This is a genomic window from Caulobacter sp. UNC358MFTsu5.1 (assembly GCF_000712075.1).
GTDB lineage: Bacteria > Pseudomonadota > Alphaproteobacteria > Caulobacterales > Caulobacteraceae > Caulobacter.
Genome location: NZ_JONW01000006.1, coordinates 333852 through 388702 on the forward strand (window position 1 = coordinate 333852; position 54851 = coordinate 388702).

The 54851-nt window shown below is 69.6% G+C and carries 56 protein-coding genes (2 of these 56 cut by a window edge); 23 read left to right on the forward strand and 33 right to left on the reverse strand.

Going from position 1 to position 54851, the window contains the following annotated elements; all coding sequences use genetic code 11:
* From BR39_RS25735 to BR39_RS0110330, 10 genes are all read right to left on the reverse strand, one after another.
* Positions 1-500, reverse strand: the 5' portion of a protein-coding gene (locus BR39_RS25735) for a phosphodiester glycosidase family protein (protein WP_081916668.1). Its footprint begins 487 nt before the window's first position; only the first 500 of its 987 coding nucleotides appear in the window; its start codon is at positions 498-500; the stop codon falls past the left edge of the window.
* 251 nt (positions 501-751) lie between these two features.
* On the reverse strand, positions 752-1516 hold the full coding sequence (locus BR39_RS0110290; protein WP_051695409.1) for a DUF4239 domain-containing protein: 765 nt from the start codon (positions 1514-1516) through the stop codon (positions 752-754).
* Positions 1517-1591: 75 nt separating this feature from the next.
* Positions 1592-2983, reverse strand: coding sequence for a S41 family peptidase (locus BR39_RS0110295; RefSeq protein ID WP_029910921.1), 1392 nt, complete (start codon positions 2981-2983; stop codon positions 1592-1594).
* 114 nt (positions 2984-3097) lie between these two features.
* Entirely contained in the window at positions 3098-4135 is a 1038-nt protein-coding gene (locus BR39_RS0110300; protein ID WP_029910923.1) for a murein hydrolase activator EnvC, read from the reverse strand.
* A 235-nt stretch (positions 4136-4370) separates the two neighbouring features.
* Complete coding sequence (gene rlmH, locus BR39_RS0110305) at positions 4371-4835, reverse strand: 23S rRNA (pseudouridine(1915)-N(3))-methyltransferase RlmH (protein WP_029910925.1); 465 nt, start codon at positions 4833-4835, stop codon at positions 4371-4373.
* Positions 4836-4911: 76 nt separating this feature from the next.
* Positions 4912-5337, reverse strand: a complete 426-nt coding sequence (rsfS, locus tag BR39_RS0110310; RefSeq protein ID WP_197026693.1) for a ribosome silencing factor — start codon at positions 5335-5337, stop codon at positions 4912-4914.
* 95 nt (positions 5338-5432) lie between these two features.
* Positions 5433-6086, reverse strand: a complete 654-nt coding sequence (locus BR39_RS0110315; RefSeq protein ID WP_035018296.1) for a nicotinate-nucleotide adenylyltransferase — start codon at positions 6084-6086, stop codon at positions 5433-5435.
* Positions 6052-7326: a glutamate-5-semialdehyde dehydrogenase gene (locus BR39_RS0110320; protein WP_029910930.1), complete on the reverse strand. Its 1275-nt coding sequence runs from the start codon at positions 7324-7326 to the stop codon at positions 6052-6054. Before BR39_RS0110320 ends, BR39_RS0110315 begins: the two co-directional genes overlap by 35 nt.
* A 145-nt stretch (positions 7327-7471) precedes the next feature.
* On the reverse strand, positions 7472-8047 hold the full coding sequence (locus BR39_RS26440) for a hypothetical protein (protein ID WP_156035682.1): 576 nt from the start codon (positions 8045-8047) through the stop codon (positions 7472-7474).
* A gap of 76 nt (positions 8048-8123) precedes the next feature.
* The gene (locus BR39_RS0110330) at positions 8124-8651 is read right to left on the reverse strand and encodes a hypothetical protein (protein WP_156035684.1); all 528 of its coding nucleotides are present in this window, start codon (positions 8649-8651) and stop codon (positions 8124-8126) included.
* A gap of 995 nt (positions 8652-9646) precedes the next feature.
* Here BR39_RS0110330 and BR39_RS0110335 point away from each other — a divergent pair.
* Together BR39_RS0110335 and BR39_RS0110340 are read left to right on the forward strand one after the other, a co-directional pair.
* Positions 9647-10306: a hypothetical protein gene (locus BR39_RS0110335; RefSeq protein WP_156035686.1), complete on the forward strand. Its 660-nt coding sequence runs from the start codon at positions 9647-9649 to the stop codon at positions 10304-10306.
* Between the two features lie 110 nt (positions 10307-10416).
* On the forward strand, positions 10417-12738 hold the full coding sequence (locus BR39_RS0110340; protein WP_029910936.1) for a GH92 family glycosyl hydrolase: 2322 nt from the start codon (positions 10417-10419) through the stop codon (positions 12736-12738).
* 3 nt (positions 12739-12741) lie between these two features.
* Here the strand turns inward: BR39_RS0110340 and BR39_RS25740 are convergent, their stop codons facing one another.
* Together BR39_RS25740 and BR39_RS0110350 are read right to left on the reverse strand one after the other, a co-directional pair.
* Positions 12742-13701, reverse strand: coding sequence for a DUF6624 domain-containing protein (locus tag BR39_RS25740; RefSeq protein WP_051695411.1), 960 nt, complete (start codon positions 13699-13701; stop codon positions 12742-12744).
* Positions 13702-13776: 75 nt separating this feature from the next.
* On the reverse strand, positions 13777-14199 hold the full coding sequence (locus BR39_RS0110350) for a YkvA family protein (RefSeq protein WP_029910939.1): 423 nt from the start codon (positions 14197-14199) through the stop codon (positions 13777-13779).
* Between the two features lie 54 nt (positions 14200-14253).
* On the opposite strand from BR39_RS0110350, the gene BR39_RS0110355 reads away from it, so the two are divergent.
* Positions 14254-15036 carry an SDR family NAD(P)-dependent oxidoreductase gene (locus BR39_RS0110355; RefSeq protein WP_029910940.1) on the forward strand — a complete coding sequence of 261 codons (783 nt, stop codon included), beginning with the start codon at positions 14254-14256 and terminating at the stop codon, positions 15034-15036.
* Positions 15037-15096: 60 nt separating this feature from the next.
* On the opposite strand, the gene BR39_RS0110360 is transcribed toward BR39_RS0110355, so the two are convergent.
* The 3 genes from BR39_RS0110360 to BR39_RS0110370 all read right to left on the reverse strand — a co-directional run bounded on the left by BR39_RS0110360 (position 15097) and on the right by BR39_RS0110370 (position 16904).
* Positions 15097-15705: a hypothetical protein gene (locus BR39_RS0110360; RefSeq protein WP_035018297.1), complete on the reverse strand. Its 609-nt coding sequence runs from the start codon at positions 15703-15705 to the stop codon at positions 15097-15099.
* Positions 15706-15817: 112 nt separating this feature from the next.
* The gene (locus BR39_RS0110365; protein ID WP_029910945.1) at positions 15818-16468 is read right to left on the reverse strand and encodes a LysE family translocator; all 651 of its coding nucleotides are present in this window, start codon (positions 16466-16468) and stop codon (positions 15818-15820) included.
* Between the two features lie 31 nt (positions 16469-16499).
* Positions 16500-16904 carry an MAPEG family protein gene (locus BR39_RS0110370; RefSeq protein WP_029910946.1) on the reverse strand — a complete coding sequence of 135 codons (405 nt, stop codon included), beginning with the start codon at positions 16902-16904 and terminating at the stop codon, positions 16500-16502.
* A 167-nt stretch (positions 16905-17071) separates the two neighbouring features.
* Between BR39_RS0110370 and BR39_RS0110375 the strand changes: the two genes are divergently transcribed.
* The 3 genes from BR39_RS0110375 (at position 17072) to BR39_RS0110385 (ending at position 19647) form a co-directional block, all read left to right on the forward strand.
* Positions 17072-17272, forward strand: a complete 201-nt coding sequence (locus BR39_RS0110375; RefSeq protein ID WP_012284298.1) for a KTSC domain-containing protein — start codon at positions 17072-17074, stop codon at positions 17270-17272.
* Positions 17273-17381: 109 nt separating this feature from the next.
* Positions 17382-18653: a sorbosone dehydrogenase family protein gene (locus BR39_RS0110380; RefSeq protein WP_231499434.1), complete on the forward strand. Its 1272-nt coding sequence runs from the start codon at positions 17382-17384 to the stop codon at positions 18651-18653.
* A 46-nt stretch (positions 18654-18699) separates the two neighbouring features.
* Positions 18700-19647, forward strand: coding sequence for a cation diffusion facilitator family transporter (locus tag BR39_RS0110385; protein ID WP_029910961.1), 948 nt, complete (start codon positions 18700-18702; stop codon positions 19645-19647).
* Between the two features lie 3 nt (positions 19648-19650).
* Here BR39_RS0110385 and BR39_RS0110390 read toward each other — a convergent pair whose 3' ends face one another.
* Positions 19651-20190 carry a GNAT family N-acetyltransferase gene (locus tag BR39_RS0110390; RefSeq protein ID WP_029910964.1) on the reverse strand — a complete coding sequence of 180 codons (540 nt, stop codon included), beginning with the start codon at positions 20188-20190 and terminating at the stop codon, positions 19651-19653.
* A gap of 13 nt (positions 20191-20203) precedes the next feature.
* Complete coding sequence (gene mtgA / locus BR39_RS0110395) at positions 20204-20893, reverse strand: monofunctional biosynthetic peptidoglycan transglycosylase (protein ID WP_029910967.1); 690 nt, start codon at positions 20891-20893, stop codon at positions 20204-20206.
* A 96-nt stretch (positions 20894-20989) separates the two neighbouring features.
* Here mtgA and BR39_RS0110400 point away from each other — a divergent pair, with 96 nt between their 5' ends.
* Both BR39_RS0110400 and BR39_RS0110405 read left to right on the forward strand, forming a co-directional pair.
* Positions 20990-21667 carry a nitroreductase gene (locus tag BR39_RS0110400; protein WP_029910970.1) on the forward strand — a complete coding sequence of 226 codons (678 nt, stop codon included), beginning with the start codon at positions 20990-20992 and terminating at the stop codon, positions 21665-21667.
* 63 nt (positions 21668-21730) lie between these two features.
* Positions 21731-22576, forward strand: coding sequence for an AraC family transcriptional regulator (locus BR39_RS0110405; RefSeq protein WP_029910972.1), 846 nt, complete (start codon positions 21731-21733; stop codon positions 22574-22576).
* Here the strand turns inward: BR39_RS0110405 and BR39_RS25290 are convergent.
* The 3 genes from BR39_RS25290 to BR39_RS0110420 form a co-directional block, all read right to left on the reverse strand.
* Positions 22513-23421, reverse strand: coding sequence for a DUF4198 domain-containing protein (locus BR39_RS25290; RefSeq protein WP_051695417.1), 909 nt, complete (start codon positions 23419-23421; stop codon positions 22513-22515). The genes BR39_RS0110405 and BR39_RS25290 overlap by 64 nt on opposite strands.
* Positions 23422-23423: 2 nt before the next feature.
* On the reverse strand, positions 23424-24653 hold the full coding sequence (locus tag BR39_RS0110415; protein WP_029910978.1) for a DUF4331 family protein: 1230 nt from the start codon (positions 24651-24653) through the stop codon (positions 23424-23426).
* 907 nt (positions 24654-25560) lie between these two features.
* Entirely contained in the window at positions 25561-26586 is a 1026-nt protein-coding gene (locus BR39_RS0110420; protein ID WP_029910979.1) for a N(4)-(beta-N-acetylglucosaminyl)-L-asparaginase, read from the reverse strand.
* Positions 26587-26658: 72 nt separating this feature from the next.
* On the opposite strand from BR39_RS0110420, the gene BR39_RS0110425 reads away from it, so the two are divergent.
* Positions 26659-27402: a copper homeostasis protein CutC gene (locus tag BR39_RS0110425; protein ID WP_029910982.1), complete on the forward strand. Its 744-nt coding sequence runs from the start codon at positions 26659-26661 to the stop codon at positions 27400-27402.
* 147 nt (positions 27403-27549) lie between these two features.
* Here BR39_RS0110425 and BR39_RS0110430 read toward each other — a convergent pair whose 3' ends face one another.
* Positions 27550-28557, reverse strand: coding sequence for a WD40 repeat domain-containing protein (locus BR39_RS0110430; RefSeq protein ID WP_029910984.1), 1008 nt, complete (start codon positions 28555-28557; stop codon positions 27550-27552).
* 246 nt (positions 28558-28803) lie between these two features.
* Here BR39_RS0110430 and BR39_RS0110435 point away from each other — a divergent pair, with 246 nt between their 5' ends.
* Together BR39_RS0110435 and BR39_RS0110440 are read left to right on the forward strand one after the other, a co-directional pair.
* Positions 28804-29253 carry a biopolymer transporter ExbD gene (locus tag BR39_RS0110435; protein WP_029910987.1) on the forward strand — a complete coding sequence of 150 codons (450 nt, stop codon included), beginning with the start codon at positions 28804-28806 and terminating at the stop codon, positions 29251-29253.
* A gap of 172 nt (positions 29254-29425) precedes the next feature.
* On the forward strand, positions 29426-29866 hold the full coding sequence (locus tag BR39_RS0110440; RefSeq protein ID WP_029910991.1) for a biopolymer transporter ExbD: 441 nt from the start codon (positions 29426-29428) through the stop codon (positions 29864-29866).
* Positions 29867-30056: 190 nt separating this feature from the next.
* Here the strand turns inward: BR39_RS0110440 and BR39_RS0110445 are convergent, their stop codons facing one another.
* Together BR39_RS0110445 and BR39_RS0110450 are read right to left on the reverse strand one after the other, a co-directional pair.
* Positions 30057-31145, reverse strand: coding sequence for a GTP-binding protein (locus BR39_RS0110445; protein ID WP_029910994.1), 1089 nt, complete (start codon positions 31143-31145; stop codon positions 30057-30059).
* Positions 31146-31330: 185 nt separating this feature from the next.
* The gene (locus BR39_RS0110450; RefSeq protein WP_029910997.1) at positions 31331-31957 is read right to left on the reverse strand and encodes a hypothetical protein; all 627 of its coding nucleotides are present in this window, start codon (positions 31955-31957) and stop codon (positions 31331-31333) included.
* 327 nt (positions 31958-32284) lie between these two features.
* On the opposite strand from BR39_RS0110450, the gene rplU reads away from it, so the two are divergent.
* From rplU to BR39_RS0110465, 3 genes are all read left to right on the forward strand, one after another.
* Positions 32285-32863: a 50S ribosomal protein L21 gene (gene rplU / locus BR39_RS0110455; protein WP_029911000.1), complete on the forward strand. Its 579-nt coding sequence runs from the start codon at positions 32285-32287 to the stop codon at positions 32861-32863.
* Positions 32864-32895: 32 nt separating this feature from the next.
* Positions 32896-33165 (forward strand): 50S ribosomal protein L27, encoded by a 270-nt coding sequence (gene rpmA / locus BR39_RS0110460; RefSeq protein WP_029911003.1) that lies wholly within the window; start codon positions 32896-32898, stop codon positions 33163-33165.
* Positions 33166-33386: 221 nt separating this feature from the next.
* Positions 33387-33920, forward strand: a complete 534-nt coding sequence (locus BR39_RS0110465; protein ID WP_029911006.1) for a GNAT family N-acetyltransferase — start codon at positions 33387-33389, stop codon at positions 33918-33920.
* 4 nt (positions 33921-33924) lie between these two features.
* Here the strand turns inward: BR39_RS0110465 and BR39_RS0110470 are convergent, their stop codons facing one another.
* Entirely contained in the window at positions 33925-34770 is an 846-nt protein-coding gene (locus BR39_RS0110470; RefSeq protein ID WP_231499435.1) for a hypothetical protein, read from the reverse strand.
* A gap of 321 nt (positions 34771-35091) precedes the next feature.
* On the opposite strand from BR39_RS0110470, the gene obgE reads away from it, so the two are divergent.
* From obgE to BR39_RS0110500, 6 genes are all read left to right on the forward strand, one after another.
* A complete protein-coding gene (obgE, locus tag BR39_RS0110475) occupies positions 35092-36156 on the forward strand; it encodes a GTPase ObgE (protein WP_029911012.1) in 1065 nt (354 codons plus the stop codon).
* The gene (gene proB / locus BR39_RS0110480) at positions 36153-37289 is read left to right on the forward strand and encodes a glutamate 5-kinase (protein WP_035018347.1); all 1137 of its coding nucleotides are present in this window, start codon (positions 36153-36155) and stop codon (positions 37287-37289) included. Before obgE ends, proB begins: the two co-directional genes overlap by 4 nt.
* On the forward strand, positions 37289-37705 hold the full coding sequence (locus BR39_RS0110485; RefSeq protein WP_029911018.1) for a DUF3574 domain-containing protein: 417 nt from the start codon (positions 37289-37291) through the stop codon (positions 37703-37705). The genes proB and BR39_RS0110485 overlap by 1 nt, the downstream gene beginning before the upstream one ends.
* A 68-nt stretch (positions 37706-37773) precedes the next feature.
* The gene (locus BR39_RS0110490; RefSeq protein ID WP_029911021.1) at positions 37774-38175 is read left to right on the forward strand and encodes a polyketide cyclase; all 402 of its coding nucleotides are present in this window, start codon (positions 37774-37776) and stop codon (positions 38173-38175) included.
* The gene (locus BR39_RS0110495; RefSeq protein ID WP_029911024.1) at positions 38172-38660 is read left to right on the forward strand and encodes a GNAT family N-acetyltransferase; all 489 of its coding nucleotides are present in this window, start codon (positions 38172-38174) and stop codon (positions 38658-38660) included. Before BR39_RS0110490 ends, BR39_RS0110495 begins: the two co-directional genes overlap by 4 nt.
* A gap of 96 nt (positions 38661-38756) precedes the next feature.
* Positions 38757-40862 carry a catalase gene (locus tag BR39_RS0110500; RefSeq protein ID WP_029911026.1) on the forward strand — a complete coding sequence of 702 codons (2106 nt, stop codon included), beginning with the start codon at positions 38757-38759 and terminating at the stop codon, positions 40860-40862.
* A gap of 127 nt (positions 40863-40989) precedes the next feature.
* Here BR39_RS0110500 and BR39_RS0110505 read toward each other — a convergent pair whose 3' ends face one another.
* The 5 genes from BR39_RS0110505 to leuC all read right to left on the reverse strand — a co-directional run bounded on the left by BR39_RS0110505 (position 40990) and on the right by leuC (position 46249).
* The gene (locus BR39_RS0110505; RefSeq protein ID WP_029911029.1) at positions 40990-42609 is read right to left on the reverse strand and encodes a long-chain fatty acid--CoA ligase; all 1620 of its coding nucleotides are present in this window, start codon (positions 42607-42609) and stop codon (positions 40990-40992) included.
* A 204-nt stretch (positions 42610-42813) separates the two neighbouring features.
* Entirely contained in the window at positions 42814-43866 is a 1053-nt protein-coding gene (gene leuB, locus BR39_RS0110510; protein ID WP_029911032.1) for a 3-isopropylmalate dehydrogenase, read from the reverse strand.
* Positions 43867-43884: 18 nt separating this feature from the next.
* Positions 43885-44199, reverse strand: a complete 315-nt coding sequence (locus BR39_RS0110515) for a putative quinol monooxygenase (RefSeq protein WP_029911035.1) — start codon at positions 44197-44199, stop codon at positions 43885-43887.
* Positions 44199-44807, reverse strand: a complete 609-nt coding sequence (gene leuD, locus BR39_RS0110520) for a 3-isopropylmalate dehydratase small subunit (RefSeq protein WP_029911039.1) — start codon at positions 44805-44807, stop codon at positions 44199-44201. Before leuD ends, BR39_RS0110515 begins: the two co-directional genes overlap by 1 nt.
* Positions 44807-46249, reverse strand: a complete 1443-nt coding sequence (gene leuC / locus BR39_RS0110525) for a 3-isopropylmalate dehydratase large subunit (RefSeq protein WP_029911042.1) — start codon at positions 46247-46249, stop codon at positions 44807-44809. Before leuC ends, leuD begins: the two co-directional genes overlap by 1 nt.
* 124 nt (positions 46250-46373) lie before the next feature.
* On the opposite strand from leuC, the gene BR39_RS0110530 reads away from it, so the two are divergent.
* Positions 46374-47936, forward strand: coding sequence for an MFS transporter (locus BR39_RS0110530; RefSeq protein ID WP_156035690.1), 1563 nt, complete (start codon positions 46374-46376; stop codon positions 47934-47936).
* A 411-nt stretch (positions 47937-48347) separates the two neighbouring features.
* On the opposite strand, the gene rplS is transcribed toward BR39_RS0110530, so the two are convergent.
* From rplS to BR39_RS0110545, 3 genes are all read right to left on the reverse strand, one after another.
* Complete coding sequence (rplS, locus tag BR39_RS0110535; RefSeq protein WP_029911047.1) at positions 48348-48743, reverse strand: 50S ribosomal protein L19; 396 nt, start codon at positions 48741-48743, stop codon at positions 48348-48350.
* A 3-nt stretch (positions 48744-48746) separates the two neighbouring features.
* Positions 48747-49484 carry a tRNA (guanosine(37)-N1)-methyltransferase TrmD gene (trmD, locus tag BR39_RS0110540; RefSeq protein ID WP_029911050.1) on the reverse strand — a complete coding sequence of 246 codons (738 nt, stop codon included), beginning with the start codon at positions 49482-49484 and terminating at the stop codon, positions 48747-48749.
* 66 nt (positions 49485-49550) lie between these two features.
* Positions 49551-49745: a hypothetical protein gene (locus BR39_RS0110545; RefSeq protein WP_029911052.1), complete on the reverse strand. Its 195-nt coding sequence runs from the start codon at positions 49743-49745 to the stop codon at positions 49551-49553.
* 283 nt (positions 49746-50028) lie between these two features.
* Between BR39_RS0110545 and BR39_RS0110550 the strand changes: the two genes are divergently transcribed.
* Complete coding sequence (locus BR39_RS0110550; RefSeq protein WP_029911055.1) at positions 50029-50829, forward strand: isocitrate lyase/phosphoenolpyruvate mutase family protein; 801 nt, start codon at positions 50029-50031, stop codon at positions 50827-50829.
* On the opposite strand, the gene BR39_RS25745 is transcribed toward BR39_RS0110550, so the two are convergent.
* On the reverse strand, positions 50826-52163 hold the full coding sequence (locus tag BR39_RS25745) for an energy transducer TonB (RefSeq protein ID WP_029911057.1): 1338 nt from the start codon (positions 52161-52163) through the stop codon (positions 50826-50828). The two genes, BR39_RS0110550 and BR39_RS25745, sit on opposite strands and share 4 nt — an antisense overlap.
* Before the next feature lie 136 nt (positions 52164-52299).
* On the opposite strand from BR39_RS25745, the gene polA reads away from it, so the two are divergent.
* Positions 52300-54851 carry the 5' portion of a DNA polymerase I gene (gene polA, locus BR39_RS0110560; protein ID WP_029911061.1) on the forward strand. 355 nt of this gene lie beyond the right edge of the window, so 2552 of the gene's 2907 nt are visible here — the first part of the coding sequence; it begins with the start codon at positions 52300-52302; its stop codon lies beyond the right edge, outside the window.

Consider the following 54851-nt stretch of genomic DNA (forward strand, 5'->3'; position numbering starts at 1 on the left):
ACTAGGCTGGCGTTGAACGGATAGTCGGCCTGCCAGCCGGTCGGCTTGGCGCCCTGGGGCGACTGGGTCACGCCGCCGCTGACCTGCCAGCCGCACAGCTGGGTCGGCCAGCCCTGTTGCGCGGCCGAATAGTAGCAGCAGTTGGCGGCGAACAGGTTGGCGTTGACCGCCAGGGCGGCCTTGGTCGCGGTCAGGAATTGGGACGGCAGGGTCAGGCCGAACGTGGCGCTGCTGGCGGCGGCGGACGAGTCCAGGGTGATCGAACCCGAGCCGACGTCGATGCTCAGCACATGGGCCAGGGTGGTGTGCTGCGGCTGCTGGGCGCTGCAGACGACGGTCACCGCCTGATAGGAGACGCCCGGGAACAGGGTCTGGGGCGAGGTCGGGTTCTGGTACTGGCAGTTCGTGGGTGGCGGCTGGGCGTTCGCCGTGGCGGCCGCAGAGACGGCCAGGATCGCGAAAACGAAGGCGAGCGCCGCTCGCAGCATCACCCGTGGCATCGGACGCCCTCCCCTGGAGCGCCAACTCTACTTCGAATTGCAGCGCTCGTCCCGGGCGAAAGCCGCGATCCCCCCAACTCCCGTCATCCCGGGCCTTGTGCCCGGGACCCCTCTATCCGCCGCAAGTGCGGAGGAGTGGCGCGCTGGCGCGCCAAGGCGCTTCACGTGCGGGCTGAACCAGGGGTTCCGGGCACAAGGCCGGAATGACGGGAGTTTTAGGGAGGGGCGATCGACTAGGCGTCGTCCGGGCTTCAGCGCGCCATCTCCACTAGCGCCCGCTCCAGCGGGGCCGGCGAGACGCGGATGGTCCCTCGGAAGGGCTGCTCCATGTCCATGACCAGGTAGAGGGTCCCGGCGATCAGGGCGGCCGAGACCACGAAGATCACCACCACCAGGGCGTTCATCGGCGCCTGGTAGCCGAAGCCCGAGAAGATCACGATCAGCCAGGCGGCCAGCACGAAGACGAACGCCCCGCCGCCGACGGCGTCCTTCGAGCGGCCGGTCACCTCCCAGCGCGCCTCGAACAGGGTCTCCAGCTGGGTGCGGGCGTCGTCGCGGATCTTGCGCTGGTCGACATTGGCCGGGCGCAGCTTGCGCAGGCCGTCGCTCATTTGGGAGAACAGCACGTCGCTGCTCGCGACCTTGGTGGTCGCCGCCGCCCGGTCGGGCCAGGCGTCGTGCAGCACCTGGCGGGCGTAGAGCCGGAGCTGCTCGCGGGTCGGGTCGGCCTCGGGTCCGTATTCGCTGAGCGTCAGGTCCAGCACGATCAGCTGCGAGGCCAGGGCGTGGACGCTGCGGTCGGTCTCCTCGAACGTGGTGCGGGCCGAGGTGATCATCACCCCCAGCACCAGCGAGGTCATCAGGGCGAAGATGTTGGAGACGGTGCGCACCACGTTGCCGGCGGCCTTGGCGCGCTGGTCGTGCTCCACCCGCTCGCAGACCAGCAGGGTGATCAGGGCGGCGGCGGTCAGGGCGACGAAGACGCCGATCGCCAGCAGGACATCGTTGGAGGCCATCACGCTCCCGTCCGGATGTTTGAATTGGCGGCCCGCCGAAACGAAAAAGGGCCGGCGCTGGGCCGGCCCTTCCCGTTATTTCTTCTCGACCGGCGGGGCCTTGCCCGCCGCGGCCGCCGCCTTGGCGGTGACCTCGGCGATCTTGGCGGCCGGCTTGGGCAGCTTGGGCACCGCCTGGACCGAGCCGGCCTTCAGCACGGCGATGGCGCGGTCCAGCTGGAAGTCGCCCTTCTTCTCGTCGAAGCCGGGCGGCGGCGCTTCGGCGGGCGTGTGCGGCGCCACGCGGGTCTTGCCCTCGTCGGCGTTCAGCGCGTTCTTGAAGCTGGCCTCGCTGAACCACACGCGGTTGGCGATGTCCTGGGCCTGGTCCTTGGTCTGGGCCACTTCCAGGTCGGGCGCGATGCCGGTCTTCTGGATCGAGCGGCCCGACGGGGTGAAGTAGCGCGCCGTGGTCAGCTTCAGGGCGCCGTCGGCCCCGCCGCGCAGCGGGATCACGGTCTGGACCGAGCCCTTGCCGAAGCTGGTGATGCCCACCAGCTCGGCGCGGTGACGGTCCTGCAGGGCGCCGGCGACGATCTCGGCGGCCGAGGCCGAGCCCTGGTTGATCAGCACCACCACCGGCAGGCCGTTCAGCAGGTCGCCGGGCTTGGCGTTGTAGCGCTGGATGTCGCGCGGGTCGCGGCCGCGCTGGCTGACCACCTCGCCGCCGTCCAGGAACACGTCCGAGACGCCCACGGCCTGGTCCAGCAGACCGCCGGGATTGTTGCGCAGGTCGAAGACCAGGCCCTTCATGTTGGGGTTCTTGGTCTTCAGCTCGGTGATCGCCGCCGTCAGGGCGTCGGTGGCCTTCTCGTTGAAGCCGGGCAGGCGCACGTAGCCGTAGTCGCCTTCCATGCGGGCGATGGCGGCCTTGGGCTTGATGATCTCGCGCGTCAGCTTGACGTCGAACGGGTCGGTCTTCTCGCGGGCGATGGTCAGGGTCACCGACTCGCCGGCCGGGCCGCGCATCTGCTTGACCGCCTCGTTGACCGTCAGGCCCAGCACCGACTGGCCGTTGACCGAGGTGATGTAGTCGCCGGCCTGGATGCCGGCGCGGGCGGCGGGCGTGCCGTCCATCGGCGAGATCACCTTGACCACGCCGTCTTCGCTGGTGACCTCGATGCCCAGCCCGCCGTACTCGCCGCGGGTGGTGTCCTGCATGTCCTCGAAGCTGTCGGGCGACAGATAGCCCGAGTGCGGGTCCAGGCTGGTCAGCATGCCGTCCAGGGCCGCCTCGATCAGCTTCTTGTTGTCGACCTCGGAGACGTACTGGGCGTCGACCGTCTGCAGGACGTCGCCGAACAGCTCCAGCATCTTGTAGGTCTGGCCCTTGGTCGAGCTGGTCGCCTGGGCGATGGGGCTGATGTAGGCCATGGTCCCCGCGCCGAGGACGAAGGCCGAAACACCGATGAGCAGGTACTTGCGCATGTGGCCTGGAAGGCTCCCTGGACGACGCTAGGCGTCGCATTGAAAGGTCTCGCTCAGCCCGTTACTGAGGCGAAGCCTTGTTCATTTAACGGCCATCATCGCTGAAAAAGCCGTTTACCGCGATCCCTGTTTCAACCAGCGCTCCGGATCGACCGGGACGCCGTCTTCACGGACCTCGAAATAGAGTTCTGGCTCCGAAGAGCCCTGATTAACCATCCGGCCAACCGTCGCGCCGGGTGCGACAGATTGTCCGGGTCCGACGGAAACCTCGTCCATTCCCGCCAGCACCAGATGGTAGGCGCCCTGGGCGCGCAGGATCAAGACCGTCCCCCAGCCATTCAGCGGTCCGGCGTATTCGACCACGGCGGCGGCGGGGCTGGCCACGACGTGACCCTTTTCCGTGCGGATCGTCAGGCCCGTGGCGCGGCCGCCGGTGGGCATGGTCTGGCCGAACCGCCGGGCCAGCGGCCCGGGCGCGGGAGAGCTCAGCTTCAAGGGCCCGGTGGCGGGCTTGGGCGCCAGGCCGTCGGTCAGGGCGCCCAGCGTGCCCTGGTCGTCGCCGGTCAGGGCCTCCTGGGCGTAGGCGCGCTCGAGCTGGGTCTTCTCGACGATCATCCGCTCCAGCTCGCCGCGGCGGTCGGCGACCAGGCTCTCGGCGGTGAACAGCTGCTCGGAGGCGGCGGCGGCCTCGCGGCGCAGGGCCGAGACGGCGCGGGCCTGGCGGGCGTAGCCGTCGGCCCGGGCCTGCAGCTCGGGGGTCATGGCGCGGATCAGGATCGCGGCCCGCACCGCGTCGCGGGCGTCGCCGGGGCTGACCAGCAGGGCCGGCGGCGGATCGCGGCGGAACAGCTGCAGGGCGCTGAGCAGCCGGGCCAGCTGGCCCCGGTCGCGGCCCAGCTCGGCGGTCAGGGCCGATTCGCGCTGGTGCAGGGCCTCCAGCCGGGCGCGCTTGAGGTCGACGTCGTCGCCGGCGTCCACCCGCTGGCGGCCCAGGGCGTCCAGTTCGCCGCGCAGGTCGGCGATCTCGCGGCGGGTGTCGGCGGCGGCCTGCTCGTCCCTCTGCTTCTGGCTGACCTGGGCGGCGACCACGGTCGCACCGCCGAGCGCGAGGCCCAGCAGGCTTACGACGATGATGGCGACGCGACGCGACATGGGTCGATCAATGCCCGGATTGGGGTGCAGCGACAACCGGTCTCGTCCGCCCTTTCAACCCTCAACGTCCGTCATCCTCGGACTTGTTCCGAGGACCCCTAGGTCCGCCGTGTTGTCGTTCGCGGATCGAGGCTCCGCCGACGCCGCACGCACCCTGCTCGGGCAACGAAGCTGAAACAGGGGTCCTCGGAACAAGTCCGAGGATGACGGGGGAGGGGATGAGCGGGTCTGAAACTCAATCGCGGTGATACGGCGACCCCGCCAGGATCGTCACCGCCCGATAGACCTGCTCGGCCAGCATCGCCCGGGCCAGGGCGTGCGGCCAGGTCTGGGGCCCGAAGGCCAGCATCTCGTCGGCGGCGGCCAGGATCGACGGGTCCAGGCCGTCGGCGCCGCCGATCAGGAACACGATCTTGCGGTGCCCGTCGTCGCGCAGCCGGCCGACATGCTCGGCGAAGGCGCGGCTGGGGCGCACCTTGCCGTGCTCGTCGCAGGCGACGACGTAGGCGCCCTCCAGGTGCGGGCGCAGCACCTCGGCCTCGGCGGCCTTGCCGGGCTTGCGGGCCTCGACCTCGACGATCTCGACCGGGCCCAGGGCCAGGGCGCGACCGGACGCCGTGGCCCGGGACGCGTAGTCCACGGCCAGCTGCGCCTCGACCATGCGGCCGAGCTTTCCGACGGTGAGGATGGTGATCTTCATCGCGCGTCCAGGCGGGGCGAGGCCCGGCATCCCCCGGTCTTCAGGTCAGTGACCGGGCCGGGGGAGACGAAGCGGTTTAGTTCGACGCCAGCCGGTGCGGCGCGTCGACGGCCCAGATCTTCTCGATGTTGTAGAACGAGCGGACTTCCGGGCGGAACAGGTGGACCACCACGTCGCCGGCGTCGATCAGCACCCAGTCGCAATGCGGCAGGCCTTCGACCCGCGCCTTGCCGAAGCCGTTTTCCTTGAGGGCCCGGATGATGTGGTCGGCCAGGGCGCCGACGTGACGGTGCGACCGGCCGGACGCCACGATCAGGCTGTCGGCGACCGAGCTCTTGTCCGTCAGGTCGATGTGGACGATGTCCTGGGCCTTGTCGTCGTCGAGACGGTTCAGGATCAGGGTCTCGAGGGCCTTGATACTCAGGTCCAGCTCGGACTCGTTGGTCGAGGTTTCGGTGGAAACCGTTCCCTCGTGCGCCGTCGGCGCGGGGTCGCTACGCAGCGGAAATGCTCCTTGATGGGTTCGCGCAAGCCCTCCCATAGCATGGAAGACTCCAAATGATGAGGGGGGTCGTCGTCGCGGGGCGGATTCAGGCCCTATCCCTTGGCCTGCCGCTTCCGCAGCGCCGTCGACGAGGCGTAGTTCAGCGGGCCCGTCAGATAGACCCAGGCGGGCGCCGTGGCGTCGGCCAGGACGGCGGCGGCGCTGGCGGGCCGGCGGGCGAAGGCGAAGCGGCGGGCGGCGGGCGAGGTGCGGGCCTTCAGCGCGATCCATGGCCGCGAGATCACCGCCACCGGCACCTCGCGCATGATCTGGGTCCAGCCCCGCCAGCGGTGGAAGGTGGCCAGGCTGTCGGCGCCCATGATCCAGACGAACTTCACGCGCGGATAGCGGGCCCGCAGCACCCGCAGGGTGTCGATCGTGTATTGCGATCCCAGCCGCGTCTCGGCGTCGGAGACGATCATGCCGGCCCCGCGCGCCCAGCGCCGCGCGCCGGCCAGCCGCTCGGCCAGGGGGCGGGTCTCGTGCGAGGACTTCAGCGGGTTCTGCGGCGAGACCAGCCAGATCACCTTGTCCAGCTCCAGGCGCTGCAAGGCGGTCTCGGCCACGTGGGCGTGGCCCTCGTGCGCCGGGTTGAAGCTGCCGCCGAACAGCCCCACGCGCATGCCGGGCTCCAGATGGAACCCGAGCCTCTGCGCCGAGGGGCGACCGGCTTCAGGGACGAGTCTGGCCGGTCCCGCGAACCACATACTTGAACGTCGTCAGTTGCTCGGCCCCGACCGGGCCGCGGGCGTGGAGCTTGTCGGTGGCGATGCCGATCTCGGCCCCGAAGCCGAACTCGCCGCCGTCGGCGAACTGGGTCGAGGCGTTGACCAGCACGATGGCGCTGTCCACCAGCGCCACGAACCGGTCGGCCGCCGCCGGGTCCTCGGTCAGGATCGCGTCGGTGTGGCCCGAGCCGTAGGCGGCGATGTGGGCGGCCGCGCCGTCCACCCCGTCGACCACGGCCACCGAGATCGTCGGGGCCAGGTACTCGGTGGACCAGTCGGCCTCGACCGCCGGCTTCATGGTGGGCTCGATGGCCCGCGAGGGGCCGTCGCCGCGCAGCTCGCAACCGGCCTTGATCAGGGCGTCGGCGATGGACGGCAGCAGGGCTTCCGCCACCGCCCGGTCGACCAGCAGGGTCTCGGCCGCGCCGCACACCGACACGCGGCGCATCTTGGCGTTCAGCACGATCTCGACGGCCTTCTTCGGATCGGCCGCGGCGTGGACGAACACGTGGTTCAGCCCCTCCAGGTGGCCCAGCACGGCCACGCGGGCCTCCTGCTGGACCCGGGCGACCAGGTTCTTGCCGCCCCGGGGGATGATCAGGTCGATGGTCCGGTCCAGCCCGCCCAGGATCGCCCCGACGGCGTCGCGGTCGGGGGTGCGGACGATCTGCACCGCGTCGGTCGAGATCCCCGCCGCCTTCAGCCCCTTGGCGATGGCCGCGTGGATCGCGAGGTTGGAGTGGATGCACTCGGACCCGCCGCGCAGGATCACCGCATTGCCCGAGCGCACGCACAGGGCCGCGGCGTCGGCGGTCACGTTGGGCCGGCTCTCGTAGATCATGGCGATCACGCCGATCGGCGTGCGCACCCGGGCGATGTCCAGGCCATTGGGGCGCGTCCAGCGGGCGGTCTCCACGCCCAGCGGATCGGGGATGGCGGCCACGGCCTCGACCCCGGCGGCCACGCCTTCCAGGCGGGCGGGATTGAGCATCAGGCGCTCGACCATCGGCGCGGTCAGGCCGCCGGCCCCGGCCTTTGCCAGGTCTTTGGCATTGGCTTCCAGGATGGTCTCGGCGTCGGCGCGGATGGCGGCGGCCATGGCCTTGAGGGCGGCGGTGCGCTGGTCTGGCGTGGCCACGCGCAGGGCCTGGGCCCCGTGCCGAGCCGCCTGCCCCATCGCCGTCATCGTCGCCTGCAAGCTCATGCCCGCGTCGTCCATCGCCTTCATCCGATCCCGGATATGCTCAGAGTGAGCCTTACCTAGGCGCTTTGGGGCGGCGGGGGAATGGGGAAAGGGTGCGAGGGGTGTTAGCGGGGCTGGAACCCCAACGGCGAGCGTCGATCTTTCCAAACGCAATGTGTCATCAATGGAATATGGGCCATGCCCAATCCCAGATGGGTTTGGATATGAGCTGCGCAGCTATCCAAACCGCTGCGGTGCCCCAGCAGGTGGTGCTCGCGCCGGTTAGATGGATGGGCCATTGTTCGTGCTTGATCCGCGCGACAGGAACTTCGTGTAGCTCGCTCAGGGCCGCCTGAAATTTGTCGTGTCCATCGACCGGGATCCGATCCAACGCGGTTAGAGCAGCTTGAAACTTCATGACGCGCAATTCCGCGTCGCCCTGCATGTCGATAAGATCGGTATGCTGAGCAACCAATGCCGCACCCGCTAGCCATGCGCCCACCAGGAAGAGCGCAAGGCAGCCAACGACGACCGGAAAACCAAGGCCGAGGGCTTCCAACTTTCCTGCTCCCAGAGAGCTGTAGAGAGTGCCCCAAGCCACCGATGATGCCGCGTTTACGCCAAATGCTCCAAAGCGGAGCTTGCTGTTAAAGTCTATCCTCGCGGACCGAAGGAATTCCGCTTTCGGCTTGGCGAAGTCATATTGGCGTTGCAGTGACGCCTTCAGAGCAGCCAAGCCTATATCGTCAGTTTGCATTACTGCTCTGCCCCATCTGGACGGATGGGCCTCCCCTTGAACCCTCGATGGATCGGAGCTCCGGCGTCTCGCCAAGTCAAGGACGGCGCGTCGCGTGATCGCCGTAGGAAAGCTGCGGCGGCTGATCGAGACGCAGGGGCCGATCCTCGGGGCTGCGGGGGCAGGAATGGGCGTCGACGACCTCGACGAATTCGAGCGCCCCGATCCTGTATCGGCTGCCCAGGAGGTTCGGGTTGATCGAGCGGTGGACGCGCGGCTTCACCTTCAGGACCATGCAGGCGAAGTCGGCCTTGGTCTCCAGCGCCTTGGCCAGGGCCTGGTCAAGCACGCGCTCCTGCTCGGAGCCGGGGAGCTCCAGGGCCAGGACGTTGTCGCAGAAGTCCAGGCACCCGATGTCGCGCACATGGACGCCTTCGATGTTCTTGGTGCTGACCAGGGCCCTGACCGTGAGCGTCCCGAGACCCAGCGGAGGCGTGGCGAAGCGGGCCTCCACGAGATTGCGGACCGAGTACACCCGGGCGGAGTCTTTCGGGGCGCAGCCGGCGAGGCCCAGGCCGAGACAGGCGACGGCGATGGCCCGGTACGGGCGGCGTCTTCCAGGCATCGGTTCGATTTCCCCCGGCGGTCGGTGAGGCGTCCATCCGCTGCGGATGAAGCCTCACCTTAAACCCTTGGTGGATCGGAGCTCTGGCGTCTGGCCGTGTCAAGGACGGCGCGTCGCGCCGCCGCGACGCGGCCGGCCGGAGGCCGGTCCTTGACACGGCCAGACGCCAGAGCAGGCTCACCTCCAAGGGTCTAAGGCGAGGCCTTGCCGCTGGCGGATGACGTCAGGGGCGGTTCCGGCAAAGGGCGCCTTCTTGAACCCTCTCTCTATGAGAGAGGGATTCTGATGCGTCTACGCTTGGCGGATAGCGAACGAACCTCAGCGAAATCAACGCCCTGAACTTTTTCGACCAAACTTATGCTCACCCTTCCAGACGCCCGTATCCTTTACCCACCTCGACGCGGGAAAGGGCGCATGGCCAGCGACCGATGCGGCGGCGGGGGGCGATCGAGCGGGAAGCTCTGTCGGCGGGCCTTCGAGGTCCACCTCATGTCTCTGGTGCCGGTCGGGCGTGGTCCACAGATACGACGTGATGTGAGGGTCGAAAGAGCAACAGGCGAGCGTCTAACGCCCGCGGTCCGGGACTGGAGTCGTTGATCCAGCCCGCCCGTCGGAGGCTTCAAGGCGGCGAGGCCCGAATAGGGCTCAGCGCCGCCGCGCTTCCGGATAACGACCGCGCGGAGCGATCGGGCTTCGTCGAAACGGTTACTACTCAAACACTCCGGACGATGTCCGGCGCTCCGCAGCCCTTTCCGTTCACTCAGCGGCTTGCCGTGTGAGATCGCGAAGCCGCGTCATCAAAGTCCCTCCCCCTGTGGGGGAGGCGGCCGAAGGCCGGAGGGGGGAGTGATCGGCAGATGGCCGAACCTGCGATCTTCGATCCGAATCCTCCCCCCAACCGATCGCGACGCGATCGCCTCCCCCACAGGGGGAGGGACTGTTACCCTGCCACCGTCGCCCTGACCCCGCGCCGCCCGAGGACCCGCATGGACTTCATGAAACTTCTCCGCAGCTTCGAGGAGTTCCTGTTCGAGGCGACGTCGTGGCTGGTCTTCTATCCGCTGACCCTGTGGCGGGTGCTGGTCCGGCCGCTGGAGACCATGGCCTATTCCGACGCCGAGCAGGGCGACGACGAGGCCGGGCGCTACGACGACGCCCTGACGCCGCCGCTGTTCCTGCTGATCACCGTGGTGCTGATGAACGGCATCGCCCTGATGGCGCACCTGCCCAAGCCGCGGCTGGCCGGTACGCTGCAGCACGCCATCTTCGACTCGCCCCAGAACGCGGCCCTGTTCCGCGCCCTGATCTTCAGCCTGATCCCGCTGGTCGCCGCGGTGCTGCTGCTGCGCCGCCAGGGCGTGCGGTTGTCGCGCGAGAGCCTGCGCCCGCCGTTCTACGCCCAGTGCTACCTGGCCGGCCCCTGCGCGGTGATCATGATCGGCGGCGGGATCATCTTCCAGCGCCAGGACGTCTCCAATCTCTACGGCCTGCTGCTGATGCTGGCCGGCCTGGCCTGGTTCCTGACCGCCCAGACCCGCTGGTTCGCCGGCCGCCTCGGGATCGGCGTGGTCCGGGCGGCGGGCCTGGCGGTCGGGGCGCTGGTCCTGGCCCTGATCTTCTTCGTCGCGCTGCTGATCCCCCTGGCCCTGTTCTGACGGCGGGGAGCGTGGCGCGTCCGGGGATTTACGAAACCAACCTTCCTAAATCGGGTGACGGCCGGCCCCTTCGCCCGCTAGGGTCCCGGCCGAAGTCGGAGGAGAATCCCATGCGTCTTGGACTGGTGCTGACCGCGATCGCGGCCCTGTCGGCGGCTCCCGCCCTGGCGCAGGACAAGACCCCTTACCAGGCCGTCGACCCCTTCATCGGCACCGGCGGCGAGGGCCACACCTTCCCCGGCGCGGTCGCCCCGTTCGGCATGGTCCAGCTCAGCCCCGACACCGACATCCTGCCGTTCAAGCAGAGCTACGCCCGCGCCGCCGGCTACCGCTACAGCGACCCGACGATCCTGGGCTTCTCGCACACCCACTTCTCGGGTTCGGGCCACTCGGACCTGGGCGACATCCTGCTGGCCCCGATCTCGGGCGAGGCCAAACTGGAGCCCGGCGAGGCCGACAAGCCGGGCTCGGGCTACCGCTCGCGCTTCTCGCACGACGGCGAGGTCGCCCAGCCCGGCTACTACGCCGTGACCCTGACCGACAGCCAGGTGCGGGCCGAGCTGACCGCCGGCCTGCGCACCGGCATGCACCGCTACAGCTTCCAGAAGGGCGCCCGCGCCCAGGTGCTGCTGGACCTGCGCACCTCGATCTACAACTATCCGGGCAAGGTTTCGTGGTCGCGGATCCGCGTGGCCGAGGACGGGACGATCACCGGCATGCGCGAGACGCGCGGCTGGGCCCCGGGCCGCCAGCTCTATTTCGCCATCCGCTTCGACCGGCCGCTGGTCGGCAAGGCGCTCTACAACAAGGAAGCTGACGTCCCCTACAAGGGCTTCGCCCAGCCGGGCCGCACGCCCTTCGACCGCGCCCAGTTGGAGGGCCGGGCCCTGGTCGGGGTCTTCGACTTCGGGACCCTCGACGGGCCGCTGGTCGCCAAGGTGGCCATCTCGTCGGTCAGCGAGGAGAACGCGGTGCTGAACCTCGCCAGCGACGAGAAGGGCTTCGACTTCGACGGCCTGCGGGCCCGGACCAGGGCCGACTGGGAGAAGGCCCTGGGCGCGGTCGAGATCGCGGCCCCGGCCGATACGCGCACCAGCGTCTACACCGCCCTCTACCACTCGCTGCTGGCGCCCAGCGTGTTCAGCGACGTCGACGGCCGCTATCGCGGGCCGGACAACGTGGTGCACCAAGCCAAGGGTTACACCTTCCACTCGACCTTCTCGCTGTGGGACACCTTCCGCGCCGAGCACCCGCTGCTGACCCTGGTCCAGCCGGAGAAGCGCACCAGCGACGTGGTCAATTCGCTGATCGCCTCGCAGCAGGAGAGCCCGTACGGGATCCTGCCGGTCTGGCAGTTCCACGGCCAGGAGACCTGGACGATGATCGGCTATCACGCCGTGCCGGTGATCGCCGACGCCTACATGAAGGGCTTCAAGGGCTTCGACGAGAAGGCCGCCCTGGACGCCATGGTCAGGAGCGCCACCTACGCGCCCTATGGCGGGCTGGGCGACTACATGGCCCTCGGCTACGTGCCGATCGACAAGGAGCCGGAGGCCGCCTCCAAGACCGTCGAATACGCCTATGACGACTGGACCATCGCCCGCATGGCCAAGGCCATGGGACGGAACGACGTGGCCGCGACCTTCGAGAAGCGGGCCGGGAACTGGCGCAACAGCTTCGACGTCAAGACCGGCTTCCTGCGGGCCAGGAAGAGCGACGGGACCTACCGCACGCCCTTCGACCCGACGGCGATCAACTACGGCAGCGACTATACCGAGGGCAACGCCTGGCAATATTCGTGGTTCGCGCCCCAGGACCTGGGCGGGATCGTCGGGCTGCTGGGCGGCGACGCGGCGACGGTGAAGAAGCTGGACGCCATGTTCGACTTCGACAACTCCAAGCTGGACTACTCGCACGCCGAGGACATCGCCGGCCTGATCGGCCAGTACATCCACGGCAACGAGCCCAGCCACCACGTGGCCTACATGTACGACTACGCCGGCGCCCCCTGGCGCACACAGGCCCGCCTGACCCAGATCGTGAAGAGCCAATACAAGCCCACGCCGGACGGCCTGTCGGGCAATGACGACTTGGGCCAGATGTCGGCCTGGCTGGTGTTCACCTCGCTGGGCTTCTACCCCGTCGCCCCGGGCTCGAACGAATATGTGATCGGCCGGCCGTTCGTGGAGAAGGCGGTGCTGAACCTGGAGGGCGGCAAGCGCTTCACGGTGCGGGCCGTGGGGCTGGCGGACGACAAGCCCTACGTCGGCGCGGTGACCCTGAACGGCAAGCCGCTGACGCGGAGCTTCCTCCGCGACGCCGAGATCCGGGCCGGGGGCGAGCTGGTCTTCACGATGAGCGCCGCGCCGAACAAGGCCTGGGCCAGCGCGGCCAAGGACCGTCCGATGTCGATGACGGGGTACGGGAAATAGGGCTCAGGAGGCCTTGAAGTTGGCGCAGACGGCCTGGAAGTGGGACTGGTAGTCGGCCTCGGAGCCCAGGCCCAACGCCAGGCGGCGAGCGTCCAGCCCTTCCGGGTCCTTGACCGTGTCGGGCTCCCAGCGGCCCGGCCCGACGCACCGGCCCTGGGTGCCGTAGACCTGGGGCTCCCCGGCGTTGGTGGCCACCCGGTCGGCCAGGTAGGCGTAGTTGATCTTGCCCTGCATGTCGGTCGCGAGGGCCAGGACCGGGAGCAGGGCGCGCTGGAAGTCGGGGTCCCGATCGGCGTGCTGGGCCAACAGCCAGGCGTTGCCGCTGGCCTCCGCGCCGTCGCGGGCGGCGGTGAACCAGCCGTTCTCGCGCCATTCCGCCTTCAGCCAGACAAGGTTGTCGGTGTCCACCTCGCACAGTCGGGTCAGGAAGGGGCGCTTGACCATGTCCTGCATCGGGCCGGTCGGCAGGGCCCAGATGTCGTGGATGGCGTAGCGCATCGCCTGGTCACGGGCCACGCGGGCGAAGAGCTGGCGTCGGCGGGGATCAGTGGCGGCCGCGGCCTTGCGCGCGGCGGCGCGGACGCCGGCATAGTCGGCGCCGCCGACGTCCTCGCCCTTCGTTACCCGGGCGACGCGGACGTAGAGCGCCTCGCGCTTCTCGTCGGCGGCCTTCCAGTCGGCGCGCCAGGCGGCAGGGTCCTTCGCCGTGAGCGCGGTGACCAGACCTACGCGGACGAGGGCCTCGGCCTCGGTCTCGCAGGCGCCGGGCGCGGCCTTGAGGCGCTCGCCGAGGGAGGCCTCAAGGCCTTGGCTCAGGGTCGCCAGGCCGCCGACGCCGACCTGGTCGCGCAGGGTCATATAGTCGAAGGCCCGGGCGGCGGTCGGATCGGCCAGCAGGGGCGCGATCGACGGCGCGGGGGCGTCGGCGGCCAGGGCGGCGGCGAGGGTCAGGGCCAGGAGCACGCGAGGCCTCGGGTCGAATTGAACGTCAGGTTGATTTCGACCCTTCCGCGCGGAAAGGTCAAGGTTGCGACGGGCTCAGTCGTCGGCGCCCAGCTTGTCGAGAAAGGTCCGGGCCTCGTCCCTGTGGCGGGGCTTGAGGTTCTTGCCGACGATGGCGATCAGGGCGGCGATGACCGCGGCGTCGTCGGTGAAGCCGATGGCCGGCAGCACGTCGGGAATGGCGTCGGTCGGGAGGACGAAATAGGCCAGGGCGGCGAACATCATGCCCTTGGCGGCGGTGGGCGTGGCCGGGTCCTTGGCGCACCACCACAGCGACAGGGCGTCGGCCGCGAACGGCACCTTGGCCGCCACCTTGCGGATCTTGGGCCAGAAGCCGCGGGCCACCCGCTGCTCGTTGACCCGCACCGTGGCCGGGACCAGCGCCTTGGCCGGGTCCAGCACGTCGCGGGCGTTGGCCTCGGGATTGACGTCGGGGGATGGTTTGGCGTCGGCGCTCATCGGGTTAAACCGCTCCTCAAGGACCAATTAAACGCAACCGCTGAGGAAACGTCCATGAAACTCGATAGCACCGTCGCCGCCGTCGTCACCGGAGGCGCCTCGGGCCTCGGCGAGGCCACCGCCCGCGCCCTGGCCGCCCAAGGGGTCAAGGTCGCGATCTTCGACATGAACGAGACGACCGGCGAGAAGGTCGCGGCCGAGATCGGCGGCGTCTTCTGCAAGGTCAACGTCACCTCGGACGCCGAGGTCGACGCCGGCTTCGAGAAGGCCCGCGCCGCCCACGGCCAGGAGCGCATCCTGGTCAACTGCGCCGGCACCGGCAACGCGGCCAAGACCGCCGGCCGCGACAAGGCCACCGGCGAGACCAAGCACTTCCCGCTCGACGCCTTCGACCGCATCATCCAGATCAACCTGGTCGGCACCTTCCGCTGCATCGCCAAGTCGGCCAAGGGCATGCTGGACCTGGAGCCGGGCGTGGACGGCGAGCGCGGCGCGATCGTCAACACCGCCTCGGTGGCGGCCGAGGACGGCCAGATGGGCCAGGCGGCCTATTCGGCGTCGAAGGGCGGCGTGGTCGGCATGACCCTGCCGATCGCCCGCGACCTGATGAGCGAGGGCATCCGCGTCAACACCATCCTGCCGGGCATCTTCAACACCCCGCTGATGAACGGCGCGCCGGAAGCGGTGAAGGCGGGCCTGGCCGCCTCGGTGCCGTTCCCCAAGCGCCTGGGCAATCCCGAGGAATACGCTCAGCTGGCCCTGACCATGATCACCTGCGGCTACTTCAACGGCGAGGACGTGCGCCTTGACGGCGGCATCCGCATGGCTCCGCGCTGAGGGCCGGAACGAAAAAGGGCCTCCCCGAGGGGAGGCCCTGACTTCGCGGCGAAGACCGGATCAGCCGGCCGAGGCGACCGGACGCTGGATGGTCGGACCCAGGTTGGTCATGATCTCGCGGGCGTCGTAGGCGCGGGGATCGCCGGCGGGCTTGGGGCCCTTGTGCAGCAGGATCTCGGCGCTGGCCTGGAACTTCTCGATGGTGCGGACCTCGGTGGAGCCGCCCCAGAACGGGTCGCCCCACGGACCCCAGTAGCCGCCGTAATAGCCGCGCCACGCCGGACGCCAATAGCCATACGGACCGCCCCAGCCATAGCCGTAGCCGCCCCAGCCGGGACCGTAGCCGTAATTGTCGATCACGGCGCGGGCCTGGCGGTCGGTGCGGCGGTCGGCGGTCTCGAACCAGTCGTAGCCGGCCTGCACGGTGACCTCGGCGGCGCGGTACAGCAGATAGCGCTCGACGGTCTCGCGCGAGGTCATGCTGTTGCCGGCGAAATTGACCTGGTAGCGGTCGCTCTCGAGTCGTCGGTCGGAGAACCCGCCCTGGGCCTTCTGGCCGGCGATGTTCGGCTGGTACGGGGTGGCGGTGGCGCAGGCCGTCAGGAGGGCGGCGAGCGCCACGGCCGCGACCATCCGGGCCCTGCCGGCGATGGTCTTGCGATTAATCATGGCGCATCCCTTCACTCGGAATCTCGGCGAAAATCGTCGTTTCGTTCCATTACTATAAATGCATGGCCCAGCTTTGTGGTTTCGCCAAGGCCAATGCGTTTCAACGCGGAGATCAACCGCGCGACACGATCAGTCCGGCAGCGGTGATCAGCAGCACGCCGACGACGATCGCGAAACCCTTGCGGAACCCCGGTTCGTTCATCCGCGAGGCCAGGGCCGCCCCGCCCAGGCCGTAGCTGCTCATGCTGATCAGGTCCATGCCGATGGTGGCGGCGGCGAACATCAGGAGCTGCGGCGCCAGCGGCCGGTGGACGTCGATGAACGGCGGCAGGACCGCGCCGAAGAACAGCAGGATCTTGGGATTGGCGATCTGCACGGCGAAACCGTCGCGAAAGGCCGAGCGGCTCATGCGGAACGTCCGGTGCGCCCCTTCGCCCTCGCCGCCCTTGTCCTGGATCCCCGCGCGGATCGACTTGAATCCCAGCCAGACCAGGTAGGCCGCGCCGGCCAGGGCCAGCAGGTGGAAGGCCTTGGGGAAGGCGATGACCAGCGCCCCCAGGCCCAGAGCCGAACAGGCGAACCAGACCAGGGTGGCGGTGTTCATGCCGGCCACGCCCAGCAGCGCCGCGCCCTTGCCCTTCTGCATGCCGGTGGCGATGGCGAACAGGTTGGCGGGCCCGGGCGTCAGGGCCATGACGAACATCGCCACCAGGAAGGCGCTGTAGCGGGCGGGATCGACGGGCAGGGTCATGGCCGATCTCATAGCCAAGCCTCGCCCGTCATGCCAGCGAGGGTCAGGCTCCGACGGTCGCCAGGATCCAGATGACGCGGCCCAGGGCGCCGAGCAGCAGGATCGCGGTCGCCAGGGCCTGGATGATGAAGCCGGCCTCGCGCTTGCCCGGGTCGGCCACGTAGCCCAGGGCGTAGACGACCCGTCCGACGATCCAGACCACGCCCAGGATCGTGGCGACCAGGTCGTTCCAATAGACGGCGAACAGCCACAGGCCCGCCAGGAACAGCGGCAGCCATTCCAGGGTGTTGGCCTGGACGCGGACGGTGCGCTCGAGGATCGGGTCGCCGGTCATGGTGGGGGCGTCGATGCCGCACTTGCGGCGCGCCCCGGCCACCCTTAGGGCCATCCAGACATAGACCAGCAGCGCGACGATCGTGACGATGGCGACCCAGGAATGCGGTTGCATGTGCGTTCTCTCCCCCAGCTCCATGAAACGGAGCCTTGTTCTGTCGGGACTACACCCCAGTTCGCGCCGGTTTGCACCCTAAACAGGCGCCGGGAAACCTTGGGGAACCGCCCCCAGGCGACGTGCGCTTTCACAGGCAGACGATCCTCATGCGGAGGCTTCCAGCCATGCGTGTCGACTCCACGGCGATCCGCCAAATCGACTACGAGCCCGAGCACGGCAAGCTGTTCGTGACGTTCCACGACGGCGACGAATACGTCTATGTGGGCGTGCCGCCCCGGGTGACCGAGGCCTTCGAGCGCGCGCCGTCCAAGGGCCGGTTCTTCCAGCGGATGATCCGCGACCGGTATCCCTACAACCGGGTCTGACGCCTCTTCCTTTTCGTCGCGACGCAACGCTAGATCGCACTCTGGATCGAGCGGGGGCGACGATATGATGCGGACGGGACTGGCCGTCGTTGTGGGCTTGTCCCTTAGCTTGGCCGCCGGCCTCGGCCAGGCCGCGCCGCGCGTCGCCTACAAGACCGAAGGAACCTGCGACGGCTGGCCCCGGCTGGCGATCGGGACCGAGGCCGGCCTGTGCGCCGGCCTGGTGACCGGTCCCGCCTCCGGCGCCTTTGCCGACCGCCGGCTGCGATTGCCCCGGACCCTGGTCCAGCTGGACGACGGCGTCTGGCTGGTCGCCGACCTGGCCGACTGGACCCGGCCGCGCGGCGTGATCTGGCGGATGACGGTCCAGCCCGGCCAGCCCGTCCGCCTGGAGCCCCTGCTGACCGGCCTGTCGCTGCCGCACGGCCTGGCGATCGGCCCCGACGGCCTGGTCTATGTTGGCGAGATGAGCCGGATCTTCCGTTTCGACCCCCGCGCCGCCGATCCCGCCGCCACGGTGCGGGACGTGATCACCGGCCTGCCGGACAACCGGCTGCACGACAACCGCCACCCGCTCTCGCAGTTCGTGTTCGCCCCCGACGGGGCGCTGCTTGTCAATGTCGGCGCGCCGTCGGACCAGTGCCTGGACGCCAACGGGGCCCGGGTCGGGACCGACCGCTGCGAGCAGTCGGAGGGCGAGGAGGCCACGGCCGGGATCCGCCGCTACGCCCGCCTGGGGCCGGGCCGTTGGGACCCGAGGTTCACGATGCTGGCCCGCGGCCTGCGCAACTCGGTGGCCCTGGCCGTGCATCCGTCGGGGACGGTGCTGCAGGCCGAGAACAGCTACGACTTCGACGACCGCTGGAGCCCGTTCGAGGAGGTCAATGTGATCGAGGCCGGCCGGCACTACGGCTGGCCCTATTGCCAGGACATGGCCACCGCGACGCCGGGCTGGACCGGGATCATGGATTGCGCCTCGCCCGCCCACACCCCGCCGGTCGCCCTGCTGCCGCCCCACGTCGCGCCTCTGGCCATGACCTGGTACCACGGCGCGATGTTCCCCCGGCTGGAGGGTAAGCTGCTGATGGGCTGGCACGGCTACCGCTCGACCGGCGGCCGCCTGGTCGCCTTCGCGGTCGACGAACGGGGCGTTCCCATGACCCGCCTCAAGGCCAGCTATCCGATCTACCCGACCGGCTCGCGTCCGTTCGGGGCCGGTCCGGCCGCCCAGGCCCAGGTGCTGACGCCCGGCTGGGGCCGGGTCGAGGGCCGGCGACCGCAGGGGACGCCGGCAGGGATCACCGTGGCCGCCGACGGGGCGATCTGGGTCGCCGACGACAAGAACGCCAGCATCATCCGCTTCGCCGTCGACCGGCCCTGACCAGGCGCGGCCGGAACGCCGCGCGCCCCGGCCGCGTTCGGGCCGCATGGCCGCGACGGGAACCCACAACAGCTCGACCACCGTCGTCTACGCGGCCCTGGCCGGCAACCTGGCCATCGCCGCCACCAAGTTCGTCGCCTTCGCCCTGACCGGCTCGTCGGCCATGTTGACCGAGGCCATCCATTCCAGCGTCGACACCGGCAACCAGGGCCTGCTGCTGCTGGGCCTGGCCCGGGCCCGCAAGCCGCCCAGCCAGACCCATCCGTTCGGTTACGGCATGGAGGTCTATTTCTGGGCCTTCGTCGTGGCCCTGCTGATCTTCGCCCTGGGCGGGGCCTTCTCGATCTACGAGGGCGTGCTGAAGATCCTGCGGCCCGAGCCGATCGGCCGGGCCTGGATCAATTTCCTGGTCATCGGCCTGGCCGTGCTGTTCGAGGGCGGCTCGTTCCTGGTGGCCTGGAAGGAGTTCAGGGTCCTGACCCGGGGCACGCCCTTCATGCGCGCCATCCGCCGCAGCAAGGACCCGTCGGTGTTCGCCGTGCTGCTGGAGGACGGGGCCGCCCTGGCCGGCCTGGCGATCGCGGCGCTGGGCGTGGCGGGTTCGGCGGTGTTCGGCGTCCCCTGGGCCGACGGCGCGGCTTCGGTGGCCATCGGCGTCCTGTTGGTGGCGGTGGCGATCTTCCTGGCCAATGAGACCCGCAGCCTGCTGACCGGCGAGTCCGCCTCGCCCCGCATCGTCGAGGCCGTGCGCGAGATGCTGGCCGCCGACCCGCGCGTCGACACGGTCGCCGAGGTGCTGAGCATGCACCTGGGGCCGCAGGAGATCCTGCTGGGCGTCACCCTGGACTTCCACGACGACCTGACCGCGGGCGAGATCGAGGACGCGGCCGACGACTTCGCGATGCGAATCCGCACGATCGACGCGCGGATCACCCGGGTGTTCGTGCGTTCGGGCCGGGCCCGGGCGGCCTATGCGCGGCCGCTGGCGACCTGAGCCCTAGGCCCGCCGCGCCTTCCAGTCCGCCGCGCTCTGCCCCCACAGCTCCAGCGTCTTCTCGTGATAGGGTTCGGGCAGGTGGCCCATCCGCAGCAGGCGCGACCCCAGGCGCGCGGCCACCGCCTTGGACGGGAGATTGTCCGGATCGATGGAGTGGATGACCTCGTTCCAGCCCAGATGGTCGACGATCCAGTCCATGGCGGCGCTCGCCGCCTCGACCGCGTAGCCCTTGCCGTGGAAGGCCGGATGCAGCCCCCAGGCCAGTTCCGCGCCCGGCCAGGCCTCGGGGCGCCACGGGCCGACGCGCCCGATCCAGCGGCCGCCGGCCTTCTCGACCACCGAGAACATGCCGAAGCCGTGCAGGGCCCACGAACCGGTGACGGTGGCCATGGTCCGCCAGGCGGGGCTACGGGCCATCTGGCCGCCGATGAATCGCGCCGCCTCGGCGTCGCCCATCAGCTCGGCCCAGCCATCGAGGTCGGCGGCGACCGGCGGCCGCAGGATCAGGCGTTCGGTCTCGAGCGTGGGGCCGAGGGCCATGTGGGACTTCCTCCTAGGCGACGCAGGCCGCCAGGCCGTCGCGGCGCACGGTCCCCGAGGCCTTGCCGATCCGGCTGGAGCGCTTCTTGACGTAGCGGCCCGGATTGACCGCCTTCCACTTCAGGGGGCTGGGCAGGATCGCCGCCAGCCGCGACGACTGCTGCGGCGTCAGCTTGTCGGCCCCCACCTTGAAATAGGTCCGCGACGCGGCCTCGGCCCCATAGATCCCCGGGCCGTACTCGATGGAGTTCAGATAGACCTCCATGATCCGCTTCTTGCCCCAGAGCGTCTCGATCAGGACCGTGAAATAGGCCTCCAGCCCCTTGCGGAGATACGAGCGGCCCGGCCACAGGAAGACGTTCTTGGCGGTCTGCTGGCTGATGGTCGAGCCGCCGCGGATCTTCTTGCCCTTCTCGTTGTTCTCGTAGGCCTTCTGCAGGGCGTCGAAGTCGAAGCCGTGGTGGTCGCAGAACCGGGCGTCCTCGGCGGCAATCAGGGCGCGGGGCAGGGCGGGCGAGACCTGGTCGATCGGCCGCCAACGGTGGTTCCAGCCCTTGCCCTCGGCCAGGCGGATGACCATCAGCGGCGTCGCGGGCGGCGGCACGAAGCGATAGAGGATCACCGTCAGCACCGGTCCGGCGACCAGCACGATGAACAACGCCACCAGGATGTTACGCAGCAGAACCTTCACCGATCGCCCCAACCTGTCTTGACGCTTGCCTTGACGTTGCGGCCGGATGCTAGCCAAGCCGCCATCGTCTGTCGCGGGACATAGCGCGCATCGGTTAGTGAGGCCTTGATGACCCAGTATCGAACCGTCTCCGAAGCCGTCCAGCGCCGGATGTCCGTCCGGGCCTTCAAGCCCGACCCCGTGCCCGGCGCCGTGGTGCGCGAGCTGATCGAGGCCGCCGCCCGCGCCCCGTCGGGCGGGAACCTCCAGCCCTGGGTGGTGCACGCGCTGTCGGGCCAGCCCCTGGCCGAGTTCAAGGCGCTGGTCGCCTCGCGGCTGATGGACCGCGACGAGCCGGAATACCACGTCTACCCGCCCAACCTGTGGGAGCCGCTGCGCACCCGCCGCTACCAGGTGGGCGAGGACCTCTATGCGTCGCTGGACATCCCCCGCGAGGACAAGCTGGGCCGCCTGCAGCAGTTCGCCAAGAACGCCGAGTTCTTCGGCGCGCCCGTCGCCCTGTTCTTCTCGGTCCACCGCGACTGCGGCCCGCCGCAGTGGTCGGACATCGGCATGTACATCCAGACCCTGATGCTGCTGGCCGTCGAGCGGGGCCTGGACACCTGCGCCCAGGAGTTCTGGTCGGTCTACGGCAAGCTGATCCATGGCTTCCTGGAGCTGCCGCAGGACCACATGCTGTTCTGCGGCCTGGCCCTGGGCTGGCGCGACGAGGACGCGGCGGTGAACGGCTGGAGCTCGCGCCGCGCGCCGTTCGACGAATGGGCGACGATGCGCGGATTCGACTGAGCTCGGCGCCATAACCTGCGAGGTTATTGTCGTCGTGACCTGGGGCGGCGATAGCCGATCGCCATGAACCAGCTCAGCGTCACCGCGCTCCTCCAGACCCGCACGGTCGGCGTCCGCGACGTGGCCTGCGACGGCGCCTGCCGGCACCGAAGCCCCAGCGAATGCGCCGCCTCGACCTTCCTGGTCTTCCCCTATCGCGGCGCCTATGTCCGGCATGTCGGGCGCCGGGACGCGGTGGCCGAGGCCAACCAGGTGGTGTTCTTCAACCGCGACCAGGACTACGCCATCAGCCATCCGGTGGGCGGCGGCGACGCCTGCCTTTCGGTGTCGATCGACGAGGACCTGCTGGCCGAACTGTCGCCCGCCGACCAGCTGGAGGCGGGCGGGGCGCCGGTGTTCCGCGGTCCCGCGCGGACCGTCGAGCCGGAGGTTCAGGCGCTGTCCGCCCGTCTGCGGCGCGGCCTGGCGCGCGGCGCGTTCGAGCCGCTGCAGGCCGAGACCCTGACCCTGGGCCTGGTCCGGCGCGCCCTGGGCGACCGGGCCTCCCGCGCCCGGGCCTCCAGCTACGGCCGGCGCAAGCTGGCCGACCGCGCCAAGCTGGTGCTGGCCTCCGATCCCGGCCGCCGCTGGACCCTGGCCCAGATCGCCGGCGACGTCGGCGTCTCGCCCGTCTACCTGACCCAGGTCTTCGCCCAGGCCGAGGGCGTGCCGCTCTATCGCTACCAGCTGCGGCTGCGCCTGGCCCGCGCCCTGGACCTGCTGGCCGACTGCGAGGACCTGACGGCCCTGGCCCTCGACCTGGGCTTTTCCAGCCACAGTCATTTCACGGCGGCCTTCCGCGGGCTCTATGGAAGCCCGCCGGGCGACTTCCAGCGGGCCTCGCGCCGGACCTGGTCCGACCCGGCCTGATCTGGCCCCCTCTCATCGGGAAAACCGAAGCTCAGGCTGGCGAACACGGTCTCGAAGTCGACGCCCTCGTCGGCCAGCGGTTTGGTCCAGACGACATCCATCATCCAGTTCCCAGCGCCGGGCATGGCGAAGGCCGCGCGGCCCTCGCCGTCGGTCCGGTGCTGCTCCGCGGGCGCGGCGTCGTGGGCCAGGTCGGTGATCTTGACCAGCGCCCCGGCCAGGGGACGGCCTTCATAGAGCACCCGCACGGGCAGGGTCGCGAGACGCGGCAGGGCGTAGGGGCTGACCTCGGGCACGATCTCCAGGTCCAGCCCCGCCGGCCGGGTGACGGCCGCCTGGGCGCCGCCGTCGCCCACCTGGATCAGGGCCTTGGTCTGGCGGCTGTAGCGCTCCGACGCGTCGATGGCCTGCAGCCCCCGCGCGGCGCGGGTCTCCAGCGCCGGGGTCAGGCCCTCTTCCTCGGCATAGGCGTTGAAGCGGGCGGCGGACTGGTGGCTCTGGGCCGTGGCGTCGCTGCGCAGGGTGACGACATAGGCGCCGGGCCGATCGAAGCCCAGCACGCCGTCGGCGGTCGCCGCGCCCAGGGTCAGGGCGGGCTTCAGGTCCTGAGGGCCTTCGCCGGACGACGCGGCGTCGAACCGCATCACGCGGCGCAGCGGCAGTTGCGAGCGCTGGCGCTCGGTCCCTGTGCCGACCTGCAGGGTCATGGGCGTGGTCGTCCCGGCCGGCAGCCAGAAGCGCTCGGGCTGGATCCAGAACTCGTGGGCGGCGGCGGGGTGGGGCAGGCAGGCCAGGGCGCCCGCCGTCAGCAGCAGGCGGCGAAGCGGCCTCGTGAACGCGGCCATGGTCAGGGCTCCTTGCGCGAGGGATAGGCGGCGCCGTCGGGCGCGGCCAGGAAGGGGAAGACGGTGTCGGAATGGACGTGGTCGTCGTGGTCGACGCCGTCGTCGACGCCGGTCAGGCCGCCGGCGGCCAGCAGCGAGCGGTAGACGTCCACCGCGTCGTAGTTGGGTGTCCGGCCGCCGCAGTCGCCGGCCAGGTCCCGGCGGCCGGCCAGGGCGGCCAGCTCCACCGCGAACAGGGTGGTGCACCGCGTGGCGGCGCTGTCGATCCACAGCCGGTCGTCGGCCAGCAGGATCGCCAGATTCAGATAGCGCGAGGCGCCCGCCGAGCGGTCGGCGATCATCGCATTGCCGCAGTCGCCGTCGAAGGCGTCGTAGAGGCCCAGGGTCTTCTCGATCTCGGGGATGAAGCCGTCCGAGGTCGCGGGCGTGGCGTGGTTGTAGGCCTCCTTCAAGGCGTCGCTGACGGCCTCGGGCTCGAGCGTGGCCAGCAGGGCGTTGCCGGTCAGCGGCCGGCCCATGCGGTCGATGCGGCCCTTGGGTCCGACCGTCTCGCCCCAGACCGCCAGCAGCTTGCCGCCCTGCGACACGGCCGGCAGGTCGATCGAGATCACCAGCGAGGCCGGCGTCCAGCCCGCCAGCAGGTTCTGGGCCGGGCCGCCGCGCGTGTGGCGCCAGCGGTCGAGGATCCCGGCCGAGGTCGCCCGGTCGAAGGCCGGGCAGCCCGCCTCGTCCAGCGGCGCGCCGGCCTTCAGCGCGGCGGCGGCGAAGTCGTAGGCCTCGCGGGTGCCCTTGACGTTGTTGAAGAACGGATCGTCGCGCAGGCCGGCGAAGACGCGGAAGCGACGGCGGGCCGAGACCAGGCCCTCCGGTCGGCTGGCGTCGCCGTGGACGGTGTCGCCGCCGGCCTGGCAGTCGATGTCCTGACCGGCGAACCGGCATGAGATGGTCGTGGTCGCGGCGGTCTTGCCGAACCGTGCGCCGCTGTCGACGTGGAAGACATAGGCCAGGTCCTTGGAGAACCCGTGCCCGACGATGGCCATCACCAGGTTCAGGTGGCGGTGGTCGGGCGAGGTCCAGGCGAAGATGTCGCCGATGTCGGCGCGGGGATCGGCGATGACGCTGGGCGTGTCCAGGTGGTCGGACGCCCGCGCCGGGCCGGCGGCGATCGCCAGCAGCGCCGCGCTCCCCAGGCCGGCCGCCAGCGCGCGGCGGATGTTGGTTGTCGAGGGCATGTTCGGCTCCGGTCGAAATTGGAGCTGCAGGAGGCCTCGGAAGGGGCTGCGTCCGCTGTCGAAATCTTTAGCGATCTTGGCGGACGCGACTTCGCCGCCTCACGCGGAAAGCCGCTGAGCTGATGGGGAGGCGCGGAGCGGGCCGGGCTTCGCCCGGAGACCGTGGGTTTTGTGTTTGCGTTTCGGCTTGGCTCGACCGCTCCGCGGAACCGTTCTTCTCAAGGGACGGCGACTGAGGGCCTGTTTCATCCCGGTCGACGTTCCCCCTCGGGCGGGCAGGATCAGGTCGCCCGGAAGGGGCCGTCGGCGACTCCGACTGATCCTGGAACAGGCCGGTTTGAACTTCCCGGCCCCGTCGACCCGCCGGTCTTCGCCGAGGTTCGTCTTGCGCCTTGGGACCTTCTGAGCCCCGCCGCCCAAGACCTCCCCCCAGCCAAGGCAAGCGGCCCCGCTCGGTTCCATCCCCATCGCCTGCTTGGGCCGGTACCAAGAGCCCTCCCCGTGATGGTGACGGGTCTGATTGTGCAGCAGGGCTGACCACTGGCGCGTCGGTGACGCTGCTTTTTCTGCAGGGCGTTGGAATGGTTGGGGTTTGTCCCGCCGCTTACGGGGATAGAGAGCGCTCGATCCCCGCGCGGGGACATGCCCTTGCGGCGTGTCCCCAAGTCCAGGCGCGGCGCTAGCTGATGGGGACACGCCGCAAGGGCATGTCCCCGGCCTGTGCTCACCTCCACCTCCGTCACCCTCGGAACAAGTCCCAGGATGACGGTTGAAAGGCGGGGCTCTTCACGTCGAAGACCGGCCGAACGACCGCGTTGCATTCGGTGAGGGTGTAACCACTCACCCTCCCATGGCTTCGCCATGGGCCCCTCCCTCTCTCAAAGAGAGAGGGAAACATGACGCCGCCTCAGTAGAAGCTGTCGCCCGCCTCCAGCCGGTCCTGCCGCGTCCCGTCGCACAGGGCGTAGCTGAAGCCCTTCTGGATCGACCAGGCGCCGACCTGGCCCGTCTTGCTCAGCGCCAGGAAGCCCACCTGCAGGTCCTTGGCGTCCGGCTTCTTCCTCAGGATGCGGGCGACCGCCTCCTTGCAGGCGTCCTGAGGCGAGCGGCCCTGGCGCATCAGTTCGACCACCAGGAACGAGCCGACGTTGCGGATCACCTCCTCGCCGACGCCCGTCGAGGTGGCCGCGCCGACGTCGTTGTCGACATAGAGCCCGGCCCCGACGATGGGCGAATCGCCGACCCGGCCGCGCAGCTTCCAGGCCATGCCGCTGGTGGTGCAGGCGCCCGACAGGTTGCCGGCCGCGTCCAGGGCCAGCATGCCGATGGTGTCGTGATTGCCCTTGCCGCCGGGCGTGCCCAGCTGTCCGGACGTCTTGCCGTAGTCGCCGACCTCGCTGTTGGCCCTCGGCGCGTACTTGGCCTCCTTCTTCCAGGCCTCCCAGGCGGCGCGGGATTCCGGCGTCAGCAGTTCCTCGCGCGGGAAGCCCTGCTCCTGGGCGAACTGCAGGGCGCCGGCCCCGACCAGCAGGACGTGCGGGGTCTTCTCCATCACCGCCCGGGCCACCGAGATCGGGTGGGCGATGTGCTCCAGGGCCGCGACCGCGCCGCAGCCGCCGTGCTCGTCCATGATCGAGGCGTCCAGCGAGACGTGGCCGTCGCGGTCGGGATAGCCGGCCCGGCCGACGCTGTGGTTCTTCAGGTCCTGCTCGGGCACGCGGGCCCCGGCCTCGACCGCGTCCAGCGCCCGGCCGCCCTTCGACAGGATCGCCCAGGCCGCCTGGTTGGCCGGCACGCCGAAGTCCCAGGTGGAGATCACGCAGGGCTTGGTCAGCTGGATTCCGCCCGAGGGACCGGCCGCCGAGGCCGCGCCGCCCCCCATCAATCCCGACCCGACGAGCGAGGCGCCGATCAGGCCTCTACGATTCAGCATGGGTAAGCTCCCCGAAAGGCGCCAAAAGAACGCCGGTCACGAATCCGTACCACGAGCCTGGGAGCCGCCAAGATGTCCGACCGCGTGATCCTGGAAGTCTGTGTCGATACGCCCGCCGGACTGGCGGCGGCGATCGCCGGTGGCGCGGATCGCATCGAGCTGTGCTCGGCCCTGGCCCTGCAGGGCCTGACCCCGGCGCCGGGGCTGATGGCCATCGCGGCCGAGGCGGCGATCCCGATCTATCCGATGATCCGCCCGCGCCACGGCGACTTCGTCTACGACGCCCGCGAGGTGGACGCGATCTTCCGCGACATCGACGCCGCGCGGGAGGCCAGGCTGGCGGGGGTGGTGGTCGGCGCCAACCGGCCCTCGGGCGAGCTGGATGTCGATGTGCTGGCCATGCTGGTCGCCCACGCCGACGGGATGGGCGTGACCCTGCACCGGGCCTTCGACCTGACGCCCGACCCGTTCGCGGCCCTGGAGACCGCCATCGACCTGGGCTTCGAGCGCATCCTGACCTCGGGCGGCGCGCTGAACGCCATGGCCGGCTCGTCGATGATCGCCGCCCTGGTCGGCCAGGCGGCCGGCCGCATCGCCATCCTGGCCGGCGGCGGGGTCAATCCGTCGAACGTGGCCGAGCTGGTCGCCCGCACCGCCGTGCGCGAGGTGCACGGCTCGTGCAGCGCGCCGATGGTCGAGGGCCTGGCCCAGGGGCACGAGCACCGCGCCCACGAGCTGGGCTTCGTGCCGGACGGCCTGCGCGACACGGACGAGGCCGTGGTGAAGGCGGTGGTCGAGGCGCTTAGGGGGCTCTGAGCCTCATCCGCCATTTCTAGCGGTTGTCATCCCGGAAGCGCGTAGCGCTGTCCGGGACCCAGGTGAACCGCACCGCTTTCGCCCAGTCCCCTGGGTCCCGGACAGCCTCTGCGAGGCTTCCGGGATGACAACTTTAAGAGCGGAAGATCAGAACCGCGTGTCCATCGCCGGGATCGCGATCACCCCGGCCTCGCCGTCTTCATCCCCCCAGGCCAGCCGGCTCCCATCCGCCGAGACCGACAGCGAGCTGATCGCCGCGCCCTTTTCGGCCTTCAGGGTCTCGATGCGGCCCGATCGCATGTGGGCGCCCCAGATCTTGCCGTTGTCCTGGCCGGCGAGGGCCACCGGCAGCGCGTCGACGCCGGCGACCTGCACCACCATCGAGTCGCGCGAGAAGCCGATCTCGGCCGCTTCCTTGCCCATCGGGCCGTTGGACCCGGCGAACGGCCAGACCACGGCGCCGTTGGCGCCGGCGGTGACCATCAGATTGCCCTTGTCGAAGAAGGCCAGGCTCTTGATCTTGGACGGATAGCCGCCCATCCGCATGTCCTTGCCGTCGGCCAGCCGCCAACCGTGCAGCTGGTTGTCCTGCATGGCCGTGACCATGAACTTGCCGTCGGGGCTGAAGACCGCGGCGATATGGCTGCCGGCCCATTTCAGCGCCTGGGGCTTCTGGCCGTCGATCTTGGCCCACCACAGCCAGGCGCCGCCGTAGCCCACCGTGGCCAGGCGGCGGCCCTTGGGGTCGAAGGCCAGGCCCGAGACGGTCTTGTCGTGCGGGAAGACGCGCAGGAACTTGGCGTCGGCCACGTCGCGGACGTGGGCCTCCTTGCCGGCGGTGAAGGCGATCAGGCCCGAGGCGGCGCTGGCGGCGACGTGCTCGATCCAGCGGCCCTTGACCTCGGCCACCAGGGTGGCGGCGACCTCGTCGCCCTCGATCCGGCTCCAGACCACGCGGCCGTCGTCGCCGCCGGTGACGATTCCCCGGCCCGAGGGGTGGACGGCGGCGGCCAGCACCGCGCCGTCGTGGGCCTCGACGGTGACGAAGCCGCCCTCGTTCTCGAATCGCACCGTGCCGTCGCCCAGGGCGAAGGCGGCGCGACCGGCGCGGTCGAACAGGGCGGCGGTGACGTAGGCGTCGAAGGAATAGATCATTCGCGCGCCATACCGCGCCCCGACGCGGGCGCCTAGTCGGGCGTCAATACGCGCTCAATGCGCGTGGGGCGCGAGCCAGGCCCGGAGAACCCGTCCCCTGAACGGCGTTCCGTCAAAAAGAGTCACAAAAGGGGTTGCCATCGCGGCCTCTCGTCGGGCTTTACTTCCGCGCCCGTCTGCGCCAGACGTGGCCTCTAACATTTTTCGGGACCGCCACAGAGGCGGCCCTTGGGAGACAGTCAGGCAATGGCGGCTAAACTTGCTGGCGGGGGTGGTGGTCGCTACTCCCTCGGCCAGAACTCCGAAATCAACGTCACGCCCTTCGTCGACATCCTGCTCGTGCTGCTGATCATCTTCATGGTCGCCGTGCCGATGGCGACCGTGGCGATCAAGGTGGACCTGCCGCCGGCGACCCCGCCGCCGCCGAACGCCCCGAAGCCGAAGGAACCGGTGTTCATCTCGATCCAGAAGTCGGGCGCCCTGTACGTGGCCGACAAGCAGACGAGCCTGGACAACCTGCAGTTCGACCTGGACGCCAAGTTCACGGCCACCGGCCAGGCCGGCCCGAAGGACGACCAGCGCGTCATGGTCCGCGCCGACGCCGACGTGACCTATGCCGACTTCATGGGCGTGCTGAACGCCCTGCAGACCGCCGGCTGGTACAAGGTCGGCCTGATCAACGAAGACATCCACTAAGGATCTCTTCCGCGATCATGCGAAAGATCAGGGGCCGGACGCCATGTCCGGCCCCTTTTTCGTGCCTGTCTCAGGGCTTGGGAGCTTGGCGCTTTACAAGCGTAAGAAACGGTAGAAAACTACACCTGTAACTTCAATCGATCCCGAACGGGGCATGGAGAGGAGACAGGTCATGGCGGCGAAACTGGCTGGGGCGGGCGGCGGGGCCTATGCGATCCGGCAGAACGCGGACATCAACGTCACGCCGTTCGTCGACATCCTGCTGGTGCTGCTGATCATCTTCATGGTCGCCGTGCCCATGGCCACCACCTCGATCAAGCTCGACATGCCGCCGGCCCGCAAGACGGACGTCCCGCCCAAGCCGCCGGTGCTGATCTCGATCCAGAATTCGGGCGCCCTGTACCTGGCCGGCCAGCCCACGCGGCTGGACACCCTGGCCGGCGACGTCAGCGCCCGGTTCGCCGCCGACGGCCAGACCGGCCCGCGCAAGGACCAGCGCCTGATGGTCAGCGCCCAGGCCGACGTGCCCTACGAGGCGCTGATGGGCGTGATCGACAAGGTCCACGCCGAGGGCTGGATCCAGATCGGGATCGTGAACGAGGATATTCGCTAGGCATTACGAGAAAGCCCCGGGGCCGATGGTCCGGGGCTTTCTGACTTGTGCGGGCGAACACTTGCCCCCTACGGATCGCTTCGCGATCGTCTTCCGCCACAGGGGGAAGAGCCTCGCGGGTAGGCTCCGCCCCCTATGGGGGCGGACAGACGGCGAAGCCGTCAGGTGGGGCAAGTCGGTGTGAGCCTTCCTAAGCCGCCGTCGCCTCGAAACCGGCTTTCAGCTCCGCCTCGTCCAGGTCGCGGCCGATGAACACCATGCGGCTGTAGCGCTTGTCCTTGTCGGTCCACGGGCGCTGGAAGTCGCCTTCCAGGATCATGTGCACGGCCTGGAACACCAGGCGGCGCTCCTCGCCCTTCACGTCGATGATGCCCTTGGCGCGCAGGATGTCGACGCCGCGGCGGGCCAGCAGGTCGTTGAGCCAGGCGGTGATCTTCTGGCCATCCACCGGCTTGTCCAGCGTCAGGGATATGCCCTTCACGCCGTCGTCGTGGATGTCGCTCTTGTGGTCGTGGTGGTGATGGTGGTCGTGACCGTGGTGGTCATGATCATGGTCGTGGTGATGGTGATCATGGCCGCAGTGCTCGTCGTGGACGTGGCCGTCCTCGCCATGGGCCGGGTTCAGGAACTCCGGCTCCAGCTCGGTGATCCGCTCCAGGTCGAAGCTGTGCTTGCCGATGATGGTCTCGAGCGGGACGTTCGAGCGCTGGGCGCGGTGGATCGGGGCCAGCGGGTTGATGCGCTTGATACGGGCCTCGACGTGGCGCAGGTCGTCTTCCGAGACCAGGTCGGTCTTGTTCAGCACGATCTGGTCGGCGAAGGCGATCTGCTCGACCGCTTCCTTGGAATCGGAAAGCCGCAGCAGGATGTGCTTGGCGTCGACCACGGCGGTGACCGAGTCCAGATAGGTGCGGGCCTTGACGTCGTCGTCGACGAAGAAGGTCTGGGCCACCGGGCCCGGATCGGCCAGGCCCGTGGTCTCGACCACGATGGCGTCGAAGCCGCCCTTCCGTTTCATCAAGCCCTGGAGGACACGGATCAGGTCGCCGCGCACCGTGCAGCAGACGCAGCCGTTGTTCATCTCGAACACTTCCTCGTCGGCGCCGACCACCAGGTCGTTGTCGATGCCCACCTCGCCGAACTCGTTGACGATCACGGCGTAGCGCTTGCCGTGCTCCTCGGTGAGGATGCGGTTGAGGAGCGTGGTCTTGCCGGCGCCGAGATAGCCGGTCAGCACGGTGACGGGGATCTTGCCGGAATTGGATGTGGTGTCGGTCATGGCCGCTATTTAGGTGTGAAGAGGCCTCGGTGGAAGCACCTCCAAACTCCGCTCATCCCGGCGAACGCCGGGACCCAGATCCTAAAGCGGGGAATCTGACGGGATGAGCGCCGCGTTCAAGGAACCCGCCTCAAAGCCGTTCCATCCGGGTCCCGGCGTTCGCCGGGATGAGCGGATCAAGAAGTCTAGGTCTTGAGGAACGCCACCGCCGCGCCGATCACGATCAGGGCGCCGCCCAGGATCAGCTCCTCGTACTGTTCCAGCCGGGCCAGGCCCAGGCGGTTGAAGCCGGCCAGGCTCAGGCCCGTGAAGATCAGCATGCCGGCCGAGGTGGCCGCCAGCAGCACCGCCGAAAGGGTCAGGAAGCCGGCCACGCCGTGCTCCATCCCCGCCAGATAGTAAGGAAGGAAGGCCTCGCACGGCGACAGGGTCAGCAGCACCACCAGGGCGGTGATGGCGGCGCGGTCGGAGGCGAACTTGCGGCCGGTCTCCAGGGTCGCGTGCTTGTGCCGGCCCTTCACCAGATAGAAGACGCCCAGCGCCGCCATCAGCCCGCCGACCACCCAATGGAAGGAATCGCCCAGGTGCGGCTGGGCCACCAGGCCCGCGGCCACCACGGCCAGGCCCAGCACGATGGTCAGGCCCACATGGCCCAGGCCCGCCAGCAGGGTGACGCCCAGGGTCCGCCCCGTCGTCCATTTCTGGGCGCGGCCGACCAGCACGAACGGCAGCCAGTGCGTGGGCAAGGCCGCATGCAGGAAGGCCACGACGAACCCGGTGGCGGCGACGGAGGCGAAGAAGGTCGTGTTCACGTCTGCGGCTATAGCCTGTTATAAAGTAACATACCAGAGGCTCTCTTCATGGAGCCGCGCATCGGACCGCGCCGGCGGGGGCTCCTGATTCCCCGTACGCGAGGCGCGAGGAGGGGCGGGACCTCCAAAGCTTCGCCCCTCTCCACTTCCATGCGGGCCGGACGTTCGGCGCGGCTAGGGCTGCGTCGTGGATTTCGTCAAGCGTCAGGGCGCCGTTCGCCGTTGACTCAGGGGCTTTCGCCGGTATAAGTGCGCCCCTCTCGCCCGCAGGGTCTCCCAGCGGGCGTTCCCCATTTTGCGAACGCACGTTTCTTAAGGCGCTAACCTATGTACGCGGTGATCAAAACCGGCGGCAAGCAGTACCGGGTCCAAGCCGGCGATCTGCTGGTTGTCGAAAAGCTCGACGGTGAACCGGGCTCGGAAGTCGCTTTCGGCGAAGTCCTGATGCTTGGCGAAGGCGAGGCCGTGACGGTCGGCGCCCCCACGGTGGACGGCGCTGTCGTCTCCGGCACCCTGATCGAAACCCGCAAGGGCGAGAAGGTGAAGATCTTCAAGAAGATCCGCCGTCAGGGCTATCGCCGCACCCGCGGTCACCGCCAGACCGAGTCGGTCATCCGCGTGACCTCGGTCGCCGGCGCCGGCAAGACCAGCAAGTGGGACGGCACGGTCGACCTGACCCCGAAGGTCATCCTGAACGCCCGCGCCCGCGGCCTGGGCGACGCCGCCGTCGCCGCCGTGGCTCCGGTCACCCCGGCCAAGGTTGAAGTCGAGACCGTCGCCAAGAAGGCCTCGAAGTCGTCCGCCAAGGTGGAAGCCGTCGTCGTCGAGCACGCCGAACCGACCGCCGCCCCGAAGAAGAAGGCCGCGCCTAAGAAGGCCGCCGCCAAGGAAGACGGCGAAGCCTAAGCGGCTGCGCCTCTAAGGATCAGGAGAGCACAATGGCTCACAAGAAATCTGGTGGTTCGTCCAGCAACGGTCGCGACTCGGCTGGCCGTCGTCTTGGCGTGAAGAAGTTCGGTGGCCAGAAGGTCGCCGCCGGCAACATCATCATCCGTCAACGCGGCACCAAGTTCTGGCCGGGCGCCGGCGTGGGCATGGGCAAGGACCATACCCTCTTCGCGCTCGTCGAAGGTGCGGTGGGCTTTGTCACCAAGCGCAACAATCGGACCTACGTGAACGTGGCTCCGGTGGCCCAGGCCGCCGAATAGCGCGAACCTCGTAGAGATCCGGGTCGCGCTTTCCTCGAAGAAAGACGATCCGGACAGACGAAACCTAAGCGGGGAGTCCGGACGCCGGGCTCCCCGCTTTTGTTTTGTCCGCGCTCGAAATTTCCTGGCCGCAAAAGGACCCCAGGCCTGAAATCCGAGCGTCACGGTCCCCACCTAGAAGGACCGAGAACGGGAGGCGCGCCCAGGTGCGTAACCAAGACATGTGCGTGATCGAGAAGAGTCCGATCATCGAGACGCGGCGGCTGACGCTGCGGGCTCCTGAAGCCGACGACGCGCCGCGGATCGCGGCGCTGTGCGGCGACTATGCGATCGCCAAGATGACCACCCGCATGCCCTGGCCCTACAGCCAGGCCGAGGCCGACGGCTTCGTGGCCCGCTGCCAGGTCCAGGACCGGGGCAGGGACGCCACCTTCGTGATCGACCTGGAGGACACCGGCGTGGTCGGGGTGCTGGGCTTCTTCACCCCGCCCGTCGGCCACCTGGAGATCGGCTACTGGATCGGCCGGCCCTACTGGGGCCGCGGTCTGGCGACAGAAGCCGTCCAGGGCGCCATGGCCTGGGCCAAGGCTGATTGGCGCAAGAAGGTGGTCGTCGCGGGCCACTTCGCCGACAACCCGGCGTCGGGCCAGGTGCTGGTCAAGGCCGGCTTCCTGTACACGGGCGTGGTCGAGACCAAGCCCTCGGTCGCCCGCGGCGAGCCGGTGGACACCCGGATGATGGTGTGGCTGGCCTAGAGGTCTAGGCCGCGCGGTGCGTGGCGATGGTCTTCTGCGGGCCTTCGCGGAAGCGCTTCTCGGCGACGATGATCCGTTCGCACAGGGCGTCCAGGTCGCTGAGCAGCGAGTAGGTCGCGTAGATGGGGATCTCCATCATCGCCACCTGCGCCCGGGGCATGAACTCGCAGTACTTCTTCCACGCCACGTGGCCGTCGCGCGCGTTCATGGCCCGCTGGCCCAGCGGGTTCCAGAGGTTCAGGGCCATCAGTTCGTCGCGGCATTCCCGCATCACGGGCAGGGCGATGAACAGGAACAGGAAGGTCGGCGTCGCGGCGCGGGCGAACTGCGGCTGCACCTGCATGTGCCAGATGCGGAAGGCCTCGAAGAAGTTGGCCTTGCGGGTCGGGTCCGGCGGCAGCCACTGCAGGTCCGGATTGATCAGCTCCTGGGCCGAGCCCGAGCGCTTGACCAGTTCGTCGGCCGTGCGGCCGTCGGCCATGGTCTTGTTCAGGGCGCCGATCGGGATCGCCAGGCGCTTGGCCACCTCGGTATAGGAGACCTGGCGGCCGGCCATCGGGGTCCACTGGCCGAAGTTGGCGGCGTTGGGCGCGCTGGCGCGCTTCATCGCCGCGGCCTGGTGCATCAGCTGATGGGTTTCGCGGCTCTTGGCGGCCTGCTGGCGGTCGAACTCTTCCTCGTGGACGGCCTGTTCGTCGGGCGTCATCCAGCGGGCCCGTCCGGGGCCGTAGGTGCGTTCGTGGCGATTGAGCAGGACGAAGTCGTGCTCTTCGGTGGGGCGGCGGCCGATGGCGGTCAGGAAGGCGCGGAAGTCGCGCCATTCGGGCGCCAGGCCCGTGCCCCGGCTCATCAGCATGTTCCGATGCAGCGACGCCTCGTGGGTGTACTTCCGACACAGGGTCGGCAGCGTCAGATCCTGCAGATCATGCGCAAAATCGGCGTCAGTAATTGTCGTCGTCAACGCCAGCCCTCCCCGCGCAATGGTCCTGTCGGCTTCCTCATGAGGTCGTTTGTCGCATGATCTCTTTTAACATTTCGTCACGATGACGAACGCGGTTCGACGCGTCAAAGTGTCGCCTAGACGACAAAAGACCGAGCCTGAACGCGGCGAGGCTTTGCCGTAGACCGGTTTCGGCTCGACGGACACGCCGCCTTACGACAAAAGACGCTCATGAAATTCTTGGACCAGTGCAAAATCTATGTCCGCTCCGGAAACGGCGGCGGCGGCGCGGTCTCGTTCCGACGCGAGAAGTACATCGAATACGGCGGCCCCGACGGCGGGGACGGCGGCCGAGGCGGCGATGTTTGGATCGAGGCGGTCGAGGGCCTCAACACCCTGATCGACTACCGCTACCAGCAACACTTCAAGGCCGGCACGGGCGTGCACGGCATGGGCCGCCAGCGCCACGGCGCGGCGGGCGAGGACGTGATCCTGAAGGTCCCCGTCGGCACCCAGGTGCTGGAGGAGGACAAGGAGACCCTGATCGCCGACCTCGACACCGCCGGCATGACCCTGCGCCTGGCCAAGGGCGGCAACGGCGGCTGGGGCAACCTGCACTTCAAGGGCCCGGTCAACCAGGCCCCCAAGTACGCCAATCCCGGCCAGGAGGGCGAGGAGCTGTGGGTCTGGCTGCGGCTGAAGCTGATCGCCGACGTCGGCCTGGTCGGCCTGCCCAACGCCGGCAAGTCGACCTTCCTGGCCGCCGCCAGCGCCGCCAAGCCGAAGATCGCCGACTATCCGTTCACCACCCTGACCCCGAACCTGGGCATGGTCGACCTGTCGACCAGCGAGCGCTTCGTCATGGCCGACATCCCCGGCCTGATCGAGGGCGCCAGCGAGGGCGCGGGCCTGGGCACCCGGTTCCTGGGCCACGTCGAGCGCTCGGCGGTGCTGATCCACCTGGTGGACGCCACCCAGGACGACATCGCCGGCGCCTGGACCACGATCCGCGGCGAGCTGGAAGCCTATGGCGACGAGCTGGCCGACAAGTCCGAGATCCTGGCCCTGAACAAGGTCGACGCCCTGGACGACGAGACCCGCGCGGCCAAGGCCGCCGAGCTCGAGGCCGTGGCGGGGATCAAGCCGATGCTGGTCTCCGGCGTCTCCGGCGAAGGCGTCACCGAGCTCCTGCGCGCCGCCTACACCCAGGTGCGCATCCGTCGCGGCGACGCGATCGAGGAGATCGAGGACGACGAGGACCACATCGAGGAGACCCCCGGGGGCTGGAAGCCCTGATGTCGGCGTCGGGGGGAGCGCTCAGCCGCGCCAAGCGCATCGTCTTCAAGGTCGGCTCGGCCCTGCTGGTCGACGCCGCCACCGGCGCGGCGGATCGCGCCTGGCTGGACGCCTTCTGCGCCGACGTCGCCCGGCTGCGGGCCCGAGGGCAGCAGGTGGTGGTGGTGTCGTCCGGGGCCGTGGCCCTGGGCCGCAGGCGCCTGGGCCTGACCGGCCGCAAGTCCCTGACCCTGCCCGAGAAGCAGGCCGCCGCCGCCGCCGGCCAGTCGGTGCTGATGCGGGCCTGGGAGGAGGCGCTGGAGCCGCACGGCGTCGGCGCCGCCCAGATCCTGCTGACCCGCGACGACACCGAGGTGCGCCGCCGCTGGCTGAACGCCCGCGCCACGGCCGAGACCCTGATCGCCCTGAACGTCGTGCCCGTGGTCAACGAGAACGACACGGTGGTGACCGAGGAGATCCGCTACGGCGACAACGACCGCCTGGCCGCCCGCGTGGCCCAGATGGTCGGCGCCGACCTGCTGGTGCTGTTGTCCGACATCGACGGCCTCTACACCGCCGACCCGCGCCGTGATCCCTCGGCCACCCACATCGAACGGGTCGCCGAGATCACGCCGGAGATCGCCGCCATGGCCGAGGGGGCCAACGCCTCGGCCGGGGTCGGCACCGGCGGCATGGCCACCAAGATCGCCGCCGCCCGCATCGCCCGGGCCGCCGGCTGCGCCACCCTGATCACCCTGGGCTCGCGCCCCGCGCCGCTGCAGGCCATCGAGGACGGGGCCCTGGCCACGGTGATCGAAGCCGGCGCTTCGCCCGCCGCCGCCTACAAGGCCTGGATCGCCGGCTCGCTGGCCCCCCAGGGGTGGCTGACCGTCGACGCCGGCGCCGCGGTCGCCCTGGCCAGCGGCAAGAGCCTGCTGGCCGCCGGGGTCCGCGCCGTCGAGGGGCCGTTCGACAAGGGCGACGCCGTGCGCGTCCGCGACGAGACCGGCCGCGAGGTGGCCCGGGGCCTGGTCCGCTACGACAGCGCCGACGCCCACAAGATCGCCGGCCTGCGCAGCGACGCCATCGAGGCCGAGCTGGGCTTCACCGAAGGCCCGATGATCCACGCCGACGACCTGGCGGTGGGCGGCTGATGGGCCGGGTCGCGCTCCTGACCCTGGCGGTCGGCGCGACGCTTCTCTCCAGCTGCGCCAGCCTGGCGCCCGCCCCGACGTGTCCGGTCGGCCAGAGCCCCGGCCGCCTGGTCCAGCTGGGCTTCGGCCGCAAGATCGGCGACCAGGTCGGCGTCTCCGAGGTCGACTTCGCCCGCTTCGTCGACGAGGAGCTGACCCCGCGATTCCCCGACGGCCTGACCGTGCTGGACGCCGCCGGCCAGTGGCGCTCGAACGCCGGCCCGATCGTGCGCGAGCCGTCGAAGATCGTCATGCTGGCCCTGCCCGGCCGCACCGGCGGCGAAGACCGGATCGAGGCCGTGCGCGCGGCCTATGTGCGGCGGTTCTCGCAGGAGGGCGTGATGGTGGTCACCCAGCCGGCCTGCGTGGGGTTCTGAGGTCCGGTTGACGGCCTTTCGACGGCCGGGCGATGATCGTACCGGGGAGGCGCGGTAGGAGACCTGGCATGACCACCCTGTTCGAAGCCCGTCCGATGACTGTGTCGATCGCGCGCCCGGCCGCCGAGGTCTACGCCTTCGCCCATCGGCCCGAGAGCTTCCCGCAATGGGCCGCCGGCCTGGGCGCGGGCCTGACCCGCGACGGCGACCGCTGGGTGGCCCACGGCCCCGACGGCGACGTCCACGTGCGGTTCTCGCCGCAGAACCCCTACGGCGTCCTGGACCACTGGGTGACCCTGGCGGACGGGACCGAGATCAGCATCCCGCTGCGGGTGGTGGCCAACGGCGACGGGGCCGAGGTGACCCTGACCCTGTTCCGCGTCCCCGGCATGGACGACGCCACCTTCGCGCGCGACCAGGGGATGGTCTCCGCCGACCTGGCCAGGCTCAAGGCCCTGCTGGAGTCATGATCAGCCTGCGCGCCCCGCGACCCGGCGACTTCGGCTGGATCGTCCAGCGGCACGGTCTTCTGTACGCGGAGGAACAGGGCTGGGACGCCCGGTTCGAGGGCGTGGTGGCCGGGGTGGTGTCCGACTACGTCAAGACCTTCGACCCGGCCCGCGAGGCCTGCTGGATCGCCGAGCATGCGGGCCGCTCGGTCGGCTCTATCATGCTGGCCCGCGAGAGCGACACGGTCGGCCGCCTGCGCCTGCTGCTGGTCGAGCCGTCGGCGCGGGGCCTGGGCGTCGGCGAGACCCTGATCCGCGAATGCCTGAGCTACGCCCGGACGGCGGGCTACGCCGAGATCATCCTCTGGACCCAGAGCAACCTGCTGCCCGCCCGGCGGCTCTACGCCCGCCACGGGTTCGTGCTGGAGGACAGCTGGCCCTATGACGGCTTCGGCCAGGGACTGGTGTCGGAGAGCTGGCGGCTAAAATTCCAGGCGGAGGATTAAACTCCGGCCCCGCTTGCGCCCTTTCGACCGCCGAGGCGTTCCCGTTGCCAACGCGGGGCTGGGCGTCATCCCCGTCGCATCCAGGGAAGACGGGCCATGGCCGATCAGCAGGACTTCAAGACCGAGGTGGGCGCCGGCGGCGAGACCCATCAGCACGTGCCGGAAAAGGGCCCCCACAGCCCCGAGGGCCACCTGACCACCAACCAGGGCATCCGGGTCTCCGACAACCAGAACCAGCTGAAGAGCGGCGAGCGCGGGCCGGTGCTGCTGGAGGACTTCGTCCTTCGCGAGAAGATCTTCCACTTCGACCACGAACGGATCCCCGAGCGGATCGTCCACGCCCGCGGCTCGGCCGCCCACGGCTTCTTTGAGCTCTACGAGTCGCTGGCCGACCTGACCAAGGCCGACCTCTTCCAGCGGGCCGGCGAGAAGACCCCGGTCTTCACCCGCTTTTCGACCGTGGCCGGCGGCGCGGGCAGCGTCGACACCCCGCGCGACGTGCGCGGCTTCGCCGTGAAGTTCTACACCCAGGAAGGTAACTGGGACCTGGTGGGCAACAACATCCCGGTGTTCTTCATCCAGGACGCCATGAAGTTCCCGGACCTGGTCCATTCGGTGAAGATGGAGGCCGATCGCGGCTACCCGCAGGCCGCCAGCGCCCACGACACCTTCTGGGACTTCATCAGCCTGATGCCCGAGAGCACCCACATGATCATGTGGGCCATGAGCGACCGGACCATCCCGCGCTCGCTGCGCACGATGGAGGGTTTCGGCGTCCACACCTTCCGACTGGTCAACGCGGCCGGCAAGTCGACCTTCGTCAAGTTCCACTGGAAGCCCAAGCAGGGCGTGGCCTCGACGATCTGGGACGAGGCGGTGAAGCTGGCCGGCGCCGATCCGGACTTCCAGCGCCGCGACCTGTTCGAGGCGATCCAGCGCGGCGACTTCCCCGAATGGGAGCTGGGCCTGCAGACCTTCGACCAGGCCTTCGCCGACAGCCTGCCTTTCGACGTGCTGGACCCGACCAAGATCATCCCCGAGGAGGTTCTGCCGGTGCGCATCGTCGGCCGAATGGTGCTGGACCGCTGGCCGGACAACTTCTTCGCCGAGACCGAGCAGGTGGCCTATTGCCCGGGCAACATCGTGCCGGGCGTCGACTTCACCAACGACCCCCTGCTGCAGGGGCGGCTGTTCAGCTACCTCGACACCCAGAAGAGCCGGCTGGGCACGGCCAACTTCCACCAGATCCCGATCAACGCGCCCAAGTGCCCGGTGATGAACTTCCAGCGCGACGGGCAGATGCAGATGCTGCAGCCCAAGGGCCGCGCCAACTACGAGCCCAACAGCCTGGCCGAGACGGCCGGCGAGATCGGCGGCCCGCGCGAATGCCCGGTGACCGGCTTCAAGACCTTCGGGGCGGCCGACGGCGACAACGAGCAGGGCGACAAGCTGCGGATCCGGCCCGAGAGCTTCGCCGACCACTACAGCCAGGCGCGGCTGTTCTTCCGGTCGCTGGACCCCGCCGAACAGGCCCACCTGGCCTCGGCCCTGGTGTTCGAGCTGTCGAAGGTGGGCATCGAGGCGGTGCGGACCCGGATGATGGGCAACCTGGTCAATGTCGATCCGGACCTGGCCAAGCGCGTGGGGGCGGGCCTGAACATGCCCGTGCCCAAGGCCTCGAAGTCGGCCGTGGCGGTGCAGGACCTGGACCCGTCGCCGGCCCTGCGGATCGTCAACGGCCCGCGCGCGCCCCAGGACATCAAGGGCCACGTGATCGGCGTCCTGATCGCCGACGGTTCCGACGGCGCGGCGGTCGACAAGCTGAAGGCGGCGATCAGGAAGGCGGGTGCGGTCGCCAAGGTCATCGCGCCGAAGATCGGCGGGGCCAAGGGCGCGGACGGGACGCTGATCCCGGCCGACGGCCAGCTGGCGGGCACGCCCTCGGTGACGGTGGACGCCGTCGCCCTGGTGCTGTCCGACACCGGCTGCACGGCCCTGCTCAAGGAAGCCGCCGCCGTGCAGTTCGTCATGGACGCCTTCGGGCATCTCAAGGCCATCGGCGCGACGGACGCCGCCAGGCCGCTGCTGGACAAGGCGGGCGTGGAGCCGGACGAGGGCGTCGTGGGCCTGGGTGCCGACTTCATCGCCGCAGCCGCCAAGCGGTTCTGGGATCGGGAGCCGAAGGTGCGGACGCTGGCTTAGAGGCTGCGGCGCACCCACCAACCTGGCGGCTTCGCCGCCTGTCCGCCCCCGTAGGGGGCGGAGCGCTCTTCCCCCTGTGGGGGAAGACGACCGCGAAGCGGTCCGTAGGGGGCAAGTGTTCGCCGCTCTAGCCCATCAAATGCCTCCGCCACGCCTCCCGCAGGACCTTCTTGTCGATCTTGCCCGTCGCGGTCAGCGGCACCGGGGCGAAGACCACGTCGTCCGGGGTCCACCACTTCACGATCCTCGGCGCCAGATAGTCCAGCACCTCGGCCTTGCCCACCGACGCGCCGTCGTGCGCCTCGATCACCAGCAGCGGCCGCTCTTCCCACTTGGGATGAGGGACGCCGATCACGGCGGCGATCTTCACGCCCGGACAGCCGGCGGCGATGTTCTCCAGGTCGATCGAGCTGATCCATTCGCCGCCCGACTTGATGACGTCCTTCTGGCGGTCGGTGATGCGCATGAAGCCGTGCTCGTCCAGGGTGGCGATGTCGCCGGTGTCGAACCAGCCGTCGGCCTGGGCCGCGTCCTGGTCCTTGCGGAAGTAGCGCCGCACCACCCAGGGGCCGCGCACCTTCAGGGCGCCCGACGTCTCGCCGTCGCGCGGGGCGGCCTGGCCGTCGTCGGTCTCGACCCGCAGCTCGATGCCGAACTGCAGCCGGCCCTGGCGGGTCCAGATGGCGTCGTTCATGGCGTCCTCACCCAGGGCGGCCAGGGACGGGGTGGGGGTGGCGACCACGCCGATCGGGCAGGTCTCGGTCATGCCCCAGATCTGCAGCACGTCGACGCCGTACTGGGTCTTGAAGGTCTCGGCCATGGCGCGCGGCACGGCGCTGCCGCCGATCACCACCCGCTTGAGGGTGTCCGGCCGCTGGCCGGTCTTCTCCAGCCAGTCCAGGTACATCGTCCAGATGGTCGGCACCCCGCCGGTGAAGGTGACGCCCTCGCCCTGGATCAGGTCGTGCAGCGCAGCGCCGTCCATCTTGTCGCCGGGCAGGACCAGCTTGGTCCCGCAGATCGGGGCGCTGAACGGCACGCCCCAGGCGGTGGCGTGGTAGAGGCTGGAGCAGGGCATCACCACGTCGAAGGCGGTGAAGCCGAACGCGCTGTTCAGGCCGCCCGCCATGGCGTGCAGCACCACGGCGCGATGCGAATAGAGCACCCCCTTGGGATCGCCCGTCGTGCCCGAGGTGTAGCAGAGGAAGGCGCCGGCGTTCTCGTCGAAGCTCGGCCAGTCGATCGTCGCGGGCTCGTCGGCGATCAGGGCCTCGCAGGACAGGGCGCCGACCCGGCCGGGGATCGTTCGCTCCGGGCTCGACAGCATGACGAAGGTCTTCACCGTGGTCAGCTGCGGGGCGATCCGGTCGACCAACTCGGCGAAGTTCCGGTCATAGGCCAGCACCGCGCTTTCGGCGTGGTTGATCGTGTAGACGATCTGCTCGTCGAACAGGCGCGGATTGGCCGTGTGCAGCACCGCGCCGATCCCGGGGACGGCGTAGAACAGTTCCAGGTGCCGGTGGGTGTTCCAGGCCAGGGAGGTGACCCGGTCGCCGGGCCCCACGCCCAGGCGGGCCAGGGCGTGGGCCAGCTGGGCCGAGCGGCGGAGGAGGCCCGCATAGTCGTAGCGCCAGTTGGGCTCGTCGATCAGCTTGGAGACGATCTCGCGCCCGCCGTGGGCTTGGGCGGCGTAGGTCACGATGCCGCTGATCAGCAGCGGCGCGGTCTGCATCAGGCCCGGGATCATGCCCGCTCCTCCCTTTTCTCGTTGGGAGGAGGGTAGGGGCGCTTGCTCGGTTCGTGAAGGCTCGCACTTGCCCCCACCTGACCGCTACGCGGTCTGTCCGCCCCCAGAGGGGGCGGAGCCTAAAACGCGACGTCGGCGGCGGGGCTCTTCCCCCTGTGGGGGAAGACGACCGTGTAGCGGTCCGTAGGGGGCAAGTGTTCGCCGCTAGAGCTTGGCCAGCACCGCATCGCCCATCTGGGCCGTCGACAGCTCGCCGCCCAGGTCGCGGGTGCGGGCCCCGCCGTCCAGGGCCGCCTTGACCGCCGCCAGCAGGGCGGCGGCGGCCTCGGGGCGCTTGAGCGACCAGCGCAGGGCCATCTCGAACGACAGGATGGCGGCCAGGGGGTTGGCCACGCCCTTGCCGGCGATGTCGGGGGCCGAGCCGTGGATCGGCTCGTAGAGGCCCGGCTTGTCCGGATCGCCGATCGCCGCCGAGGGCAGCATGCCCAGCGAGCCGGTCAGCATGGCCGCCGCGTCCGACAGGATGTCGCCGAACAGGTTGTCGGTGACGATGACGTCGAACTGCTTGGGCGCGCGGACCAGCTGCATGGCGCAGTTGTCGGCCAGGATGTGCTCCAGCTGGACGTCCGGATATTCGCGGGCGTGCAGCTCGGTGATCACCTGCTTCCACAGCAGGCCCGACTCCATGACGTTCGACTTTTCGGCCGAGTGGACCTTGTTGGTGCGGCCGCGGGCCAGCTCGAAGGCCACGCGGCCGACGCGCTCGATCTCGCTGGTGGTGTAGACGGCGGTGTCGAAGCCGCGCTTCTGGCCGTCCGGCAGGGTCTCGACGCCGCGCGGCTGGCCGAAATAGACGCCGCCGACCAGTTCGCGCACGAACATCACGTCCAGGCCCGAGACCAGCTCGGTCTTCAGGCTGGACGCGCCGGCCAGGGCCGCGAAGCAGTAGGCGGGGCGCAGGTTGGCGTAGACGTCCATGGCCTTGCGCAGGTTCAGCAGGCCGGCTTCCGGGCGCAGGTGGCGGGGAGCGTTCGCCCACTGCGGACCGCCGACCGCGCCCATCAGCACCGCGTCGCTGGCCAGGGCCGCGTCGCGGACCTCGTCGGTCAGCGGCGTGCCGTGGGCGTCGTAGCTGGCGCCGCCATAGATCCGCTCCTCGACGTTCAGGTCGGGCGTGAGGACGGCGGCCACCCGGCGCACCTGGGCGCAGACCTCGGGGCCGATCCCGTCGCCGGGCAGGAGCAGGAGCGTGGACATGGTGGAAGGCTCTCTAGATCAGATTTCGCGGTAGTCTGAGACGTCGAACGACGACATGCGGCGCTCGCCCACGCCCAGTTCGGGCCAGCAGGCGCGCCAGGCGGCCATGTGCGGGGCGGCGCGGTGGAAGGCCAGGGCCGCCTCGTCGACGAAGTGTTCGTAGACCCGGATCAGGCCCGGATCGAGCGGGTCCTCGGTCAGGGCGTAGTCCAGGCACCCGGGCTCGGCCCGGCTGCCCTCGACCTGGGCCTTCAGGTGCGGGCGCAGCTCGACCAGGCGCTCGGGCGCGACGCGGATCGTGCCGGCCAGGATGATCGTGCCGGACTTGGGCATCAGGCTTCCAGCCAGGGCCGGTCCAGCGCCCGCTTGCTCTCGAACAGGTCGATGTCGGTCGCGTGCTGCAGGGTCTCGCCGATGGCGTCCAGGCCCTTGAGCATCTTGTCCTTGCGGACGGGATCGATGTCGAAATGGAAGCTCTTGCCCGAGGGCGAGACCACGGTCTGGGCCGCCAGGTCGACGCTGACCATGTGGTTGCCGCCCTTGGCCTCGTCCATCAGCTGGGCGACTTCCTCGGGCTTCAGCACCACCGGCAGCAGGCCGTTGTTGAAGCAGTTGTTGTTGAAGATGTCGGCGAAGCTGGTCGAGATCACGCACAGGATCCCGAAGTCCATCAGCGCCCAGGGGGCGTGCTCGCGCGAGCTGCCGCAGCCGAAGTTGTCGCCGGCGATCAGCACGGACGAGCCCTTGTACTCCGGCCGGTTCAGCACGAAGTCGGCGATCTCGTTCCCGTCGCCGTCGAAGCGGAAGTCGTAGAACAGGCCCTTGGCCAGCCCCTCGCGCTCCACGGTCTTGAGGAACTGCTTGGGGATGATCTGGTCGGTGTCGATATTGGCCAGCGACAGGGGGGCGGCGCGGCCGTCGAGACGGGTGAAGGCCTGCATCAGTTCGTCTCCTCGAACAGGGCGCGCACGTCGGTCAGATGACCGGCGATCGCCGCCGCCGCCGCCATGGCCGGCGAGACCAGATGGGTGCGGCCGGCGCGGCCCTGGCGGCCCTCGAAGTTGCGGTTGCTGGTCGAGGCGCAGCGCTCCTGTGGGGCCAGCTTGTCGGGGTTCATGGCCAGGCACATCGAGCAGCCCGGTTCGCGCCAGTCGAAGCCGGCGGCCTTGAAGATGGCGTCCAGCCCCTCGGCCTCGGCCTGTTCCTTCACCAGGCCCGAGCCCGGCACGACCATGGCCTTGACGTGCTCGGCCACCAGGCGGCCGTGCAGGAAGGCTTCCTGCACCACGGCGGCGGCCGCGCGCATGTCCTCGATGCGGCTGTTGGTGCACGAGCCGATGAACACCCGGTCGATGCGGGCCTCGCTGATCGGCTGGCCGGCCTTCAGGCCCATGTAGTCGAGGGCCCGGTGGGCGGCGGCGCGCTTGTCCGGGGTGGCGAAGCTTTCCGGGTCGGGCACGTTGCCGGTCACCGGGATGACGTCCTCGGGGCTGGTGCCCCAGGTGACCATCGGGACCAGGGCCGAGCCGTCGATGACCACGGTGCGGTCGAACTTGGCGTCCTCGTCGCTGACGAAGCCCTTCCAGTAGGCCAGGGCCATGTCCCAGGCCGCGCCCTTCGGCGCCGAGGGCTTGCCCTGGATGTAGGCGAAGGTCTTGTCGTCCGGCGCCACCAGGCCGGCCTTGGCGCCGCCCTCGATGGTCAGGTTGCACAGGGTCATGCGGCCTTCCATCGACAGGTCGCGGACCACCGGCCCGGCGAACTCGATGACGTAGCCGGTGCCGCCGGCCGTGCCGATCTCGCCGATCACGGCCAGGGCCACGTCCTTGGCGGTGACGCCGGGGCCCAGCTGGCCGTCGACGCGGACCAGCATGTTCCTGGCCTTCTCCTGGCGCAGGGTCTGGGTGGCCAGGACGTGCTCGACCTCGGACGTGCCGATGCCGTGGGCCAGAGCCCCGAAGGCGCCGTGGGTGGAGGTGTGGCTGTCGCCGCAGACGATGGTCATGCCCGGCTGGGTGCGGCCCTGCTCGGGGCCGACCACGTGGACGATCCCGTTGCGGATGTCGCCCATCGGGAAGAACTCGATGCCGTTGTCCTCGACGTTGCGGGCCAGGGTCTTGAGCTGCAGGCGCGCCTCGTCGTCGGCCACGGCGTCGACGCCCTTGGCCTGGCCCTCGGTCGGGATGTTGTGGTCGGCCACGGCGAGCGTGCGGTCGGGCCGGCGCACCTTGCGGCCGGCCGCGCGAAGGCCGGCGAAGGCCTGCGGCGTGGTCACCTCGTGGATGAGGTGCAGGTCGATATAGAGGATCGCTTCGCCGTCCTGTTCGTTGACGACGTGAGCGTCCCAGATCTTGTCGTAGAGGGTCTTCGGTGCGCGGGTCATGATACCCGGGCATCTAGGCCCTGAGGACGGGCGCGTAAAGCGAGGAAACGCCAAAATTCACGCCCGGCGGCGGCAAGCCAAGTGAAACTTGCCTCGGCGGAGCTATGCAGAGGCCTTGCTGCGCATGTTTCTTGCCCCTACGCCCAGCCTGAGCGACGAGGACCGCGAGCGCGGCCTGCGACATCTGGTCCGGGAGGCGGGCTGGTCCAACGCCGTCACGGCGGTGACCAGCGGCGTCATCCTGACCGCCTTCGCCCTGCAGCTGGGCGCGTCCAACACCACCATCGGCCTGCTGGCGGCGATCACCTTCTGGGTCCAGCTGCTGCAGCTGCCCGGCGTGCTGATGGTCGAGGGGCTGCGGACCCGCAAGCGGATCTCGGTGCTGGCCAGCCTGATCAGCCGCTGCGCCCTGGTCGGCATGGCGCTGCTGGCCCTGACCGGCGGCGGCAAGCTGGCCCTGGCGGGGCTGGTGGCGGCCCAGGTCTTCTACTGCGGGATCGCCACCTTCGGCGGCTGCGCCTGGAACGCCTGGGTGCGCGACCTGGCGCCCGAGCAGCGGATGGGCCAGATCTTCGCCAAGCGGACGATCAACGCCACCCTCGTCGGCCTGGTCGCCAGCCTCGCCGCCGCCGTGGCCCTGGACCGCGCGCCGGAGGGTTCGGTCCTGCGGCCCTTCGTGTTCGCCGGCCTCTACGGCGCGGCCTTCCTGGCGGGCCTGCTCAGCTGCCGCGAGCTGGCCCTGACGCCCGAGCCGCAGATGCCCGCCCCGGCCGAGCGGGTGAAGCTGCTGCCCCTGCTGCGCGCGCCGCTGAAGGACGTGAACTTCCGGCGGCTGATCGCCTTCCTGGCCAGCTGGCAGTTCGCGGTGAACCTGGCCACGCCGTTCTTCACGGTGTTCTTCGTCAAGCAGCTGGGCCTGTCGGTCACCTTCGTGGTGGTGCTCAGCGTGGTCAGTCAGGCGACCAACGTCCTGGCCCTGCGCTCGTGGGGCCTGCTGTCGGACCGCTTCGCCAACAAGTCGGTGCTGGCCGTCGCCGCCCCGCTGTTCATCGTCTGCATCGCGGCCATGGTCGGGGCCTCGCAGATCCAGGATCGGTTCTGGGTGATGGCCTATCTGGTGGGCCTGCACGCCCTGATGGGCCTGGCGACGGCCGGGGTGACCCTGTCGTCGGGCAACATCGCCCTGAAGCTGTCGCCGCGCGGCTCGGCCACGGCCTATATCGCCGCCAACGCCCTGATCAGCTCGGCGGCGGCGGGCCTGGCGCCGCTGCTGGGCGGGGTGTTCGCCGACTTCTTCGCGGCCCGCCGGCTGGAGATCCTGGTCCGCTGGACCAGTCCCGGCGACGTGCTGACCCTGATGCCGCTGCGGGTGTCGAACTGGGACTTCTATTTCCTGATCGCCGCGATCCTGGGCCTCTACGCCCTGCACCGTCTGGCCATGGTCAAGGAGGCGGGCGAGATCGACAGCCGGGTCATGGTCGGCGAGGTGCTGGCCCAGGCCCGGCGCGACGTGCGCAACGTCTCGCCGATCGCCGGCCTGAGGATGCTGACCGACGTGCCGGCCGCCGTGCTGCGCGACGAGCGGGTGCGCAAGCGGCTGCAGCGGATGCGCGATCGCCGCGACGCCCGGCAGACCGGGCCCGCGCCCAAGCGGCGGCCGCCTCAACGCCGCGTGACGGTCAGGTGACGGGGACACGCCCTTGCGGCGTGTCCCAAGGTCCTGGATCGGTGGATGCCGATGGGGACACGCCGCGAGGGCATGTCCCCCAATCCTCAAGGGCATGCCCCCAGACGCAAAGAGGGCGCGCCATCTGTTTTCGGCGCGCCCTCATATCGCATTTCCTTCGGTGGCCATGACGCCGTTTCCGAAGAGGGCCACTCCCTAGCAAGGGGGCGGTCTATAAGCCCGTCGCAAAGCGGTGGGGGTGCATTTACCAAACACTAAAGAACGGCGTTTTGTCAATATATTCGTATGGTTGCGCAATAGCTTAGCCTTAGAATCCCTTGGGCGGTCAGGGAAAACGGCGCTCGAAAACGGCCAAAGAAAAAGGCCCCGGCGTCTCCGCCGGGGCCTCGTTCGTCTCGAAGATCGCGAGCCTTATTCGGCGTCGGCGGCTTCCACCTTGCGGACGTTCGAACGCTCGGCGATGCGGGCCGACTTACCGCGACGGTCGCGCAGGTAGTACAGCTTGGCGCGACGGACGACGCCGCGACGCTTGACTTCGATGCTTTCGATGCTCGGCGACAGCAGCGGGAACAGACGCTCCACGCCTTCGCCGAACGAAATCTTGCGGACGGTGAAGCTCTCGTGCACGCCGCCGCCGGCGCGGGCGATGCAGACGCCCTCGTAGGCCTGGACGCGCTCGCGCTCGCCTTCCTTGATGCGCACGTTGACGCGCAGGGTGTCGCCGGGCTCGAAGTCCGGGATCGCGCGGGCCGCCAGCAGACGGGCGGCTTCTTCCTGCTCGAGTTCGGCGATGATGTTCTTAGCCATGGTCTAGTCTCCTTTGGGCTTACCCGTTTTCGGGTCGCCTTTTGCCTGTTGATTGGCGAGATGCGCTTCCCAGAGGTCTGGACGCCGCTCGCGGGTGGTCTCTTCACGCATATTGCGCCGCCACTGGGCCACCTTCTTGTGGTCGCCCGACAGCAGCACCTCGGGGATGTCCAAGCCTTCGAACGTCCGCGGTCGCGTGTACTGCGGATGCTCGAGGAGGCCGTCCTCGAAGCTCTCTTCCTGCGTGCTCTCGAAATTGCCCAGAACCCCTGGAGCCAATCGAACGCACGCCTCGATCACGACCATCGCCGCTGCCTCGCCACCGGCAAGAACAGCGTCTCCGACCGAGACCTCCTCGAACCCCCGGGCGTCGAGCACCCGCTGGTCCACCCCCTCGAAACGGCCGCACAGGACGATGACGCCCGGCGCCTTGGCCCATTCCTTGACGCGCGCCTGGGTCAGGGGCCGACCCCGGGCGCTCATGTACAAAAGCGGCCGCCCGCCGAGGTCCACGCTGTCCAGCGCGGCGGCGATGACGTCCGCTTTGAGTACGGCTCCCACGCCTCCACCCGCGGGGGTGTCGTCGAGGAAGCCGCGCTTATCCTTGGAAAACCCCCGAATGTCCAGTGTTTCCAATCGCCACAGGTCCTGCTCCTTCCACGCCGTACCGATCAGCGAGACGCCGAGCGGGCCGGGAAAGGCCTCGGGGAACATGGTCAGGACGGTGGCGGTGAACGGCATGGGCGCTCCATAGCGCCCAAATGCTCCGAAAACGAGAGGGCCCGGAGAACGGGCCTCGCCCTCTCCTTAGGTCAGGATGGTTTTCGGCAGGGGTTTGCCGGCCTCGGCGGGCATCAGGGGAGGAGTCAGCTTCACCGGCTCGCTGGTCGGGCCGGCGGTCGGCGCGACGTGGTGCACGGGAGCCACGGCCAGCACGCCGGCGGTGGTCAGGGTGGCGGCGAAAAGCGCCGTACCGACGCGGATCTTCTTCCATGAAACCATGGGCCAGGGTCTTCCTGTGTTTCGGGTCGTCCAAACCAAAGCCCGGGAGAGGGGGAGGTTCCCGTTTTTTGCGGCCCTGGCGAACCTCTTGCCTCTAGGCCAGCCAATGGGACTTCGCCAAGGCGGCATTACGACGCGTCGGCCATATTTCGGCGTCCGCCCCGCCAGCGGGCGCCTGTCGCCACGGGCTGTCAGCAGCGGGTCATCAAGGTCCGATTTCCGCGAGACGACTAGGGCTGGATTGCTCGATACTCCGCCCGCCAGAGCCATCGGAGCCGCCGCCATGACCACGACCGCCGACCAGTTCCACGCCCTGCACGCCGGACCGGACGTGCTGGTCCTGCCCAACGCCTGGGACGCGGCCAGCGCCGCCCTGATGGAGGACGCCGGGGCCAAGGCCGTGGCCACCTCCAGCGCCGCCGTGGCCTGGGGCCGGGGCTACGCCGACGGCGACGCCCTGCCGGTCGCGACCCTGATCGACGTGATCGCCGGCGCCGCCCGGGTCATCAAGGTCCCGCTGACCGCCGACATCGAGGGCGGCTACACCGACGACCTCGCCGAGCTGTCCGAGACCGTCAAGGCGGTGGTCGGGGCCGGGGCGGTGGGGATCAACCTGGAGGACGGCCGCCGCGATCCGGACCTGCACGCCCGCAAGATCGCCGCCGCCCGCGCTGCCGCCCAGGGCGCGGGGGTGGACCTGTTCATCAACGCCCGCACCGACGTCTATCTGGCCAACCTCGCGGAGGGCGAGGCGGCCCTGGCCGAGACCCTGCGCCGCGCGGCGCTCTACAAGAACGCCGGGGCCAGCGGCATCTTCGTGCCGATGCCGGTCGAGGAGGACCTGCTGGCCCAGCTGGCCGCCGGGATCGCCCTGCCGGTCAACGCCATGGGCCGCCCGGGCATGCCGTCGGCCGAGCGCCTGGCGGAGCTGGGCGTGCGCCGCCTCAGCTCGGCCACCGGCCCGTTCCGCGCGGCCTACGGCGCGATGCTGGCCGCGACCCGGACCTATCTGGCCGACGGCGACACCACCGGCTACGCGGCGTCGAGCCAGGGGCTGCCCGACCTCAACGCCCGCTTCGGCTAGGGCTTGGCGGCCACAGGCGGCGGCGCGGGGTCGGGCTGCCAGTTGAAGCGGATCGGCAGGACGATGGGCAGGCCGTCCAGCGGCTCGCCTTCCTTGCTCCACGGATTCATGGTCATCAGCTTGACCGCCTCCATGGCCGCCGCGCCGAAGTCCAGGCCGGCGGGGTCCTCGCGCCGGACCTGGCAATCGGTCAGCGCGCCCTGGGTGTCGACGACGCAGGCGACCACGCCCAGTCCGGTGTTGACCCCGGCCTTCATCGCGGCCTGGGGATAGACCAGGGCCATGCCCTCGGGCGTCAGGGTGCGAATCCATTTGGGCGCGGTGATCTTGCGGTTGTCGGGGCCCGTCGGATCGCGGAAGTGGAACGGCACGTCGACGGTGTAGTCGCCCAGGGTCTTCACCTGGTCCGGCTGGAAGGAGACCTTGAAGGCGGGGGCCAGCGAGCGGGCCGCCTTGCCGAAGCCCTTGCCGGCCGGGAGCTCCGAATGCACCTCGCAGGAGGTGAGGCCGCCGGTCTTGTTCAGGTCGCAGCGCAGGACCACCTGACCGGTCGTGGCGCCCTTGGCGTCGGCCGGCCAGGCTGCGCGCACCTGGGCGCTGGAAGGCGTGCTCGCCCACGGCGGGTCCAGCACCAGGGTGTTGGCCGGCCCCGCGGGCTGGGGCATGTTCTCGAACCCCGACCAGACGACCGGGATGGTGACCTCGGTTTCCTTGGGCTTGCCGTTGCGGATCTTGGGCTTCATGCGGAACAGCGAGGACAGCTGGAGGGCGGCCGCGCCGAAGCCCATGTTCTCCGGTACCTGCTGCACGACTTTGCAGTCGCGGAGGAAGCCCTCCACATTGACCTTGCACGCGATCGTCGCCCGGGCGTTGGCGGGCGGCTTGCGGCGCGCCGCGACGGGATAGACCCCCAGCAACTGGGCGGCGGTGGGCTTGGCCATCCAGTCGGCGTTGGAGTCGCCGGGGGCCAGGAAGCTGTAGGTCCGCTCGAACCGCCGCCCGGCGATGGGAACGCCGGCGGCGTCCTTGGCCTTGACCCGCTCCTTGGCCGACAGGGCGAGGGCCGCCGCGCCGAAGCCTCTGCCGGCGGGCTCCTCGCTGGTCACCTTGCAGTCGGACAGCCGACCGCTCGCATCGGCGGTGCAATCCAGATCGACGTCGCCGGAAACCTTTTCGGCGAAGGCGGCCTTGGGATAGGCCTCGGCGACGTCCTGAGGCTTGGCGCGCTGGTCGAAGATCGGCTGGGCCAGGGTCTCGTCCGCCGTCAGCCCGACCGAAGGCGTCGCGACCGCCAAGGCCGTCGCGGCCAGGGCCGCCAGAAGTCTCACGCTCATAATCCCCCCGATACGCGTACGGGCCGCAACGCATGCAGCCTAGGGGCGAGCATAGGCGCCCTTGATGACAAGCGCCAGCATGGCGCGACCGCCTGAGGTGTTTCCGCTTCGCCCCTGACCGCCTATCTTCCCGGCCATGACCGACACCCTCGCGCCCGATTCCGCCGCTGCTCCGGAAGCAGACCGTCCCATGACCCAGGACGGCCCCGCCGTGCGGCTGTTCCTGGTCGACGGCTCGGCCTATCTGTTCCGCGCCTACCACGCCCTGCCGCCGCTGACGCGCAAGAGCGACGGCCTGCCGGTGGGCGCCGTCCAGGGCTTCTGCAACATGCTGTGGAAGCTGATGCGCGACATGCAGGGCGATGCGCCCACCCACCTGGCGGTGATCTGGGACCACTCCGAGAAGACGTTCCGCAACCAGCTCTACGACAAGTACAAGGCCCACCGCCCGCCGCCGCCCGAGGACCTGATCCCGCAGTTCCCGCTGGTGCGCGAGGCCACCCGCGCGTTCGGCGTGCCGGCCATCGAGCTGCCCGGCTACGAGGCCGACGACCTGATCGCCGCCTATGCCTGCAAGACCCGCGACCTGGGCGGCGAGGCGGTGATCGTCTCGTCCGACAAGGACCTGATGCAGCTGGTCGGCGAGGGCGTCTCGATGTTCGACCCGATGAAGGGCGTGCGCATCGACCGCGAGCAGGTGTTCGAGAAGTTCGGCGTCTATCCCGAGCGGGTGGTCGACGTGCAGTCGCTGTGCGGCGACAGCGTCGACAACGTGCCGGGCGCGCCGGGCATCGGCATCAAGACCGCCGCCCAGCTGATCAACGAATACGGCGACCTCGACACGCTGCTGGCCCGGGCCGGCGAGATCAAGCAGCCCAAGCGCCGCGAGACCCTGATCGAGTATGCCGACCAGATCCGGCTGTCGCGCCAGCTGGTCAAGCTGGACTGCGACACCCCGCTGCCCGAGCCGATCGACGACCTGGTGGTGCGCGAGCCCGACAAGGCCGTGCTGGCCGACTTCCTGGAGCTGATGGAGTTCCGCTCCCTGGCCCGCCGGGTCGGCGACGGCAACGCCGCGGCCGCGCCGCGCACCTTGGACCGTCCGGTCAGCACCCCGACCGCGCCGGTGCTGGGCGTGTCCTACATGGGCGCCGCCGCCCGGGCGGCGGCCAATCCGGTGGCCGACCCGGCCATGATCGACACCACGGCCTATGTCCGCATCCAGGACATCGAGACGCTGAACGCCTGGGTCGCCAAGGCCGCGGCCAAGGGGATCGTGGCGTTCGACACCGAGACCGACGCCCTGTCCTCGGCCACCGCCGGCCTGTGCGGCGTGTCGCTGGCGATCGCGCCCGGCGAGGCCTGCTACATCCCGGTCGGCCACTGCGAGAAGGACGGCCTGGCCCTGGAGGCCGCGGCCGATCTCGTACAGATCCCGCTCGAGGAAGCGATCGCCGCGCTGAAGCCGCTGCTGGAAGACCCGGCGGTGCTGAAGGTGGCCCAGAACGCCAAGTACGACATCGCCGTCCTGGCCCGCCACGGGATCGAGGTGGGTCCGATCGAGGACACCATGCTGATCAGTTACGTGCTGGAAGCGGGCCTGCACGGCCACGGCATGGACGAGCTGTCGGAGCTGTGGCTGGGCCACAAGCCGATCCCGTTCAAGCAGGTGGCCGGCACGGGCAAGGCGCAGATCAGCTTCAAGCACGTGGGTCTGAACGAGGCGACGGCCTACGCCGCAGAGGACGCCGACGTCACCCTGCGGCTCTACAATGTGCTCAAGCCCCGCCTGGCCGCCGAGGGACTGCTGACCGTCTACGAGACCCTGGAGCGTCCGCTGCCGGCGGTGCTGGCGGCCATGGAGAACGAGGGCGTCCGCGTCGATCCCGACACCCTGCGCCGGCTCTCGAACGAGTTCTCGATGCGCATGGCCGAGTTCGAGGCCAAGGCCCAGGAGCTGGTCGGCCGGCCGTTCAACCTGGGCAGCCCCAAGCAGATCGGCGACGTGCTGTTCGGCGAGATGCAGCTGAAGGGTGGCAAGAAGACCGCCACCGGCCAGTGGTCCACCGACAGCGACGTGCTGGAAGCCCTGGCCAACGAGCACGAGTTGCCGCGCGTGCTGCTGGACTGGCGCCAGCTGTCCAAGCTGAAGGGCACCTACACCGAGAACCTGATCGCCGCGATCGCGCCGGGCGGGGCCAACCGCATCCACACCTCCTACGCCCTGGCGGCGACCACGACGGGCCGCCTGTCGTCGTCCGACCCCAACCTGCAGAACATCCCGATCCGCACCGAGGAGGGCCGCAAGATCCGCAAGGCCTTCGTGGCCGCGCCGGGCAAGGTGCTGATCAGCGCCGACTACAGCCAGATCGAGCTGCGCCTGCTGGCCCACATCGGCGACATCCCGCAGCTGAAGACGGCCTTCCAGGAGGGACTGGACATCCACGCCATGACCGCGTCGGAGATGTTCAACGTGCCGATCGAGGGCATGCCCTCGGAGGTGCGCCGCCGGGCCAAGGCCATCAACTTCGGCATCGTCTACGGCATCAGCGCGTTCGGCCTGGCCAACCAGCTGTCGATCCCGCAGGGCGAGGCCGGGGCCTATATCAAGACCTATTTCGAGCGCTTTCCGGGCATCCAGGCCTATATGGAGGCGACCAAGGCCTTCGTGCGCGAGCACGGCTACGT

Bases quoted from the DNA above. Each gene is read 5' to 3' on its own strand.
- BR39_RS0110290 (WP_051695409.1), bottom strand. From the start codon at position 1,516: ATGGCCTCCAACGATGTCCTGCTGGCGATCGGCGTCTTCGTCGCCCTG.
- BR39_RS0110295 (WP_029910921.1), bottom strand. From the start codon at position 2,983: ATGCGCAAGTACCTGCTCATCGGTGTTTCGGCCTTCGTCCTCGGCGCG.
- BR39_RS0110300 (WP_029910923.1), bottom strand. From the start codon at position 4,135: ATGTCGCGTCGCGTCGCCATCATCGTCGTAAGCCTGCTGGGCCTCGCG.
- rlmH (WP_029910925.1), bottom strand. From the start codon at position 4,835: ATGAAGATCACCATCCTCACCGTCGGAAAGCTCGGCCGCATGGTCGAG.
- BR39_RS0110315 (WP_035018296.1), bottom strand. From the start codon at position 6,086: ATGTGGTTCGCGGGACCGGCCAGACTCGTCCCTGAAGCCGGTCGCCCC.
- BR39_RS0110320 (WP_029910930.1), bottom strand. From the start codon at position 7,326: ATGGACGACGCGGGCATGAGCTTGCAGGCGACGATGACGGCGATGGGG.
- BR39_RS26440 (WP_156035682.1), bottom strand. From the start codon at position 8,047: ATGCAAACTGACGATATAGGCTTGGCTGCTCTGAAGGCGTCACTGCAA.
- BR39_RS0110330 (WP_156035684.1), bottom strand. From the start codon at position 8,651: ATGCCTGGAAGACGCCGCCCGTACCGGGCCATCGCCGTCGCCTGTCTC.
- BR39_RS0110335 (WP_156035686.1), top strand. From the start codon at position 9,647: ATGAAACTTCTCCGCAGCTTCGAGGAGTTCCTGTTCGAGGCGACGTCG.
- BR39_RS0110340 (WP_029910936.1), top strand. From the start codon at position 10,417: ATGCGTCTTGGACTGGTGCTGACCGCGATCGCGGCCCTGTCGGCGGCT.
- BR39_RS0110350 (WP_029910939.1), bottom strand. From the start codon at position 14,199: ATGAGCGCCGACGCCAAACCATCCCCCGACGTCAATCCCGAGGCCAAC.
- BR39_RS0110355 (WP_029910940.1), top strand. From the start codon at position 14,254: ATGAAACTCGATAGCACCGTCGCCGCCGTCGTCACCGGAGGCGCCTCG.
- BR39_RS0110360 (WP_035018297.1), bottom strand. From the start codon at position 15,705: ATGATTAATCGCAAGACCATCGCCGGCAGGGCCCGGATGGTCGCGGCC.
- BR39_RS0110365 (WP_029910945.1), bottom strand. From the start codon at position 16,468: ATGAGATCGGCCATGACCCTGCCCGTCGATCCCGCCCGCTACAGCGCC.
- BR39_RS0110370 (WP_029910946.1), bottom strand. From the start codon at position 16,904: ATGCAACCGCATTCCTGGGTCGCCATCGTCACGATCGTCGCGCTGCTG.
- BR39_RS0110375 (WP_012284298.1), top strand. From the start codon at position 17,072: ATGCGTGTCGACTCCACGGCGATCCGCCAAATCGACTACGAGCCCGAG.
- BR39_RS0110385 (WP_029910961.1), top strand. From the start codon at position 18,700: ATGGCCGCGACGGGAACCCACAACAGCTCGACCACCGTCGTCTACGCG.
- BR39_RS0110390 (WP_029910964.1), bottom strand. From the start codon at position 20,190: ATGGCCCTCGGCCCCACGCTCGAGACCGAACGCCTGATCCTGCGGCCG.
- BR39_RS0110400 (WP_029910970.1), top strand. From the start codon at position 20,990: ATGACCCAGTATCGAACCGTCTCCGAAGCCGTCCAGCGCCGGATGTCC.
- BR39_RS0110405 (WP_029910972.1), top strand. From the start codon at position 21,731: ATGAACCAGCTCAGCGTCACCGCGCTCCTCCAGACCCGCACGGTCGGC.
- BR39_RS25290 (WP_051695417.1), bottom strand. From the start codon at position 23,421: ATGGCCGCGTTCACGAGGCCGCTTCGCCGCCTGCTGCTGACGGCGGGC.
- BR39_RS0110415 (WP_029910978.1), bottom strand. From the start codon at position 24,653: ATGCCCTCGACAACCAACATCCGCCGCGCGCTGGCGGCCGGCCTGGGG.
- BR39_RS0110420 (WP_029910979.1), bottom strand. From the start codon at position 26,586: ATGCTGAATCGTAGAGGCCTGATCGGCGCCTCGCTCGTCGGGTCGGGA.
- BR39_RS0110425 (WP_029910982.1), top strand. From the start codon at position 26,659: ATGTCCGACCGCGTGATCCTGGAAGTCTGTGTCGATACGCCCGCCGGA.
- BR39_RS0110430 (WP_029910984.1), bottom strand. From the start codon at position 28,557: ATGATCTATTCCTTCGACGCCTACGTCACCGCCGCCCTGTTCGACCGC.
- BR39_RS0110435 (WP_029910987.1), top strand. From the start codon at position 28,804: ATGGCGGCTAAACTTGCTGGCGGGGGTGGTGGTCGCTACTCCCTCGGC.
- BR39_RS0110440 (WP_029910991.1), top strand. From the start codon at position 29,426: ATGGCGGCGAAACTGGCTGGGGCGGGCGGCGGGGCCTATGCGATCCGG.
- BR39_RS0110445 (WP_029910994.1), bottom strand. From the start codon at position 31,145: ATGACCGACACCACATCCAATTCCGGCAAGATCCCCGTCACCGTGCTG.
- rplU (WP_029911000.1), top strand. From the start codon at position 32,285: ATGTACGCGGTGATCAAAACCGGCGGCAAGCAGTACCGGGTCCAAGCC.
- rpmA (WP_029911003.1), top strand. From the start codon at position 32,896: ATGGCTCACAAGAAATCTGGTGGTTCGTCCAGCAACGGTCGCGACTCG.
- BR39_RS0110465 (WP_029911006.1), top strand. From the start codon at position 33,387: ATGTGCGTGATCGAGAAGAGTCCGATCATCGAGACGCGGCGGCTGACG.
- BR39_RS0110470 (WP_231499435.1), bottom strand. From the start codon at position 34,770: ATGAGCCGGGGCACGGGCCTGGCGCCCGAATGGCGCGACTTCCGCGCC.
- obgE (WP_029911012.1), top strand. From the start codon at position 35,092: ATGAAATTCTTGGACCAGTGCAAAATCTATGTCCGCTCCGGAAACGGC.
- BR39_RS0110485 (WP_029911018.1), top strand. From the start codon at position 37,289: ATGGGCCGGGTCGCGCTCCTGACCCTGGCGGTCGGCGCGACGCTTCTC.
- BR39_RS0110490 (WP_029911021.1), top strand. From the start codon at position 37,774: ATGACCACCCTGTTCGAAGCCCGTCCGATGACTGTGTCGATCGCGCGC.
- BR39_RS0110495 (WP_029911024.1), top strand. From the start codon at position 38,172: ATGATCAGCCTGCGCGCCCCGCGACCCGGCGACTTCGGCTGGATCGTC.
- BR39_RS0110500 (WP_029911026.1), top strand. From the start codon at position 38,757: ATGGCCGATCAGCAGGACTTCAAGACCGAGGTGGGCGCCGGCGGCGAG.
- BR39_RS0110505 (WP_029911029.1), bottom strand. From the start codon at position 42,609: ATGATCCCGGGCCTGATGCAGACCGCGCCGCTGCTGATCAGCGGCATC.
- leuB (WP_029911032.1), bottom strand. From the start codon at position 43,866: ATGTCCACGCTCCTGCTCCTGCCCGGCGACGGGATCGGCCCCGAGGTC.
- BR39_RS0110515 (WP_029911035.1), bottom strand. From the start codon at position 44,199: ATGCCCAAGTCCGGCACGATCATCCTGGCCGGCACGATCCGCGTCGCG.
- leuD (WP_029911039.1), bottom strand. From the start codon at position 44,807: ATGCAGGCCTTCACCCGTCTCGACGGCCGCGCCGCCCCCCTGTCGCTG.
- leuC (WP_029911042.1), bottom strand. From the start codon at position 46,249: ATGACCCGCGCACCGAAGACCCTCTACGACAAGATCTGGGACGCTCAC.
- BR39_RS0110530 (WP_156035690.1), top strand. From the start codon at position 46,374: ATGTTTCTTGCCCCTACGCCCAGCCTGAGCGACGAGGACCGCGAGCGC.
- rplS (WP_029911047.1), bottom strand. From the start codon at position 48,743: ATGGCTAAGAACATCATCGCCGAACTCGAGCAGGAAGAAGCCGCCCGT.
- trmD (WP_029911050.1), bottom strand. From the start codon at position 49,484: ATGCCGTTCACCGCCACCGTCCTGACCATGTTCCCCGAGGCCTTTCCC.
- BR39_RS0110545 (WP_029911052.1), bottom strand. From the start codon at position 49,745: ATGGTTTCATGGAAGAAGATCCGCGTCGGTACGGCGCTTTTCGCCGCC.
- BR39_RS0110550 (WP_029911055.1), top strand. From the start codon at position 50,029: ATGACCACGACCGCCGACCAGTTCCACGCCCTGCACGCCGGACCGGAC.
- BR39_RS25745 (WP_029911057.1), bottom strand. From the start codon at position 52,163: ATGAGCGTGAGACTTCTGGCGGCCCTGGCCGCGACGGCCTTGGCGGTC.